Genomic DNA, 57671 nt, shown 5'->3' with positions numbered 1-57671 from the left:
GCATGTTCGAGTTCCTTTCGCAGGGCATTTTCAAAGACGTACCTTTTAACAACTGAATCGATTGCGTGCTATCGCAGGACCGACATAAACGTATTAAAAGCGATTTTTCCTGCACTTTTGTGGCGCGGTTTGCAGTACGCTTGCCCTCGGCAGACGTCCCGGCAGAGGGCGGGCCGCTCCGTTGCCCTGCGTGTAAACCATCGATCATTTTTCGTGAGGTTTACCATGCGCATCACCTCCCAACTCATCTGCCAGGCTGCCGACGATCTCAAGGGTTTTGTCGGCCTCAACCGCAAGACCGGTCAATACATCGTGCGTTTCAGCGAAGATTCGTTCGGCATGGACGTGGCGGATGACGGCATTATTCCTGTGAATGAATTCGTCTGGGCGCCGGCGACGGCGCAGACCATGACCCTTAAACGCGAGTTGATTCAGCTATTGCTGGATCAGAACATCGACGAGCGGATCAACATTACCGAGCCGTTGCGGGTGTATATGAGCAGGGTTGAGGTGCCGGAGATTGTCGCGGTGCGGAGTCTGGTTCGGGGCTGAAATTATCTGTGACAGTGCGGGCCTCTTCGCGAGCAAGCTCGCTCCCACATTGGATCTGCGTCGATCACAAATCCATTGTGGGAGCGAGCTTGCTCGCGAAGGCGGCCGAAAGTATGACCCTGCAATTACTGGCTGAACCGATACTCACGCTCAACCCGACACACCCGCGTATGAAACGCCGAATACCACTGCAAACGCCCGCGCTCCTGAATCACCCGATGCTCCGGGTTCTGTCGCCACGCCAGAATCGCCGCTTCGCTCTGCCAATACGACACCGTAATCCCGACGCCATCCACTCCGCGAACCGACTCCACCCCAAGAAATCCCGGCTGTTCACGCACTAACAATTCCATGCGTTCAGCCGCCTCGGCATAGCCGTTGTCACCCTCGGTGCGGGTCGAGGTAAAAATCACCACAAAGCAGGACGCCATCAACGCGGCTCCATGCAAGCTTCAACAAACGCGCGCACCAGCGGCGGCATCTGCCCTTTTAGCGCGGCACGCTCCGGTTGAAACAACGTCGCGACAAAAAATCGCTGATCCTTGAGTTCAATCGCGCGCAAATCCCCTGCCGAATCATGACCCACGGCTTGTAGCCGATCATTCAACAATTCCTGTTCGAACAGCGGATTCACACCGAAGCGGCAGCGATAACCTTCACGAATCTCAGACGTTTCGTACGCCTTGGCGATCAACGAGCCGGGCACCAAGTGAATGCTGTCCACCGCTTCGACCAGCGAACAGGTCAACGGCGTGAGTACCGCGCGTTCTGAGTCGGGTGATGTTTCACCATGTTCCGCATCCATCCAGCCCAACACATTGCGGGAAAATTCCAGCACCGCATGCTGAAAACCGCCGCAGGTGCCGAGGAAAGGGCGCTGCTGTTCGCGGGCAAAACGGATCGCCCGAAGTGCGCCGGCTTCACTTTTGTAAGGGCTGGCGGGTACGCACCAGAAACCGTCGAACCGCTCGAGCGGCGTATCGGCGTGGATCTGCTCGGTGGGCAACCATTCGAATTGCACGTTGCGATTGAGGTGTTCGGCGACCAGGCCGAGGGCGACGGGAATGGCTTGGTGGGCGGTGACTTGCGGGTCGTAATCGCCAATCAGGGCGATACGGATGGCGCTGTTTTCCATGGGAGTTCCCTGCGCTTGTTGATTGATCGCACTCACTATAGATTGGCGTTCACGCACTCAACATTGGCGTTTGCCCAAGTGATCAATGCAGCCACGCACTATCAGCTCGACTACCCCGACCTCGCCCTGATTCTCGCCTTGGTGCGTGGCGGCTCTCTGGCCCGGGCTTCGCAGCTGTTGAAGGTCGATGTGTCGACGGTATTCCGCGCCGTGCGCCGTCTCGAAGCCGCACTCGGCCAGCAATTGTTCGAAAAAAGCCGTGCCGGTTACCTGCCGACGAACCTCGCGCAGACGCTGGCCGAGCAAGCCGAACGTGCCGAACAGGCATTGGAAGCCGCACGTATCGGCGTGGAGCAGGGCGGCGAAGTGGTCAGCGGCACGGTGCGTCTGACCTGCACCGATTCGGTGTTGCAGGGTTTGCTGCTGCCGGCGCTGGCGCAGTTCATGCCCAATTATCCGGCGTTGACCATCGAACTGAGCACCTCCAACGACTTCGCCAACCTCAGTCGCCGTGATGCCGACATTGCTCTGCGCCTGACGCGGACACCGCCCGAGCATCTGGTCGGACGGCAACTGGCGAAAATTTCCTACCGGGTCTGCGCCAGTTCGCGCTATCTGCAAAATGTCGATGCTTCGGATCTGACGGCGTTGACCTGGATCGCCCCGGATGACTTTTTGCCCGATCATCCGACTGTCGCCTGGCGTCGTCAGCACCTACCCGGTGTCACCCCGGGCTATCGCTGCAACAGTATGTTGTCAGTCACGGAGCTGGTTCGCGCAGGACTCGGTGTGGCGGCATTACCGGACTTCCTCATCACCGAGGGTGTGCAGGCGTTGAGCGAGCCGCTGCATGGTTACGACACCGCGTTGTGGTTGCTGACCCGCGCGGATTGCCGAGCCTTGCGCTCGGTGGTGACGTTGTTCGATGAACTCGGGCGGGTACTGCGTTTGCCGTGATCAGCGCTGCGGGTTCTGGCGCATATGATCGTGCAGTTCGCTGGTCAGACTGGCGATGCGTTCGGTGAGGTTTTTGGTCATCTCGGTGAGGCGGGTGTTCTGCTCCAGCAGCTCAAGCAGTTGCGCGGTGTTCTTCGCCGCTTGGGCCTGACGCTCGGTATTGGCCTGTGCCAGCGCTTCACGGTGTAGCGCATCGGCATCGGCTTGTGCCTTGTCTCGGGCGGCCTGACGGGTTTGTGCCAGCAGAATCAGCGGTGCGGCATAGGCGGCCTGGAGGCTGAACGCGAGGTTGAGCAGGATGAACGGGTAAACGTCGAATTGCGTCACGCCCGACACGTTGAGGCCGATCCACACCGCGACGATCACGGTTTGCGCACCGAGAAACAGCGGCGTGCCGAAGAACCGCGCGAACGCCTCGGCGCGCAGCGCAAACCTGTCGTTGCCGAAGGTGGTGTTGAGGTGGGCGTGGGGGCGGTGGAAGCGCAGGTGATCGACGGGAGCTGTTTCAGGCAATGCGGGTTTTTCAGTGGTCATGGTGCACTCGGCAGGGCATGGGACGTGTAGTCACTATAGCCCTGCGTTGTGGCGGCCGGCCCCTTCGCGAGCAAGCTCGCTCCCACAGGTATCCGGGGTGTTTCGAATTAGTCCCTGTGGGAGCGAGCTTGCTCGCGAAGGCCGCGACGCGGTCTGGCTGCCTTGCACAAGGCTTAACCCGGCACCCGCTCATTGGCAAACATGCTCACCGCATCCACCGCCTCACTGGCACCATCACGAATCTGCAGAATCACCGTCCCCGCCTGATTCGCCAATTCGACGCCTTCAGCCGCGCGACCCCGGGTGCCTTCCATGCTCTTGATGGCCTGACGGGTTTCGCTCTGGATCAAACCGATCATGGTGGATATCTCCGCCGTCGAGCCGCTGGTACGCCCCGCCAGCAGGCGCACCTCGTCGGCAACCACGGCAAACCCGCGGCCCTGTTCACCGGCGCGGGCGGCTTCAATTGCAGCGTTGAGCGCCAGCAGATTGGTCTGGTCGGCAATCGAGCGGATGGTGTTGACGATGGCGGTGATCTGCTCGGAGCGTTCGCCCAGTTGTGCAATCAACGTTGAAGATTGCGCAATGTCTTCGGCGATTTCGCGCATTTCGCTGGCGGCTTGCTGGATCACCTGCGTACCTTGCTCGGCGACTTTTCGCGTCGCTACCGAGATGTGATAAGCCGCGCTGGCACTGCGTGCGTCCTGTTCGTGTTGCTCGACGCGCGCGGTCACATCGGAGGCGAACTTCACCACTTTGCACAAGCGCCCGGCAGCGTCATAAACAGGGTTGTAATTGGCTTCGAGCCAGACTGTTTGCCCGCGTTTATCCACGCGTTCGAACTGGCCCTGGAAAAGCTCGCCCTGATTCAAGCGCCGCCAGAAATCCTCGTAGGCGCTGCTGTTGACCAGTGCCGGCGTGCAGAACAAACGGTGATGTTTGCCTTTCAGCTCGGCGAGGGTGTAACCCATGCGCGTCAGAAAATTCTGATTGGCCGTGAGAATACTGCCGTCGAGGTTGAATTCGATGACCGCCATTGCCCGGTCGATCGCCTGCAACTTGGCGTTGGCTTCGCTTTCCTGCTGCACCTTGGCGGTCACGTCCATGGCGTACTTGACCACTTTCACCACGCGTCCCGAAGCATCCTTGATCGGGTTGTAGCTGGCTTCCAGCCAGATCGGCTGGCCCTTGCCGTCGACCCGTTCAAACGTACCGGACTGAAACTGGCCGTTTTTCAGACGTGACCACAGATCAGTGTATTGAGCACTGCGCCCGAACTCCGGTGTGCAAAAACGCCGATGGGGCTGGCCGATCGCTTGTTCGGCGGTGTAACCCATGGTCTTGAGAAAGTTGTCGTTGGCGCGCAGCACCACACCATCGAGGTCGAACTCGATGACCGCCATCGAGCGATTGATCGCATCGAGCAGGCCCGTTTGTTCGGTGAGGGTGCGCTGAAGATCGTCGACGACGGCTTTGTGGCGATTAAAGAACATGTTCGCAGTACTCAGGAAGTGGGGAAGATCGAGGATTCAGTCCCTATTTCCGCGCCGGCAGACCGAATGCGCGGACGGCATTCGGCAATGACTGCTCAATACCAGTATTCCTTAGCTGGCAGATGGCTACTTATACAAAACTTCATAAACTTGTACAAGGAAGTAATTATTTGTAATTTTGTATAACTTTTTAGGCGTCGGCGTTGTCTGTCGCGGTCCTGGTCAAGGCCACACTGATGGTGTTGCGGCCCGTGTGTTTAGCGATGTAGAGCGCTTTGTCGGCATCGTCCAGCCAGTCCAGTGCATCCTTGTACAAGTATTGATAGCGCGCCAAACCGATACTCAGGCCCACTCGCAACTCTGGCACCTGCGGATGACGGTACTGCTGCAATGCCTCGCGCAATTGCTCCATCAGGGCCTCGGCCTTGTGCAGGGGCAGTGTCGGCAGGATCACGCAGAACTCGTCACCGCCGTAGCGCCCGGCCAATTCGTACTGGTCCAGCAGGCGTTTGAGCTCCTGACTCAATTGCCGCAGCACTTCATCGCCGACGATGTGCCCAAAACTGTCGTTGATCTCCTTGAAATGGTCGATGTCGATCAACGCCAGAGTGGCTTGGGTGTTGTGTTGGCGGCACTGCTGAAATTTCAGGTGCAGCAGGTCTTTCCAGGCCCCGTGATTGAGCAGGCCGGTGAGGCTGTCGGTGCGGCTCAGGGCACTCAGTGCGCGTTTGTGTTGGGAGAGTTTGATCGCCAGGTGATAACAGACCATGCCCAGCGCGAGCGGATACAGGGTGAGCATCGGCAGGCACGCCCAGACTTGCGTTTGGGTCATCGTCAGGCTGAATTTGCCACCGAAAATCGCCCAGCCCAGCAGTACACCGGCGAGTTGCGCGAGGGCGCCGAACACGAACAGACGTTGGCCGCCGGCGGCAACGTTGTTCATGGTCATCATCGACAGGATGGTCACGGTGGTCAGCGGGTTGAACTGAAAGCACGCCGCCCAGAAACCGCCGAACATCGAGTCGTACAACAAATTGCGGCGTTCAGCCTGATACGGGAACGCCGAGCGCGTGGATATCTGGTAAGCCAAGTGCGGCCAGGCGAAACCGTTAAACAACAACAGCGCCCACAGCCAGTCGGGCATGGTCAGCGGATACAACGCCGCAGCGACGCTGAAGAATCCCACGCCCAAGCCAATGGCTCTGGGCAGATAAATACGTCTGGCGAATGACAAGCCTTTGCCGCGTTGGTTTTCCATGATGCCCTGCGCGAAATTCATCCTGAAATACTTTGCAGTATTTTCTCAGGCTAACCGTTCGTCGGTCGATTGTCGGACATTGTCATTTATTCCAACGGGAATAATCAGTGTCCTTCCGAGCCATTTAGTCGATGGTTCGCGCAGGAGAGGGGCGATTTAGAGCTGATAGTGGGCCAGAAACATCTGCAGCGCCGATTCGGCGACGCTGTTCTGCATATCGACATCGAGGGCGGCGCGGCCCATCGACATCTGCGGCCAGAAAGCAAAGGTCTTGAGCAAGCCTTGTACTTGTTGTGCGGCGAACTCCGGATCGACCGGTTTCAGTCGGCCGTCAGCCTGCGCGGCGCGAATCCACACGGTCAGACCTTCCTCGCGCTTGCCCATGCGCTCGACCATGTTCTGCGCGCGCTCCGGCGAGTGAATGGTGGCGGCAATTGCCACACGGGCCAGGGTCAGGAAATTCTCGTCAGCCATCAACTGCATTTTGGCCTGGAGCATCTGCCGTAATTGCTCACGCAAGGGCTGATCGCGGTTATAGACGACGGATTGCTCTGCGCTGATTCGTGCCCACAACTGGTTGAGAATTTCGGCGAACAACTCTTCTTTGCTGGGGAAATGGTTGTACACCGTGCGCTTCGACACACCGGCGGTGGCCGCGATTTTGTCCATGCTGGTGATCTCGAAACCGTTGGCACGGAATTCGGTAATCGCCGCTTGAATAATGGCTTCGCGTTTACGGTCGGTGAGGCGTTGTGGAGCTGTCATAAGTACGCTTCGGCAGTGAAAGGGTGAAATTACACTTGGCAGTTTACTTGTCATCCGCTTTGATGCAACCTAGAAACTACACCGCCCAGTGTAATGTTGCGTTAATCCTCGCAACCTAAAAAACAGACAGTTCGGCCTATGCGTGCAGCTTTGGCCATTTATCGTCCCAACCGTGGAAAATCCGCGAATTGCGCGGTTTTTCTGGAGTCATTCAGTCATGGCCAATCCAGTTTCGATCCCGGATAACACATCCACGCCTGAAGCCTCGCGGCAGCATCAGGGGCTGTTTCGTAATCATGCGCCGGTGCAACGCGAAGGCCTGCGCAAAATGCTGCGGATCATGTGGAACATGATTTTCCACAAACCGCGCAACACCCGGCCCGCTGCGCCGATCCCGGTGCAAGCATTGACTCGGGAAGAGCTGCTGGCAGCGCCCAATCACAGCGTCTATCGCCTCGGTCACTCGACCTTGCTGCTGAAACTGCGCGACAAATTCTTCATCACCGACCCGGTCTTCGCCGAGCGCGCATCACCAGTGCAGTGGGCCGGGCCGAAACGCTTCCACCAGCCGCCGATCAGCATCGACCAGTTGCCGCCGATCGAAGCGGTGATTCTGTCGCACAACCACTACGACCACCTCGATTACCAGGCCGTGCTCAGACTGGCCGCCAAGACCAACCTGTTCCTCACGCCACTGGGCGTCGGCGACACTCTGATCAAATGGGGCATCGATGCCAGCAAAGTCCGTCAGTACGATTGGTGGCAGGGCGCCGAGATTGCCGGCATCCGCTTCGTTGCTACACCGTCGCAGCATTTTTCCGGCCGTGGCCTGTTCGATGGCAACAGCTCCCTGTGGGCATCCTGGGTAATGATCGACGGCGACACGCGGATCTTCTTCAGCGGCGACAGCGGCTACTTCGACGGCTTCAAACGCATCGGCGAACAGTTCGGCCCGTTCGACCTGACCCTGATGGAAACCGGCGCCTACAACGTCGAATGGCCACACGTGCACATGCAGCCGGAAGAAACCTTGCAAGCGCACATCGACCTCAAGGGTCGCTGGCTCTTCCCGATCCACAACGGCACCTTCGACCTGGCGATGCACGCCTGGCACGAACCGTTCGACCGGATTCTGGCACTGGCGTGGGAACGCAGTGTTTCAATTACCACGCCGCAGATGGGTGAGGCGTTTAATATCGCTCAACCGCAACGCGGGGAGGCGTGGTGGTTGGCGGTTGAAGGGGAGAGTGAGGGTGTGGTGCAGAGCGCCTGATAGCTCGCCCAGTTCGCCCCTTCGGGGGCGATTGTCTTATTCAGCCATCGCAAAATCCCCACGCCCCATCGCTTCCGACGACACGCCCTGAACACTGGCACTACGCCCCGGCGCAAACCCGGGGAAAAACACCAATCCCTGCGCCTCGAACCGGTAAGCCAACGCCAGTCGCGCCGCATCCGCTACATCCTGCTGCGCTTCAAAGCGTTGAATGTCTTCAACCGAAATCTCAGCCTCCCGCGATAGCTGTTCCACGCTCCAGCCCAGCATCGCTCGGGCCTGGACGCAGTGCGTCGGGGTGAACTGGAAAAGGGCAATGCGTTCGAGGATGTGGTTCATCGCAAGAGAGGCCATGGTGTGCTCCGGGCTCAAGAGTGCTGATTGAAAATGTACTGTGTTTTTGTACAGTTGTTTTCGGCCGGGATCAAACGCATTTTTTGATTTGCGCTAATTTGCCGCCTCCAACCAGACGGACGGTGCCTGCCCGAGGATCCGCCGGAACATCGTCGAGAACGCCGCCGGGCTCTCATAACCGAAGTCCAGCGCGATGCGCGTCACCGCTTCGCCCGAAGCCAAACGTGCCAGCGCCAGGACCACGCATGCCTGCTGCCGCCATTGTCTGAAGTTCAGCCCGGTTTTTTGGCGAAACAGTCTGTTGAAGGTGCGCAAGCTTATGTGTAACTGGTCAGCCCATACCTGTGGTGATTGGTGGGCGTACGGCTGATGCAGAAAGTTCTGACACAGAGACAGGAGTTTTCCGTCAGGCGGCAGCGGAATGTGCAACGGCAGCGGCGCACTTCGCGTCAATTCATGCAGCAACAGATCGATCAATACGCCATCTCGCCCGCCGAGGTCATAGGTCAGCGGTACTTCCACCGCCTCCATCAGCAAATGCCGCATCAACGGTGACACGCTGATTACCTGGCAGCGCTCCCCCAGATCCACTGCGCCCGGTTCGATGTACACACTGCGAGTACTGACCCCGAGCATCAACACCTCATGCGCCACCCCCGGTGGAATCCATACCGCGCGCTGCGGCGGCACCACCCAGTTACCGTCATGAGTGCTGACCTGCATCACGCCGGTCGCGCCGTACAGCAATTGAGCCCGGCGATGTGTGTGAAAAGGCAGCAAGTGACCGTGGGAATAATCCGTACCGATCGCCACCACCGCGCGCGGTGTGTCATCCAGCAGATTGATCGAAACATTGCGCATCAGGCGTTACTCGGTGGTTGGCGTAAACGCAAACATTATTGGCTGACTTGCTGAAGCAGGCCAAGCGATGCCGCTCTATCGTCGACCGTTCTCCCACCATGGACGCCTCGACATGTTCTATTTATTGCTGACTTTCTTCGGCTGCCTTACCGGCATCACCGCCGTCCTGTTCGGCTTCGGCGGCGGCTTCGTTGTTGTGCCGCTGCTGTATCGCCTGCTCACCGCGAGCCACGGCGCCGACGACCCGATCAGCCAGTCGGCAATGCACATCGCCGTCGCCACCTCGACCTGCGTGATGATCGTCAACGCCCTGATCGCCACCGACAAACACCGTCGCGCCGGCAATCTCATCCGCCATTACCTGTGGCCGTTGGGTGGGTTCATCGGAGTGGGTGCGGTGGTGGGTGCAATAGCGGCGGTGTGGGTCAACGGCGAAGTGATTCGCTATGCGTTCATCGGTTACCTCGGCGTGACCATCGTCGACTGCCTGCTGCGACGTGGCTTTCTCACTCAGAACCCAGATGTCATCCCACGCCGACTTGGCGCTACGGAAACTTCCGCAGGTGGTGTAGGCATCGGCGCCATCGCGACGTTTCTCGGTGTAGGAGGAAGCGTCATGACCGTGCCGCTGTTGCGCCGCTGTGGACTGAGCATGTCGCAAGCGACGTCCATGGCCAATCCGTTGAGTGTGCCGGTGGCATTGGCCGGGACGCTGACGTACATGGCGCTGGCCGGGTTCTGTCAGGCTGACCTGGGCACGTGGTTTGTCGGGTACGTGGATCTGCTCGCGTTTGCGGTGCTGACGGTTGGCTCGCTCGTCGGGATACGCTTGGCCGCGCCATGGATTGGACGGATACCAGATCGGGTGCATGCCTGGGTCTATATCGGGTTGCTGATTATTGTGCTGCTGTGCATTTCGCTTAAATGAACCATTGCCAGGTTACAGCGGAAGAAATCAAAATCGGTAATTGAGCGCCATACTCCAGCAACTACCAGAGAACCCGGATGTTGATCTTCAATTGCACCGAAGCCGCCAGCAAATTCTTCAGCCGTGCTCACAAGGGCAAAAAGATCACGCCGGTGGACACTAATCCGCCGTCCTCAATCATTGAAGATGATGAGTCGAGCGGCGCTGATGAGCAGTGGCTGGTGCACGCGATAACGGTACAACGCAAGCATGTGTTGCTGGTCATTCACGTCCAGACCCGCTATTGCCTGATTTTCGCTGATGCGAAAAAGGCTGACACAGAAGACTTTGTTGATCGATTTGTGGATCGTTGGGTCAAGGGGATAGTGATCAACGCACATCATCATGACCTCGGGCAGTGGCTAAACCCTGAGTTGATGTTGGCGCGGCTGAAACAGACTTGTGAGCATCAACGGTTCTATCGACGTAGTCATCGCAGCGCGCAGAAACACATTGATGAGATTGCATGGATGTTCCAGGACAAGGTCGCCCATACGGGGTCTTTGCCACCGGATGACATCACAGCGATGGTATTCGACGAGCAAATGAATGACACGCCCAGGAACAGCAAGGGCGCCAAGTCTTACTATTTTCCGAATGAGGAAATGGCGCTTCACTGGCTGCGTCATTACTGCTTTCTTGATGACGTCCAGCTTCATGCTGCCAAGGAGCGTCGCCAACAAATGGTTCGGGAAATTGCTGCCCTCGAGCGCGAAGCGTGGCTTAAAAAGTACGAGCAAGAAAACTCGAATAGTTAAGCGGCGCCGGCCATAATCGCAGCGTATTTTTAGCGCCGGCGCTTATGTGCCGACGCGTTCTCCGACTCCTTCAAGGATTGATTCATGCTCAAGGGACTGATGCGCCTGGTGCCATATGCCGCGGCGCTGTTCACACTGATTTCCACTGCCCATGCCGAAGATGGCCGGCGCGTATTTACCGGTACGTTGGGCAAGACGGCGATTGTTGTTGAACTCAACACCACACAGCAGGACGAAGTCACCGGCCGCTATTTCTACGAGAAATATCACCGTGATCTAGCCCTCAGCGGTTCGCTGCAGGACAGCACGCTGAGCCTCGTCGAAGGCAATAACCGCTACGGTGACGACAAGCCGCTGCCAACCTTGAAGCTGAAAGAAACCGGCAGCGGCTGGCAGGGCGAGTGGCAAAGTCCGCAGGGCAAAAAGCTGCCGGTGAAACTCACCGAGGCCAGACTTCCCGCGCCCACCTCAGCAACTTTGCCGTTCATTGCCGCACTGCCATACGGCGAGCCTTACGAGTATTTGCGCCTGCAGGGACTCAAGCTCAAACCGGCAAAGAAAGAAAACTTCATGGGCTATGACCTGCAATGGTGGACCGAGCCTGAGACAAAGATTTCGCTGTTCAGCGTGGAGTCCGGATTGCCGAAAGATGATCAGCAACGGGTTAACCAGCAGTTGCTCGGGCGCCTCTGGAGTGAAGTCATCAGCTATCACGGCTGCCAATTACAGGGCGGCGAAAACGTCGAATTCATGCAACAGGCAGAACCGAAAATGATCTCGCCAGCCGTGGTCAGCCTGAACATCTCGACCAGCTATTACTGCGGCGGCGCGCATCCCGACTTCGGCGATTCACCCCTCAACATTGATGTAAAAACCGGCCACCCATTGTCACTCGAAGATGTCTTTTGGGTAGGTAAGGGCACGCCGATTTTGCATGCCGAGCGCGACAGCCTGGGCGACAAACCGCTGAGCAAGGACGAAAGTAACGCGCGCTATCAGTACGTAAGCAAAGAGTTGGTACCTTGGGTGATCAAGCAGTTCACCGCCCTGTACCCCACAGAAATGAAGAAACCGACGGGAGATGACGACTGCAACTTCCAGGATGAGAGCATCTGGGGCACTTCACCTTGGTACTTCACCGAGAAGGGCTTGTACCTCGGCGCCTACTTCGCTCGCGTACAACGCTCTTGCGACAGTCCTGACTGGTCGATCCTGCCGTACTCCCTCGTCAACCAACACCCCGGTGCCGTCAAACTGCAACTGCCCCAAAGCTAACCGTCACTCCAGCCCCGGCGCTTCACGAATAATGAAGTGATCCAGGTTCTCGATATTGGCATTGAAGACCTCGAAAGGCTTTTCGGGGTTCTTCTTGCCGGGCACCTGCTTCAACTCCGGCGTCACCCCATAGAAGAAACAGAACAACGCCTTGTCGCTATCCACCGCGTGCTTGATCTCCTCCAGAAACGCCTTGCGCTTGCGGTAGTTGTCGATCAGCTTCTTGTTCAGATAAACGCTGACCGAGTACGGCTTCTTCTTACTGTCCTCGGGCTTCTTGAACCAGACCTTGTCCTCGAAATCGATACGAAAACTGGCACTGTGGAAGTCCTCGATCTTCTTGATCCGCCCCCAGTAAATCAGTCCCTTGTTGTCCGTCAGATACTCGATCTTTTTGAAGAACGAACTGTACGGCGCCGTATGCTCACCGACCTTCAACGGCATCCGCTTAAGCAACTCCTTGTCCGCGAAGTTGGAAACAAAACACTCCACCGGATGCGCAAACACACTGGTCTTGTCCGGCGCCGATTCACGACCCGCCGACTCTTTACCACTCTCCGCCGCCACCCGCACCGGATCATCGCGCAACACATCCGCCGCCCCCGCTGGCGCGACAGGCTTGCGCACATACTCACGGCGGGTCAGTAACAACTCTGATGGGAAGTGATCCTCACGCCCGTCATCCACCTCGCCATCCGCCGTCTCAACACCAGACGCTGAAGCCTTCAAACTCACATACGGACAACCCGCGACATGCTGCGTAGTGGGCAGATTCTTGAAGTGCGGCGTGCGCACGTAATTCACGTTCTTGGCGTTGAACGTGCCCAACTCGTTGGAAGCCTCGAACGCCGAACGACAAGCATCGTTGGGGCACTGGAAGTGTTCCTTCGCCGAGTCAAACGCCACCGTCTCATCGAAATTGAGATCGCGAACGTCATAGATCGACAACTTGTCGTCGAGGCTGAGGCAGTAGGCGAGATCGAATTTCATGGTGGGGCTCGGATCCTTGAGTGGGGGAGGGGTATTAATAGCGGGAGGCGGCGCGGGTTACCAGCGATAAATGGCAGCATAAATTTCTTGGAAATATCACCGGTAACCGGCACATTTGAGGTTTAAAAAATTGAGCGTTGAGCCGGAATTATTGTTAGAAATGAGCAAGGAATGAAGAAACTAGAAAGCTATTGAGGCCTAAGGGGGCTTAGGGCATTATTTTCTATGGGCTGGGTCACTGTTAATGAGCTGGCAATAATAAATGTAAAAATAGAAATTTTCCGAATTTTAATCGCGAAGATTAAATCTTTCCAGGGAACAGAATTTATGGACTCTCCAAGTACACTAAAAGATAGAATTTGCAAATGTTTTGATTACAAGAAGACAATACAATGCCAAAAAATAACGATTAATAGATCGGATTTAAAACTCTATATTAAGGAGTATGATGAGGTTCAAGATGCAAAAAGATCGTGGCATTTGCCGTTGACGGTATTGATTTCACTTTTTATAGCGCTAGCAACCACTAATTTTCAGCCTAGCGTAAGCATACCGTTTTTAGATTTTAACTTAAGTATGCCCGATGGGATGAGAACGGTGTTATGGGCCGCGACCATTGTATTTTCTGTTTGGACGGCAGTGGCAATTGTGCGGGCACTTCGATCTGAAAGCCCATTTGAGCTTCTTTTAAAGAAGATAGATAAATCTATTTTAAATAGGCCTGATAGGACTTCGGTTTTCGTTATAAAGAGAGAGGTTGATGGTGAGGTGAAACTTCTTGTGGAAAAAAAAGCTTCCTGGTCGTGCTATTTTTTACCCTATGTAAAGCAGGCGGCGTTAACTGAATATGTAAGTAGTCAGAAATCAGGTACTACTAAATCCTTAGGTGATAAGCTAGGAGTTGATGCAGCAAATATCAAAATTGACTTGCTGCAAGAGTTTAACTTTAAATCCGAAAAATTTGATCCACCGCAAAATGTGGTGAAGGAGTACCATTTTGAAATTTTCCATGTGAAGATTTTTAAACAATTATTGCCGGACGGGAGTTTCACTGTTGGGGATAGGAACTACGAGTGGAGGACGTTGAACGAGCTAGAAAGTGATGTGAGCACTAAGAGAAATAACAAAGACATCATGAATCAATTGCGTGATAATTATAATGATTTGGTTTTGAATGTCGGATGTCATGATGCCTAATCGACGCCTAGATATAATATGGAATATCAGTCTCGTTTGTCCGTGGGATTGCAAGTTTTGCTGCACTGATGCAGTTCATGTTTCATCGAGAAACAATAATATAATCGTGAGGGAGAATTCTCTAAAGAATATTGCTGTTGTTGAAAGAGGCTTGGAGTCCGGATTTAAAGTTAAATATAAGGATGTCAATCCTACCAAATATGATTTGGCGCTTATCAGTCGACAGCTGGCTGGTAAAGAGCCTTCGTATGAGCAAAAAATAAGAATACTGAACAATTTGAAGGGGTACGATGTAAAAATTGACTTCGCCGGTGGCGATCCACTTGCTTGTCATGAAAATTACTTAGTAATAAAGGCAGCCTCAAAAATTTTTGGGAAAGAATCAATATCAATAACATCCACAGGTGCTTTCGTAAAAAAATACGGTGTGCAAGAGATTTCGAGCTTTATTGGCGAATATGAATTTACTTACGATGAACCAGCAGATAGTCCGCAGGATTCTAGGCCAGTGGGATATAATTTAAGCAATCTTAAAATTGCCAGAAAATTTTCGTCACTTGGTGTTCGTACAAAAGCACAGTTGCCAATACACTTCGGCAACATATCGAATAATAAGGTGGAGCAGATATATTCTGATCTTTGTGAAGCTGGAATTAGCGAGATTTTGTTAATGCGCACGTTTCCCGTGGGGAGAGGTGAGGAATACTTGCGCGAAAATGCCTTAACTAAAACGGAACTTGTCGGCGCTATTAAGTGCTTTAAAGCGGTTGAGAATAAGACAAAAACTAAGGTTCGGCTTCAATGTGCTTTGAAACATTTATTTGAGTATGATGCCGGTCACAATCCATGCGATCTTATGCATGAATCATTCGGCATAAATTTTATGGGAGACCTTCTACTTAGCGCATGGGCAAATAACGCAAAGGGATTGCCTTTGAGCGAGGATTTTGTATTGGGGAACTTGTGTACTCAAAGTTTTGCAGAGATCTCCGAAACTAACAAGTTCCAGCGTTATAAGAAGCGCCTTGACGAGAACTTTGGCCATTGCAAGATATTTTCATATGTTACCTCTACTGAAAAAAATGAAGATAGTATTTTTCAGAAGAATGACCCGCTATATACAAGGGTGTAATCATGTTGGAATGACAGGTTTGAGATTTCGCCATAGCCTAATTGATGTTCGTTTTCTATGTCCCGCTTGCTATGCAAGCGAGAGTGGGTTGCTTTATTTTTTTATGATGCTGGTTGCGGTGCTTATTCGCGCTTTAATCTTTGTATTTTTTTATAAAGAGAGTTTGTAAACTGCTCCCGGTCACTTGAATGGTGGCAGCGTCGATGACAGTTCGGGCACAGCGCTACGGTGTTGGTTTTAAAGTCCGTCCCGTTATCCGCCAAATGCTTAACGTGGTGAACCTCAAGGTAAGGTTCTCCATTCATTTCAAACGGACCTGGTTGTCCACATCCCTCACAGATACCCTTGGCGTTGAACAGAATCCAATCTTTGACTTTGGATATGCGGGCGTAGGTTTTGGTTGTCCTGACGATTTGCTGAGGTATCTGCACACCCTCTGGCTCACTTACGAAATCACGTTGTTTCGCTCGTTGTACATTTCGAAGTGATGATTCTTCTTGCGTGGAAGGTGTACCGGAATCCAGCGTAATGAGGCCTTTCGATTCTACGATTTTGATCAGGCGCGCAGTAATCCCTGAACCGAGATTCACCTTTGGTTTGTAGCTAGAGATCGTTTTCAGCCCAAGATCTTCGAACAGAGCGGTAATGTTCTGCAGTCGATAGTCAATCGACTTGGTGTTTCGTCCGGCGAGTACGCCGTTCTGCAGACGCTTGTGCTCCAAGGACTTGTTAAATTTTTGATCATTTGGGTAGCGAGCTTGAATATCGAGATAGCCATCAACCGAAGCTTCAAGCTCCTCATCCGTCCAGCCACTATTTTCCTTTTCCGTATCCATAAAATCGCCGAGGGTTGAAAACCCTCGGACGATACTGAGTGGCCATTACTGCTGTCTACGAAAATTCCTACAAAAAATAGCGACGGATCTCGCGTCCGATCCTACGAGAGCATCGCTTAACCCATCGAATGCTTCGACGCCTGAAACGCCTGAGCGACCCTCCGCCACCAAGGCTTCGTCGCCATCGCTTTTCGTGGTGTCTGATCGCTCAACAGATAAGGCATATCCCGCAGCCGAATCCAGCCTTCGTCCTGCCAATGCAGCAGGCTCAACGACATCTCCGGCCAACCCAACAAGCTCAACATCGGCCGTTCTGAATGTCCTAAGTGTTCTGCATCGCGTAGGGCCGGCACCACTTGTAGAGTCAACCACTCCCGCAACAACCGGTTTCCCGGAACGTAGTGATACACCAGCAGAGCATACACACCAGACTCGCTGAGCATCAGTTGCTTTTCGGGTTGCCGAAAATACTCAATCCACAAAACGCGACGTTGATCCTTGTCTAGCTTATTGACCATGCGTTCGCACAGATGGATACCCATCAAACGACCCACATCACGAGCGCAGAACCAGGTTTGGTTTTCGAGCAGAAGGGCATGTAGAGCGAGGTTGTGACGTGAGAAGACTGTTACAGAAAAAGGATCGGGCATATCCATTACCTCTACGTTTAGATTTTGGAGGGCCTGACCCCAACGTAGAGTGGACTTAAGAAATCCCAACGAGCTAGGCAGCTCCACCGACGGCATGTGCGTCTGTGTAACTGACCAAGCTTTCTACGTTGGGTGTTTCTTAGGCACCTATTTAAAGTTTAGATGATTTCTCAAGAGTGACAATGCGGCAATAGCTACAGGCGGTGTAGGAAATTTATTTCTAAGACGTAGGGGGGAGGATGTTGGTTTTAAAATAGCTCTTTATGGTAAAGAGCTATTTTTTTTGGCTTTGAGGTTGTGGGCGCGTGTGTGTTTTTTTGGGGAGGGGATATATTTCCGAATCCGAATCCGAATCCGAATCCGAATCCGAATCCGAATCCGAATCCGAATCCGAATCCGAATCCGAATCCGAATCCGGATTTTAATTTTTATTTAATACAATTTTTATTTTGCTAGTCTCTGTTGCTGAGAAGAAAACGAGGGAGGCGTTTTCTGTAGTTATGTAGGCGAGGAAAGATGTGCTTTCATTGCCTGATAATCCAAGTAAAGAAGTTGGTTTTGCAGGGAGCATGTTTTTTGTGTAAGTAAATTTTGCGCTGCGATTCTGTAACGTTCCAGAAAGTTTGCATAGGAAATTCTGGGTTTGGCTAAAGCGAAGTTCGGTAGTTGTCCATTCTGCTGAGATTTTTTCATTCTCAATAGTAAAGAATACTTGTTCGCCTTTTTCAGTTCTCCAGTCCCCGCTCCAGATGGCACTGGTGTGAGGTTCAAAGCAGGCTTCACCATAAAGTCTTATATTTCTCTGGAGTTCCTCTGCTTCTTTGATGGTAGTTGCCCATGTTTCGTTGTCATGGGTTGTTTTGGTTTTGAGAGTAAAAAGGGATGTTCCGATGTTTTCATGTGGATCGTCTGATTTTCTCGCCTCATCAAGAATTTGCTGTGCCTCATCGTACAGACCATTCTCAAGATAAATATTTGCGAGATTGGACATGGCTAGGGTAGAGCCACAGTCTCGTGAGCGCTTGAAAAACTCTATTTGTTTTCCTCGTATATTGAGAGCTCCGGCGCTGACTCCAATATTATTGAGTGCTACCGAATGCTGAGGATCTAAATTCAGTAACGTTGAATAGTTTTTTATAGCGAGACCGTTGAGGTCGTTATTGCTTTGTACGTACGCAGCATCGAACAAACACTCTCTATTACCGGGAGCATATTCGACTGACTTTTCTAATGCAATTGCTTGGGCGCTAAAGTTGCCCTGCTCTTTTAGTAAGCTGGCGATCGATACATATATGGATGACTTTTGTTCGTCTGAGTGGACTACTAACAGTCTGTCTTCAAGGATTTTTAGGCCTGTATTGATGTTGCCAAGATTTTTATGCGCAAGCGCAAGTTTTAGAGTGAGCTCTGTTGTTGCGGCTTCACTTTGAATACGGCTGATGGCATTCTCAAGGAGTTCTTTGTCTCTTTTTGGGTCGTTCGTTTCGTTGTATATCAATGAGAGCCATAATGAAATGTTCTTTATTGCAGTATCTGAAGTGCTGAGATTGTAGATCTTTTCAAGTTTTTCTAACGCTTGTTGATCTTTCCCTTTGATGAAACATACGTATAGGTAAAGAGCTTCGTTGTCATGTTGTTTTTCTTCATCAGCTTCGTTGTGCTGATTGTCTTCGAATATTTGCTTGGCTAGTTTTTGGTCGTTGGCCTCAAACGCGTCGAATAGCCTAGTCACCCAAAAATCTGCTTCTTCTTTAGGTTTATCTTGTGAAGGTTGTTCTTGAGGGCGCTCTATCGTTTCTTTAGTATCAGTATGAGGTTGGCGAGGTTCCTCAATTATAATTACAGGTGATGCAGCTTCCATTGCTCCTGTGGCACCGGCAAATGAGAAATTTAATTTAATCAGCCGTTCAAGAGCGCTTGCCACGCTTTTTCTTGTGATTATGACAATGACTAATATGATCAGAGGCCAGATGTTCTTGTCTACGAAAGAGAGTGCTAATTCGAAGTATCCGGATGTGTTGCTTTCCATATTGCATTTCTCCCTTTCATTCGAAAAAAGCCCCGCGATTGCGGGGCTTTCTAATGACTACTGTTCGAACATATCGAAAAAATTTAGTCCCAGCTCAACGCACCACCAGTTTGGTATTCGATCACGCGAGTCTCAAAGAAATTCTTCTCTTTCTTCAAGTCCATAATCTCGCTCATCCAAGGGAACGGGTTAGTCGTCCCTGGATACTCTTCTTTCAAACCGATCTGCGACAAACGACGGTTAGCGATGAACTTCAGGTAGTCCTCCATCATCGCCGCGTTCATACCCAACACCCCGCGAGGCATGGTGTCACGCGCGTATTCGATCTCCAGCTGCGTACCCTGCAGAATCATCTGGGTCGCTTCTTCCTTCATTTCGGCATCCCACAGGTGCGGGTTTTCGATTTTGATCTGGTTGATCACGTCGATGCCGAAGTTCAGGTGCATGGATTCGTCGCGCAGGATGTATTGGAACTGCTCGGCGACGCCGGTCATTTTGTTGCGGCGGCCCATGGAGAGGATCTGGGTGAAGCCGCAGTAGAAGAAGATGCCTTCCAGAACGCAGTAGTAGGCGATCAGGTTGCGCAGCAACTCTTTGTCGGTTTCGACGGTGCCGGTTTCGAACTTCGGATCGGAGATCGAACGGGTGTATTTCAGGCCCCAGGTGGCTTTTTTCGCGACCGATGGGATCTCGTGGTACATGTTGAAGATTTCGCCTTCATCCATGGCCAGCGATTCGATGCAGTACTGGTAGGCGTGGGTGTGGATCGCTTCTTCGAACGCCTGGCGCAGGATGTACTGGCGGCATTCCGGGTTGGTGATCAGGCGGTACACGGCCAGGACCAGGTTGTTGGCAACCAGGGAGTCGGCGGTGGAGAAGAAGCCTAGGTTGCGCATGACGATGCGGCGCTCGTCGTCGGTCAGGCCTTCCGGGTTTTTCCAGAGGGCGATGTCGGCGGTCATGTTGACTTCTTGCGGCATCCAGTGGTTTGCGCAACCGTCCAGATATTTCTGCCAGGCCCAGTCGTACTTGAATGGCACGAGTTGGTTGAGGTCGGCGCGGCAGTTGATCATGCGCTTTTCGTCAACGGCGACACGGGCGGAGGCGCCTTCGAGTTCGGCGAGGCCTTCGGCAACGTCGAGGGAGTTCAGTGCAGCCTTGGCGCGGGCGACAGCGGCCGAGTCGTCGGCGGTCACGGCGCGGGCTTCCAGCGCGGCGGCGCCGCCGGCGTTGTCGAGGCGGTCCATGTTGGCTTCGCTAGCGTGGCCGGCGTTGGCGCCTTTCACTGCTGCTACTTCACTGTCTTCTTTGTCGAATTCGTCCCAGCTCAGCATGACGTGTCGTCTCCTGCGTGAGGGCCTGTGCCCGTGTGAAACCTGATTGGTTGGTTTTTCACACGGTCGTACAGACCGCGTTGGATGTCGTTTTTTGCAGCGATGCACGCAGGCAAATAAACAGAAATTTTGACGGGTTCCGAGAGCCTCTGATGGGCGCAATCAGCGTTGAACGCTGCTGCGGGGCTTCAGAATGGCTTTTGCTCCCTGTAAGGGAATATTGCTGACCCGTATGGGGCGGCATTATAGGGAAAAAAACACGGCTGTGCTGAGGCGAATCCGCGCATGGAGCGGTCGAGGAGGGCGGATATTCGATGAGAGTGAGGGTTTACAGGGCTTTGCCGGGGGAAGATTTTTTTTCGTAAAAATCTCGCCATTGTGAATTTGCTCAAAAAACGAACAAAAAAATCGGTTTTTCACTACATCTAGTGTTTTGCAAGCATTTTTGCCGGCTTCAAACACAACTGAGCCCGACCGAAGTCGGGCTGGAATCGACCCTCAATGAAGCGCTGAGAGATCCAATTCGGTGCAGTCTCGAATCATCAATTGGTGCAGCCGTTGCCCATGATGCTGTAGCGCAGGATGTGACGCTGACCTTTGGAGTCGTCGTATTCCATTTTGGCTGGAACCACTTCGCAGACATTCGGAACTTCGCTCATGGAAACAACTTTGGCGATGTCCAGGTGAGTCGAGTAAGTGTATTCCTCAACAACCGGTTGTTGCTGCGCGACATCAGTCGGGACCTCATCTGCCATGGCGGTTGCGCACAGACTGCTGAGGGCCAGAACCAATAAAGCTTTCATTTCAGATTTACCTTTTTGAGGTCGAGTGGGGTCACGCAACCTTTTTAGGGTTGCGTGTGGAACTTCATCGTTTGCAGTTATTACTTGAGAGCTGGATTAACGGCCTTCGTGGGGGCTGTATCGTTGTTAATCGCGTTTGCCTTGTTGGCGAGGTGGATTTTAGGGAGATGGGGCGGGGGTAAACAGAGCGGGTTTTGATAAACACCTTTGGCAGATTTGGTAACAATCCCTTGAGATGGGGATTGATAACCGGGTGTTTTGTCTGTGGGACCGAGTTGTCTGAATCGCTTGCAGGCAAGCTCCCACAGGGTTGTGGGGTGTCTGAATAAATGGCGTGGGGCCTGCGTTTGGGGTATCTGGATGTTTTGTAGGGGCTTGTTACTACCATCGTCGAATGGTTCTATGGCCCCCGCCCCGTTACAACAGGGTCATACAAAAACAACTATTACACCGAGGTAGGAAAGATGAGTGCGGCTTCTCTGTATCCCGTTCGTCCTGAGGTTCTGGCTAACACGCTGACTGACGAGGCGACCTACAAAGCCATGTACCAGCAGTCGGTCGTCAACCCTGACGGCTTCTGGCGTGAGCAAGCCAAGCGTCTCGACTGGATCAAGCCTTTCACCACGGTGAAACAGACGTCGTTCGACGATCACCATGTCGACATCAAGTGGTTTGCCGACGGCACCCTGAACGTTTCCTACAACTGCCTCGACCGTCATCTGGCCGAGCGCGGCGATCAAGTCGCGATCATCTGGGAAGGCGACGATCCTTCCGAGAGCCGCAACATCACCTACCGCGAACTGCACGAGCAAGTGTGCAAACTGGCCAACGCCCTGCGTGGTCAGGACGTGCACCGTGGCGACGTGGTGACCATTTATATGCCGATGATTCCCGAAGCCGTGGTCGCCATGCTGGCCTGCACCCGGATCGGCGCGATTCACTCGGTGGTGTTCGGTGGATTCTCACCGGAAGCCCTGGCCGGTCGCATCATTGACTGCAAATCGAAAGTGGTGATCACCGCTGATGAAGGCATCCGTGCCGGCAAGAAGATTTCCCTCAAGGCCAACGTCGACGACGCGCTGACCAACCCGGAAACCAGCAGCATCCAGAAGGTCATCGTGTGCAAGCGCACCGGTGGCGACATCAAGTGGAACCAGCATCGCGACATCTGGTACGAAGACCTGATGAAAGTGGCGGGCACCGTTTGCGCGCCGAAAGAGATGGGTGCCGAAGAAGCGCTGTTCATCCTTTATACCTCCGGTTCGACCGGCAAACCGAAGGGCGTGCAGCACACCACTGGCGGTTACTTGCTGTACGCAGCGATGACCCACGAGCGCGTGTTCGACTACCGTCCGGGCGAAGTCTACTGGTGCACCGCCGACGTCGGCTGGGTCACCGGCCACAGCTACATCGTCTACGGCCCGCTGGCCAATGGCGCGACCACGCTGCTGTTCGAAGGCGTGCCGAACTACCCGGACATCACCCGGGTGGCGAAGATCGTCGACAAGCACAAGGTCAATATCCTCTACACCGCACCGACCGCGATTCGCGCGATGATGGCTTCGGGTCAGGCCGCCGTTGAAGGTGCGGATGGCAGCAGCCTGCGTCTACTCGGTTCGGTGGGTGAGCCGATCAACCCGGAAGCGTGGGACTGGTACTACAAGAATGTCGGCAAGTCGCGTTGCCCGATCGTTGATACCTGGTGGCAGACCGAGACCGGCGGCAACATGATGAGCCCGTTGCCGGGTGCCCACGCGCTGAAGCCGGGTTCGGCGGCACGTCCATTCTTTGGTGTGGTGCCGGCGCTGGTCGACAACCTCGGTAACATCATCGAGGGCGAGGCCGAAGGCAATCTGGTGATTCTCGATTCGTGGCCAGGTCAGGCGCGCACGCTGTATGGCGATCACGATCGTTTCGTCGATACCTACTTCAAGACCTTCCGTGGCATGTACTTCACCGGTGACGGCGCGCGCCGTGATGCCGATGGTTACTACTGGATCACCGGGCGCGTGGATGACGTGCTCAACGTGTCTGGCCACCGTATGGGCACGGCGGAGATCGAGAGCGCGATGGTTGCGCATCCGAAAGTTGCCGAGGCGGCTGTTGTGGGTGTGCCGCATGACATCAAGGGGCAAGGCATTTATGTCTATGTCACGTTGAAGAATGGCGAAGAGCCGACCGAGCAATTGCGTCTGGAGTTGAAGAACTGGGTGCGCAAGGAGATCGGGCCGATTGCTTCGCCGGACGTGATCCAGTGGGCACCGGGGTTGCCGAAGACGCGTTCGGGCAAGATCATGCGCCGCATTCTGCGCAAGATTGCGACGGCGGAATATGACGGGTTGGGGGATATCTCGACCTTGGCGGATCCGGGTGTGGTGCAGCATTTGATTGATACGCACAAGACCATGAATGTGGCTTAAGCGTTAGAAGCATAGAAGCCCTGTCCGGTTTTGCCGGGCGGGGCTTTTTTGTGTCTGGGGGTTTTGTGGTGGCTGGGCGGGCCTCTTCGCGAGCAAGCTCGCTCCCACAGTTTGACCGAGTACCTTCAGACAAAATGCAGACCCCTGTGGGAGCGAGCTTGCTCGCGAAAGCAATTTGTCAGACGCCGGTGTAGTCCCTCGTCGGAACCCAGGTCCATCCAACCAATAATTATCGATCTCCCCCGTAAGACATTTCCCACTGTTACCCAACACCTTCCTCGTAACCGAATGTGTAACCGCCCGCCCCGCGACGGGGCAAAGGGAAACGCATCGCCCCGTTTTAGAGCCTCGAAACCCCCGGTGAAAAATAAGACACAACGCTGCGCTTGCCGGATTAGAAGGGTTTGCGAATAATAGGCCCGCAATTTGCAGCATAGATCGGTTCACTGTCTTTCGCTCTTGCATGAAATTGCAAGGCTGTCAATGTGCTCAAGTCGCTTTCTCTGTGCATCTGTAATTAGTTGTCGCATTGAAGAAATATCGGCTTCGGGCCTGTCGTTAGAATGCCGATCACTCGCTCATCGTGGCTGACGTTGAAATCTCCGACGGTTTCAATGGGAAATTTCCCACCGATGCAGCAACCGATTTCCCGATTCACCCATTCGCATATTGGGCTGTCGCTCACTCTGCCGTTTTTGCCCTTTACCGATGGAGTCCCAAGATGAAGAAACTTGTGCTGCTTGGCGCCCTGGCACTGTCCGTGCTGTCGATGAACGCCTTCGCTGACGAAAAACCTCTGAAGATCGGTATCGAAGCGGCTTACCCTCCGTTCGCTTCGAAAGCACCGGACGGCAGCATCGTCGGTTTCGACTACGACATCGGCAACGCTCTGTGCGAGCAGATGCAGGTCAAGTGTGTGTGGGTCGAGCAAGAGTTCGACGGTCTGATCCCGGCACTGAAAGTGCGCAAGATCGACGCGATCCTGTCGTCCATGTCGATCACCGAAGATCGCAAGAAGTCGGTCGACTTCACCAACAAGTACTACAACACCCCGGCTCGTCTGGTCATGAAGGCCGGTACTCAGGTCAGCGAAGGTCTGGCTGAGCTGAAGGGCAAGAACATCGGCGTACAGCGTGGTTCGATCCACGAACGTTTCGCCCGCGAAGTCCTGGCCCCGCTGGGTGCCGAGATCAAGCCGTACGGTTCGCAGAACGAAATCTACCTCGACGTGGCCGCCGGTCGCCTCGACGGCACCGTGGCTGACGCCACCCTGCTGCAAGACGGCTTCCTCAACACCGACGCCGGCAAAGGCTTTGCGTTCGCCGGCCCGGCGTTCACCGACGTCAAATACTTCGGCGACGGCGTAGGCATCGCAGTCCGTAAGGGCGATGCCCTGAAAGACAAGATCAACGCGGCCATCGCGGCCATCCGCGAAAACGGCAAATACAAAGCAATCCAGGACAAGTACTTCGCCTTCGATATCTACGGCAAGTAACACGTCTCTGCGACAAGTCCGAAATGGCGCAAGCAACAGGATCTCTGCGGTTTGCGCCATTTTTTCATCCCAACTTTCGAGGACCTGAATCATGTTGAAAGGCTACGGGGCTGTCATCCTCGATGGCGCATGGCTGACGCTTCAGCTCGCCTTGTCGTCCATGGCTCTGGCCATCGTTCTCGGGCTGATCGGTGTCGCGTTACGCCTGTCGCCGGTGCGCTGGCTGGCGTGGCTGGGCGATCTGTATTCCACGGTGATCCGCGGGATTCCTGATCTGGTGCTGATCCTGCTGATCTTTTACGGCGGTCAGGACTTGCTCAACCGCGTCGCACCGATGCTCGGCTATGACGATTACATCGACCTGAACCCGCTGGCCGCCGGTATCGGCACCCTCGGTTTCATCTTCGGTGCGTACCTGTCGGAAACCTTCCGTGGCGCCTTCATGGCGATCCCTAAAGGTCAGGCCGAAGCGGGCATGGCGTACGGCATGAGCAGTTTTCAGGTGTTCTTCCGGGTGATGGTGCCGCAGATGATTCGCCTGGCGATTCCGGGCTTCACCAACAACTGGCTGGTACTCACCAAGGCCACCGCGCTGATTTCCGTGGTCGGTCTGCAAGACATGATGTTCAAGGCCAAGCAGGCGGCAGATGCCACCCGCGAGCCTTTCACCTTCTTCCTCGCAGTGGCGGCGATGTACCTGGTGATCACCAGTGTTTCGTTGCTGGCATTGCGTCACCTTGAGAAGCGCTACTCGGTAGGCGTAAGGGCGGCTGATCTATGATCTTCGACTACAACGTCATTTGGGAGGCCATGCCGCTGTACCTCGGCGGCCTGCTGACCACCCTCAAACTGCTCGCACTGTCGCTGTTTTTCGGTCTGCTCGCGGCTCTGCCGCTGGGGCTGATGCGCGTCTCGAAGAACCCGGTCGTCAACGGCGCCGCGTGGCTTTACACCTACGTGATTCGTGGCACGCCGATGCTGGTGCAACTGTTCCTGATCTACTACGGTCTGGCGCAGTTCGAAGCAGTACGCGAAAGCTTCGTGTGGCCATGGCTGTCCAGCGCAACGTTCTGCGCGTGCTTGGCCTTTGCGGTCAACACCAGCGCCTACACCGCTGAGATTATTGCCGGCAGCCTCAAGGCCACGCCGAACGGTGAGATCGAAGCGGCCAAGGCCATGGGCATGTCGCGCTTCAAACTGTACAAGCGCATCCTGCTGCCATCGGCCCTGCGCCGGGCACTGCCGCAGTACAGCAACGAAGTGATCATGATGCTGCAGACCACCAGTCTGGCCTCCATCGTCACCCTGATCGACATCACTGGCGCGGCACGCACGGTCAACGCGCAGTTCTATCTGCCGTTCGAGGCGTACATCACCGCTGGCGTGTTCTACCTGTGCCTGACGTTCATTCTGGTCAAGCTGTTCAAACTGGCCGAGCGTCGCTGGTTGAGCTACCTGGCCCCGCGGAAGCACTGATATGGAACGCATCGACCACGTATTGCCGTGGAGCCACTTGGGCAGCGAGCGCAAGATTTCCGTGTTCCGTTTCGGACGCGGCGAGCGCAAGGCCTACATTCAGGCCAGCCTGCACGCTGATGAATTGCCAGGCATGCGCACCGCTTGGGAGCTGAAAAAGCGCCTCGGCGAACTCGAAGCCAAAGGCCTGCTCAACGGTGTCATCGAACTGGTGCCGGTCGCCAACCCCTTGGGTCTCGGGCAATTGCTGCAAGGCAATCACCAGGGCCGCTTCGAGGCCGGCAGTGGCAAGAACTTCAATCGTGATTTCGTCGAGCTGAGCGCGCCGGTTGCGGCCGCTTTGGCTGACAGCCTCGGTGATGATCCGCACGCCAATGTGCGTCTGATCCGTCAGGCCATGGCCGACCACTTGGCCGCATTGCCGAAAGCGAGCAGCCAGTTGCAAGGCATGCAGCGCGTGTTGCTCAGCCATGCTTGCACCGCTGATGTGGTGCTGGACTTGCACTGCGATGCCGAAGCCGCGCTGCACATGTACGCGTTGCCGCAGCACTGGCCGCAGTGGCGCTCACTGGCCGCGCACCTGAATGTGAAGGTCGGATTGCTCGCGGAAGATTCCGGCGGCAGCTCGTTCGATGAGGCTTGTTCGCTGCCGTGGCTGCGTCTGTCGCGGCAGTTCCCCGATGCGCAGATTCCGCTGGCGTGCCTGGCGACGACCATTGAACTGGGCGGTCAGGCCGATACCGGTCGCGCCGAAGCCTGCGCCTATGCTGAAGGCATTCTCGCCTTCCTCGCTGAGCAGGGTTTGATCACCGGCGAGTGGCCGAACCCGGCACACGAAGCGTGTGAAGGCATGCCGTTCGAAGGCACCGAGTTGCTGTTCGCGCCGCATCCGGGCGTCGTAAGTTTTCTGCGCAAGCCCGGCGAGTGGGTCGAGGCGGGCGACGAGATTTTTGAAGTGATTGATCCTCTGTCCGATCGGGTCAGCACGGTGTGTGCTGGTACCTCCGGGGTGCTGTTTGCCATTGAACGGCTGCGTTATGCCCAACCCGGTTTCTGGCTGGCCAAGGTGGCGGGGCGCGAAGCGCTGCGTCACGGGCGCTTGCTCAACGACTGACTGACTGTTTTTGTGAGAACCGACCGCATGTACAAACTTGAAGTCCAAGACCTGCATAAACGCTATGGCAGTCACGAAGTGCTCAAGGGCGTGTCCCTGAAAGCGGCAGCCGGCGATGTGATCAGCATCATCGGCTCCAGTGGCTCCGGCAAAAGTACTTTCCTGCGCTGCATCAACCTGCTCGAGCAGCCGCACGCGGGCAGGATTCTGCTCAACAACGAAGAGCTGAAACTGGTGGCGAACAAGGACGGCGCGCTGAAAGCCGCTGATCCGAAACAGCTGCAACGCATGCGCTCGCGCCTGTCGATGGTGTTTCAGCATTTCAACCTGTGGTCGCACATGACTGCGCTGGAAAACATCATGGAAGCGCCGGTGCATGTACTCGGTGTCTCCAAGGCCGAAGCCCGCGAGAAAGCCGAGCACTACCTGAACAAGGTTGGCGTGGCCCATCGTAAAGACGCGTTCCCGGGGCACATGTCCGGTGGCGAGCAGCAGCGTGTGGCGATCGCCCGTGCGCTGGCGATGGAGCCTGAGGTGATGCTGTTCGACGAACCGACTTCAGCCCTCGACCCGGAGCTGGTGGGCGACGTGCTGAAAGTCATGCAAGCACTGGCTCAGGAAGGTCGCACCATGGTCGTGGTCACGCACGAAATGGGCTTTGCCCGTGAAGTGTCGAACCAGTTGGTGTTCCTGCACAAAGGTGTGGTTGAAGAGAGCGGCAACCCGCGCGAAGTGCTGGTGAATCCGCAATCGGAACGTTTGCAGCAATTCCTCTCGGGCAGCCTCAAGTAATCGCTGCCGTTATGCACCAGATTAGGTCATGCTTCGCGACCTAGAGACTGACCAAAATCCCCTGTGGGAGCGAGCTTGCTCGCGAAAGCGGTAGTTCAGATAGCAACGATGTTGACTGATACACCGCCTTCGCGAGCAAGCTCGCTCCCACAATGGATCTCTGTCAGCCTCATGATTTGTGTTCATTTACGGGCTAGCATTGGCCCATGCCTTCATCACTGTTCTTCGTTTCGGATCGCCCGCCCATGACTGCCCATCGAATTGGTTTCCTGATTTGGCCCAGCACTAAAGCGTTGACGCTGGCGCTGGCGGAGGAAGCCTTGCGTGTTGCTCAGCGTGTGCACCCGGAGGTGGTTTACGAGCTGTCGTTCCTACAAGCCGAGCCACCGGCCGAAGGCGCCTGGCAATTGCCCGGTGAAGCCTGGACCGGCAAACTCGAAAACTTCCAGAAACTGTTCCTGCTCGCTGACGAGCCGCCGACCACATTGGCGCCGGCACTCAGCAGTGCGCTCAAGCAATTGGTACGTGCGGGTACGGTCATCGGCGGTCTGTCGGCCGGTGTCTATCCGTTGGCGCAACTGGGGTTGCTCGACGGTTATCGTGCTGCCGTGCACTGGCGCTGGCAAGACGATTTCGCCGAGCGTTTCCCTAAAGTCATTGCCACCAGTCATCTGTTCGACTGGGATCGCGATCGCCTGACCGCATGCGGCGGCATGTCCGTGCTTGATCTGCTGCTGGCGGTATTGGCTCGCGATCACGGTGCAGAGTTGGCCGGAGCGGTTTCGGAAGAACTGGTCGTTGAACGCATTCGCGAGGGCGGCGAGCGTCAGCGCATCCCGTTGCAAAACCGTCTCGGCTCCAGCCATCCGAAGCTCACCCAAGCGGTGTTGCTGATGGAAGCCAACATCGAAGAACCGCTGACCACCGACGAAATCGCCCAGCATGTGTGCGTGTCCCGTCGCCAGTTGGAGCGGATCTTCAAGCAATACCTCAACCGTGTGCCGAGCCAGTACTACCTGGAGCTGCGCCTGAACAAAGCCCGGCAGATGTTGATGCAGACCAGCAAGTCCATCATCCAGATCGGCCTGTCCTGTGGCTTCTCCTCGGGGCCGCATTTCTCCAGCGCCTATCGCAATTTCTTCGGTGCCACGCCGCGGGAAGATCGCAACCAGCGGCGCAGCAGCAGCCCGTTCGAGTTGTCGTCAGTGCCGCCAGAGCGTGGCTGACGGCGGGTCAGCTATGCCTTGTCGATGGTAATGGTCGCTCCTCGCCATCGGAAAAATCCGAATCCACGAAGTCGTCAAGTTCGCGCCGGACCCCCGTCATCCATCTTTCGTTCATTTTCTCGTTAAACGCCGTGGTGTATCTGTCCAGGCGTTGCTGACTTTCCGGGTGAAGGGGGTTGTCGTCGAAGTTGTATTCGGTCACCGCGTCGCCGGGCTGTAAAGGAAACTCGCCTGGCAACTCGGTAATCGCGTTCCCGGACAAGTCCGCGCTCGTCAATCCAGGCAGCTCGAACAGACCGTCAGGCACCTTGCTCAAGGCGCAATTGCCGAGACGCAGATTGTCCAACTGCGGGAGACGCCTCAGGTCTGGAACAATGTTGAGCGGATTGTTGCTCAGGTCCACGGAACTCAGGTTTTTCCAGCCTGCGAAGGCCTCTGCAGCCGGTTCAGTCAGGGTGATTCCACAGTCGGGCAGATGCAGGCTGCGCAGCCTGTCCATAGCGAAGATCGGGGCGGGAATCTCGCCCAGCGGAAATTTGCGGATGTAGACGTCTTTGAGCTTCGGGAAAAGCTCCAGCAGACGATCAACCCGACGCGGGGCGGACGCTTTGGTGGTCAGATTCAACTTTTCAATGTGTTCAAAGCGCGCAGTCAGCGGCGGCAGCTCACCGGTAAACGACAACTCGCAGTAAACCGCTGGATCTGTCAGGAACGTGGGCGTTAGGCGCAGTTGCTTTTCCAGGTTGAGCCTGAAGGTTTGGCGATTAAGTTTTTCCGTGGCTGCAGCGTCGTTCCCAAGTGGCATCTGCGTTACAGGATCGCTGGGAGGCTCATTTGCCCAGGTGTCCAGGCGGTCGAGCAGGCCGGCCAGCTCGGTTTTGCGGCGCATCAGCTCAAGACGTCCATCGGCCAGCGTACCCGGAAGGCTGTAGATAAGATCGTTGGCGTCGAAGCCGGACAGCGATGGGTAAAGACTTTGAGCCAGTTCGATGTCGTCCTGTCGAGCGGGGATACCAAAGTTGTCGGCCTTGGCCTGGAAAGCGGCTTTGACTCGTTCTCTGGAAGCCTCTGACAACGGGTTGATACCCAGTTCCATGCCGCGACCGGAATAACGCGTCAGTTCCGCCGGTAGTTCGATGATGTTGTTGTCGTTCAGCAACGCCGCTTCCAGATGCGGCAGTTGTTCCAGCCCGACAGGCACACTATCGATCCCGGTGTTGATCAGATCGATGAACGTCAGGTTTTGCAGTGTCGATACATCGGGCGTGGCCTGCAATGTGTTGCTGTACAAGTCCAGCGATTTCAATCGGGTCAGCGTGGACAGGATCGCTTGTCCGTCAGGATCCAGAGTGATCTGGCACTTGCTCAGCATCAACGTTTCAAGCGATGGCAGACCTTGCAGTGCTTGAGGTATGCGGCCGAGGGCGAAGTCCAGCAGTTCCAGCCCCTGCAATCCGCTGAAGCTTTTGAGAAACCCCCCGGAAACCTTCAGCCCTGGATTGCCCTGAAGTTTGAGATGCCTGATGTGAGTGAAATCGGTGCTCAGCTCCGGTAACTCACCGGTAAACGCCGGCTTGGCATCGAAGGTGTTGAGCCGTAGTGCTGAATTGTCGTTACGCCGGCCGCGCCAGAGTTGCTCAAGCTCGTCGCTGAACTCTTGTCTGGCGGCGAGTTCTGTGGCTCTTTCCTGCGCAGTCCATGGCAGTTCAGTCAACGGATTGTTGATCGGCAGACGCTCACGCCACGCGTTGAGATCTCCCATCATTCGGGCGATTTCTGCCTCCCAACTGAGCAGTTGAGTCGTGCCGGCCAGCAATGTCCCGGGAAGGCGATAAATCATGTTGATGGCCGCGTTGTCACCCAGTCGCGGGAACAGTCTTTGCGCCATGGCAATGTCAGCCGATGCCGGTTTGACCCGGAAGTTGCGCCCATGTGTGGCGTAGTAGCGCTTGATGCGCTCGCGAGCATTCAAGGACAGCGGATTATCGTTCAGATATACGCCGTCGGCCTGATCGGAACTCAAGCTGAAAATCGCGTCCGGCAGCTCGGTGATGTTGTTGTTATTGAGATGGAGAATTTCAAGTGCCGGATGTTCGGCGATACCCTTGGGCACGTTGCTGATATCGGTATGGGCAAGTGAAACGCTCGTCAGGTCTGGCAAGGCGTTCAAATCAGGTGCGATTGTCAGCGGGTTGTGGCTCAGATCGAGCAACTGCAGTTTGGACATGGCACCGAGCAGTTGCTGCCCTTCAGGCGTGAGTGTCAGCGCGCAGTCAGTCAGTTTGAGCGCTTTGAGATCCTTGAGGCGCCCGACGAATGAGGGGATGTCATCGAGCGCGAAGGCTTTCAGTTCCAGCGCCTGAAGATTCGGGAACAAGGCAGCAAACGACTCGATGCCTGTGGTCGTTGCATTGCCTGCAAGCTTGAGGCTTGTCACATGATCGAAACTCACAGTGAGGCGGGGTAGTTCGCCGAAGAACTCCAAGTCTGTCGTAAAAGATGCGGTGCGTGTACCGGTGGCAATTGACCTTTCGCGCCAGAAACCCTCCATGAACTCCTTGAAGGCGGAACGCGCGGCTTGTTGCACCAGACGCTCACCTTCGCTAAGCACCTGGCCTGTAACCGGGTGCGCTGATGGCGTTTCCAGGGCCCAGAGCGCCAGATCCTCGCGCATTTGTTGCAGCTCCGCTCTCCAGCGCACGAGTTGTTTTCGGCCGCCGGCCAGGTCGCCAGGCAAGTCGTAGATCATCTCGCTGGCCTCTTGGGCGTCCAGAACGGGAAACAACTGCCGGGCGAGGGCAACGTCTTGCTCGTCAGCCAGTACGTCAAAGTCGTTTCGATGGCTGCGGAAGTAGTTCTTGATCTGGTCGCGGGAGGCTGCCGATAGCGGGTTGTCGGCAAGGTCAATGCCGTAACTGCGATCGGCGGGAAGGTCGAACAGCGCGTCCGGCAGTTGCGTGATGCGGTTCCCCGCAAGCACCACGGTTCGAAACCCCGGATGGCTGGTCAATCCTTCCGGCACGACGGTCAGCCCGCAGTTGGACAGGTCGAGATTGTACAGTTGGGGCAACAGGTTCAGGTCGGGGAACGTCCCCAACGGATTGTTGCTCAAGTTCAGCGAGTCGAGGCTGTCGAGTGACAGCAGCACAGCCTGATTTTCCGGGGTCATGACCACGCCACAATTTTTCAGCTTCAGGTCGGTCAGTCGAGGCAGTTTTACTTCGCCAAGCGCAAGCGGCTCCAGTTCGAAGCCGTTCATTTTCAGCTTGGCCAGGTTGGGGAAGCACTCGACGAAGCGCAGGGCGTTGGTGATATTGGCGTTGCCGGTGAGGTCCAGCCGGGTAACGTGCTCGAAACCGGCGCTGAGCGTCGGCATATCCCCCGTGAACGTGGCTGTTGCCCTGAGTGCTTCGAGGCGGTAGTAGCCGGGCGGGCTGCGCCAGAGCTGCTCGATCTGTTGCGCAAAGGATCGCCTGGCATCCAGTTCGCGGGTTTGTGCTTCAAGGGGCAGACGTTCGCCCGTCTCAGGGTCAATGACGGCGGCCTGGTTGGTCCATTGATTGAGTTCGAGGTTCAGGGCGCCGAGTTCATCTTCCCAGCGCGACAACTGTGCACCGAATTCGGCCAACGGTCCGGGCAGTCGGTACAACACCTGTGTAGCTTTGTCAGCGTCAAGGGCTGGGAACAAGGCGATCGTGCGCTGCAGATCTTCCTGCGGAGGCCGGACACCGAAGTACTTTCCGGTGTGCTCGAAGAACACTTTCACCCGTTCGCGAGAGGCCGCACTCAATGGGTTGTCAGCAAAGGTGTAACCGCTGCTGAGGGAGCTGGAGAGGTTGAAAAACCTTTCCGGTATCCGGGTGATGCGGTTGCGATCGAATTGCGCCGAGATCAGGCGTGGATGATCCAGCAAGTCGTCGGGCACCGTGTAAATACCGGTATTCGACAGGTTGACGTAACGCAATGCAGGCATTGAGTGCAGGTCCGGCGGCAAGCCCAGCGCGTTGCCTTGCAGATCGAGCAGGGTGAGTTGCGGCATTGAGGCGAGCACCGACTCGGTGACCGTTGTCAGGCTGACTCGGCAATCGCGTAATCTCAATTCGCGCAGCGAGCGCATCGAGGTCAGCGCTTGTGGCAGGCTTGGCAGGTTGAGGTTGCTCGCATCAAGCTTCTGCAACTGACTGAAAGACTGCAAAAAGCGGTCGACCGAGGTGGTCATGGGGCTGCCATCAATGACGAGTGAAGTGATATGAGTGAAGTCACTCGACAGGACGGGCAAGTCGCCGATGATGGCGGGCGTCAGGTGCACGACGTATTCGGCGGCGAAGCCTTGTTGATCGTAGTGCGTGACGTTCTCCCGTCGCCAGCTTTTGAGTAATTCGTCCCTGAGCAACCTGCGGTTCTGGATTTCGGCGCGCCTCTCCAGCGGCGTTAGCGCCGTACCGGTTTCGGGGTGAATGGCGGGCGGATTGTTGGCCCAGACATGCAGTTCGTTCTGCAATTGCAGGTAGTCATTTTGCAAGCGAAGTATCTCTGCGCGCGGGCCAGCGGGACTGCGCAGCATGCTTTCGGCGAGATAACCCACCTCACGGTTCGACATTCGCGGATAGAGCACCCGGATGTCTTCTTCGAGTGTGCGCGGTTGGGTACTGGGGCGCGGCGGACGTGGTGGAGCAGGGGGATAACCATCGGTCCCCAGCAGCCGCAGCGTGTCGACAGCCGACGGTTGGGTCGGCGTATCGCTGATCACCTGACGCAACTCGGTGCGCCCAAGCGTACGTTCGCGAATGGTCGCCTTCAGCGCCTGGCCCTGGCCAATCCGGATGTCGAGGTTCTGGCGCTCGCTGTCGGGTAATGCGTACAACAGGCTGGAATAAAAATCGCTGAACGAATGCAGCTGCTGCCCACGATCGTCGTAAGGTTGATATTGGCCATCGTCGCGGCGAACCAGAACCTTGTGTGCGGCTGCATCTTCACGGCCGATGGTGTCCAGTAGCGGGCCCTCGTAGCGCCTGTCCCGGATCTCGATGCGTACATCGCCGCTCCAGCCCGGCAACAATTTGAGGCTGTGCAGCGCCAGAGAGTCGGAGTCGGAATTGCTCACCGAGTCCAGCTCCAGGCCTTCATAGGCGCGGGTAACGCGCACCTCCTGACTGGCCATCTGCATGAGTGCCTGCTGGCGTGCGGGCAATTGTCCTTCGCTGATCTGCAACAGTTCGCTGCCGGTCGCGGTATCGAGCAGTTCGCGGGTGATGCTGGCCGGCAGTTCGGGAGGGTGGGCCTTGAGTCGTGTCGCCAACGGATCATCGAGGTGCTGAAGGGCCTGATAACGCGTCTCGAACAGCGCGCTCCTGTTGCGTTTGGCGAGATCGGCCACTTGCTTGCGCAGGTTCTGACTGCGTACCTCGATGGACTGCGTCGGTCCCGCAAAGGGTTCGTTCAACAAGGCTTTGATCTGCGTCTCGTCGAGACTATAGAGCAGGGTTTTAAGCACGTCGTCACCGACCAGGCTGTCCTGGCGCAGTTCGGTCACGGGCAGGCTTGCGTCCGCAGACGATTGCCACAGCTGCTGCCCTTGTCGATCGAGCAGACGCAGGCACTTATCGCTTGGCCAGCGCCCGTATTCGCTGAGCACCTGCAGCTGTGTGACCGGATCAGCGCGCAAAAACTCTTCGGCGACATGGCTCTCGAGCTGATCGATGAAGCGTTGCAACTGCTGATCAATCTTGAAGCGCTGGATACTGTCGGCAAGCAAAGGCGGGACTTTTTCCTGATTGACATGCATTTTGCGCAACGCGTCTTCGCTGGTTCCGCTGATCCGCAAGACGGTTTCGCGCTCGTTCGGCGACAGGCTCTCGACGGAAGAACCGATACGGCGCAGAACCGTCTCGCCATCCCATTCCAGCGGTTGCTCGAGTTCAGTGTGCCAGGCGCCTTCGCCATTGTGGCGCACCACCGGTTGGTAAGCGTCAGGGCGGCTCGGGTGTTCGATGCGGTACTGCCCCGGCACCTGGCTTTCTTTTACTGCAAAGTGGGCATCCTCCAAGGGCAGCAGGCGCTTGCCCTGATGCGTGTGCAAACCCAGGGCATCGGGTTGCGAATCTGCCGTTGGAACCTGCGGGTGCTTGTAGCGTTCGAGATCCGGCTCCCAATAGCGGGTCTTGCCACTGGCCAGTTTTACCGGTTTGAAGCGGTCGATGAACGCCACGACTTCCTTGGGCAAAATCTTGCGGAACTCGGCCGCGCCAATCTTGCCGCCCACGGCGAACAGGCCCAACTGGATCATCGATTCCACGGTGCCCATCAAGTGTTCCAAGGCTTCAGTCGTTCGCCCCTGCGCCCACTCGATGACGCCTTCGAACGCTTCATCGAGCATTTGATAGGCCATGTACGCCATCATGGCTTCACCCAGCACCGGCACGAACGGCGCAACGATCAGCGCGGCGGTCTGCACGATGGTGGAAATGATGTTGCTCACCGAGTCCCAGAAGGCCCAGCGCGCTTTCTGGTCGACCACGGCGGTGGGGACGGCGATTACCCGGGCGTCATTGAAGATCTTGTTCAGTTTCGCGTGATGGATGTGTTGCCAGAGATTGTCATGGAACGCGGTCAGCGTGGTTTGCAGATCCGGGCGCTCGACAGCGGTGTCGCGCCATGCGGGCAGCGAGCTGCCGGACTCGGGCGGGTGCCACATGATCTGGCTCAAGCGGCTATTGAGGGTACTGAAGAAAACACCTCGATGTTCGTGGTTCACGAATCGGCTGAAAAACTGCTGGTAGTCTTTCGAGCGCAACTGGCGGGTCAGTTCGGCGACCAGGTCGTAGGTCGAGGCGTATTCCTTGAAAGGGTGCTCGGGATCATCGGGGACATAAGCCACCACCCGTGCCGGGTCTCGCGAGGCGTACAGGTCGGGGGCAAACACGACGATACCGGTCAGCGGTGCGCACAGCATCCCCATGTCATGGCACAACACCGCTGCCCCGCTGATGTACAGGCCCTTCATGCCGTCGAGCACGGCATCGATCAAGCGAAAATAGCTTTCCGATACATCGCGGTTCATCCGCGCCCACTGCAGGGCGGCTTTCATTGCGGCTTTCTGGCTGTCATCGATTTTGTTGCGCAGTACGGTGGCCACCATTGGATCGGTATAGCCGAGGTTGTCTTCGAGATGGGCCTTGTATCGCGCGCCGATGTCCAGCCTTCGGCACAACCGGGTGAAAGCGGCGATGCTCATTTTCGCCTTGATCGCCGGCAGGGGACTGAACTGGCCGCTGACGGTGGGACGAGTGACGAAGGTCGAGTCAGCTTCGAAGGCGTCGTTATGGGTTTCCGATTCCTCGAAGTTGTGCAGCGCGGCCTCCAGTAACGACACGGTCCAGGCGCGCGTGCCGGTGCGGATCGGAAACCACGGAGTGGTTGCGGGGATGTACAGGCGCACGAAGGTGTTGCGCACATCCAGGTCCAGGCCGAACCAGTTTTTCAGTTCTTGCTGGAGCAAGGGCTCGGCAAAGGTGCTGGCGTCCTGCAAGTGTTCCAGGCTTTGATCGACCTTGCTTTGCGCGGCCCATTGCGTGGCGTTGAGGCTATTCATCTGCTGATGTTGCTCGGCAGGTGCCGACTGGAGAGTGAGGGACAGGCGCGGCAGGCTGTTCGTGAGTGCCAGGCGGCGAGTCGGTGTCGCGGCGCCGAGCCAATCGGGCAAGGCATTTTTCAGTGGCAGGTAATGATCGTCTGGATGCAGCGCGTTGTTCGTGGCGGTCGAGGCTGTCGGAGGGTGTGGCTGAGTCAGGTGCATGGGCCATTCCTTGGCGTTGAAAAGAACGCGCAGCAAATCAGCAACCGGCCACCCTTGTGCGGTACATATTTATATCTTTGTCGCAGGGTTGAGTTGGTATTCTCTGCAGCCTGCCGCAAATCGACGGTGCCAGTTAAACTGCGCCTTTGCGACGCTATATGTCGCATTGCCGTAAACCCGGGAAAATCCGGGGTTTGCGCTATAAGAAGTTGTCGCTTGGCGACAAGGCCGGGCTGAAAACTGTCCTTACAATCCTCACCAAGCTCGCCAGTTTCAGGCGAGTGTTCCTCTTCAGGAGACTCCGATGTCCGTTGAGCACGCTGCGGTACAACGCGCCGATTTCGACCAGGTAATGGTTCCCAACTACGCGCCTGCCGCTTTCATTCCGGTGCGTGGCGCCGGTTCCCGCGTCTGGGATCAGGCCGGCCGCGAGCTGATCGACTTCGCCGGCGGGATTGCCGTTAACGTATTGGGCCATGCGCACCCGGCGCTGGTCGGTGCACTGACCGAACAGGCGAACAAGCTGTGGCACGTGTCCAACGTGTTCACCAACGAACCAGCCCTGCGCCTGGCGCACAAGCTGATCGATGCCACGTTCGCCGAGCGCGTGTTCTTCTGCAACTCGGGCGCTGAAGCCAACGAAGCCGCGTTCAAGCTGGCCCGTCGCGTTGCGTTCGACCGTTTCGGCACTGAGAAGTACGAAATCATTGCGGCGCTGAACAGCTTCCACGGTCGTACCCTGTTCACCGTCAACGTCGGTGGCCAGTCGAAGTACTCCGACGGTTTCGGCCCGAAAATCACCGGCATCACCCACGTGCCTTACAACGACCTGGCCGCGCTGAAAGCTGCGGTTTCCGACAAGACCTGCGCGGTCGTGCTGGAACCGATCCAGGGCGAGGGCGGCGTACTGCCGGCCGAACTGGCTTACCTGCAAGGTGCTCGCGAACTGTGCGACGCGAACAACGCGCTGCTGGTGTTCGACGAAGTGCAGACCGGCATGGGCCGCAGCGGCAAGCTGTTCGCTTACCAGCATTACGGCGTGACCCCGGACATCCTGACCAGCGCCAAGAGCCTGGGCGGTGGTTTCCCGATCGCGGCGATGCTGACCACCGAAGCGCTGGCCAAACATCTGGTCGTCGGCACTCACGGCACCACCTACGGCGGCAACCCGCTGGCGTGTGCGGTCGCTGAAGCGGTAATCGACGTGATCAACACCCCTGAAGTGCTGAACGGCGTGAACGCCAAGCACGACAAGTTCAAGGCGCGCCTTGAGCAGATCGGCGAGAAATACGGCCTGTTCACTCAGGTGCGTGGCCTCGGTCTGCTGATCGGTTGCGTGCTGAGCGATGCCTGGAAAGGCAAGGCCAAAGACATCTTCAACGCCGCTGAAAAAGAAGGCCTGATGATTCTGCAAGCCGGCCCGGACGTTATCCGTTTCGCCCCGAGCCTGGTGGTGGAAGACGCCGATATCGATGCTGGCCTGGACCGCTTCGAACGCGCTGCTGCTGCCCTGACGCAAGCCTGATAGACCCTTCGGCGCCTGGAGTTTTTCAGGCGTCGATCAAAATTTTATGCCGGACCAGATCAACTGTAGGAGTGAGCCTGCTCGCGATTGCGGTATGTCAGTCAATTCATTGGTTTCTGACAGACCGCAATCGCGAGCAGGCTCACTCCTACATTGATCTCCATGTAGGCCCGGTTATTTTTTTCTGTGAATTTATAAGAGAAAGGAGTGACACCATGCTGGTGATGCGCCCCGCGCAAATGGCTGATCTGGGCGAGGTACAGCGTCTGGCTGCGGACAGCCCGATTGGTGTCACTTCCTTGCCGGATGACGTGGAACGTCTGAGCGACAAGATCGCCGCGAGCGAAGCCTCGTTTGCTGCCGAAGTGAGCTTCAACGGTGAGGAAAGCTATTTCTTCGTCCTCGAAGACACTGCCACCGGCAAGCTGGTCGGCTGCTCGGCGATTGTTGCTTCGGCCGGTTACTCGGAGCCGTTCTACAGCTTCCGCAACGAGACCTTCGTCCACGCCTCCCGCGAGCTGAAGATCCACAACAAGATCCACGTGCTTTCGCAGTGCCACGACCTGACCGGCAACAGCTTGCTGACCAGTTTCTACGTGCAGCGCGAGCTGGTCGGTTCGCCGTGGTCCGAGCTCAACTCCCGTGGCCGTCTGCTGTTCGTCGCCAGCCACCCTGAGCGTTTCGCCGATTCGGTGGTGACCGAGATCGTCGGTTACAGCGATGAGAACGGCGATTCGCCATTCTGGGATGCCATCGGTCGCAATTTCTTCGACCTCAATTACGCCGAAGCCGAACGCCTGTGCGGGCTGAAAAGCCGTACGTTCCTCGCCGAGCTGATGCCGCATTACCCGATCTACGTACCGCTGCTGCCGGATTCCGCCCAAGAGGCGATGGGCCAGGTGCACCCGCGTGCGCAGATCACCTTCGACATCCTGATGCGCGAAGGCTTCGAGACCGATCACTACATCGACATTTTCGACGGTGGCCCGACCCTGCATGCACGTGTGTCGGGGATCCGTTCGATCGCTCAGAGCCGCGTGGTGCCGGTGAAGATCGGCGAGCCGGTGAAAGGTGCCGGGCGTCAGTATCTGGTGGCTAACGCGCAGTTGCAGGATTACCGCGCGGTGTTGCTGGAGCTGGATTACGCACCGGGCAAACCGGTGACTCTGGATCTGGAAGCGGCCGAAGCCCTGGGCGTCGGTGAAGGTGCCAGCGTGCGCCTGGTGGCGGTTTAACGCCTTAGCGAGTTTCACGGGTGGCGAAGGCGGCCCGTTTGAGGAGATAGCATGATTGTTCGTCCCGTACGCAGCAGCGATTTATCCGCTCTGATCGACCTGGCCCGCAGCACCGGCACCGGCCTGACCACGTTGCCGGCCAACGAAGAACGTCTGGCCCACCGGGTCGGCTGGGCCGAGAAGACCTTTCGCGGCGAAGCTGGCCGTGGCGACGCGGACTACCTGTTCGTGCTCGAAGACGACGATGGCCGCGTGGTAGGGATTTCCGCCATTGCTGGCGCCGTTGGTCTGCGTGAGCCGTGGTACAACTTCCGTGTCGGTCTGACCGTCAGCGCTTCGCAAGAGCTGAACATCTATCGCGAGATCCCGACGCTGTTTCTCGCCAACGATCTGACCGGCAATTCCGAGCTGTGCTCGCTGTTCCTGCATGCCGATTACCGCAACGGTCTGAACGGTCGCATGTTGTCCAAAGCGCGCATGCTGTTCATCGCGGAATTCCCTGAATTGTTCGGCAACAAGATCATTGCCGAGATGCGCGGTGTGTCCGATGACGCCGGCCGTTCGCCGTTCTGGGAAAGTCTCGGTCGTCACTTCTTCAAGATGGAATTCAGCCAGGCCGATTACCTGACCGGTGTCGGCAACAAGGCGTTCATTGCTGAGCTGATGCCGAAATTCCCGCTGTACACCTGCTTCCTCTCCGAAGGCGCACGTAACGTCATCGGCCAGGTGCATCCGGACACCGAGCCAGCACTGGCGATGCTCAAGAGCGAAGGTTTCAGCTACCAGGGTTACGTCGACATCTTCGACGCAGGTCCGGCCATCGAATGCGAAACCGGCAAGATCCGCGCAGTGCGTGACAGTGAAGCGCTGGTGCTCGCCGTTGGCACGCCGGGCGAAGACGCCACGCCGTTCATCATCCATAACCGCAAGCGCGAAGATTGCCGCATCACTGCTGCGCCGGCGCGTCTGGCTGCCGGCACTCTGGTGGTCGATCCGCAGACCGCCAAACGTCTTCAACTCAACGCTGGCGATCAAGTGCGCGCCGTGGCGTTGTCCGCTGCACGGGAGTCGAAATAATGAATTCGCTATACATCGCAGGTGAGTGGCTGGCCGGCCAGGGCGAAGCCTTTCAATCGCTGAACCCGGTGACCCAGCAAGTGCTGTGGTCGGGGGAGGGTGCCACGGCTGCGCAGGTTGAGTCGGCTGTGCAAGCTGCGCGTCAGGCGTTTCCAGGCTGGGCACGTCGTACGCTGGAAGAGCGTATCACTGTGCTTGAGGCTTTTGCCGCGTCGTTGAAAAACCACGCTGACGAACTGGCTCGCACCATTGGTGAAGAGACCGGCAAGCCGTTGTGGGAATCCGCGACCGAAGTCACCAGTATGGTCAACAAGATCGCGATCTCGGTGCAGAGCTACCGTGAACGTACCGGCGAGAAGAGCGGCCCGTTGGGCGACGCCACCGCCGTACTGCGCCACAAGCCGCACGGCGTGGTCGCGGTGTTCGGTCCTTACAATTTTCCTGGGCACTTGCCGAACGGCCATATCGTTCCGGCGCTGCTGGCCGGCAACAGCGTATTGTTCAAGCCCAGCGAACTGACCCCGAAAGTCGCTGAGCTGACGGTCAAGTGCTGGATCGAGGCCGGTCTGCCGACGGGCGTGTTGAACCTGCTGCAAGGCGCTCGCGAAACCGGCATCGCACTGGCGGCGAACCCGGGCATCGACGGTCTGTTCTTCACCGGTTCGAGCCGCACCGGCAATCACCTGCACCAGCAATTCGCCGGTCGTCCGGACAAGATTCTGGCGCTGGAAATGGGCGGCAACAATCCGCTGGTGGTCGATCAGGTCGCGGATCTGGATGCAGCGGTTTACACGATTATTCAGTCGGCGTTCATCTCTGCCGGTCAGCGCTGCACCTGCGCACGCCGTTTGTTGGTGCCGCAAGGCGCGTGGGGCGACAGCCTGCTCAAGCGTCTGGTTGAAGTCTGCGCGACCATTGAAGTCGGCGCGTTCGATCAGCAACCAGCCCCATTCATGGGCTCGGTAATTTCCCTCGGCGCGGCGAAAGCGCTGATGGACGCTCAAGAACATCTGCTGGTTAACGGCGCTGTGTCGCTGCTGGAAATGACTCAGCCGCAGGCCCAGGCCGCGCTGCTGACCCCGGGCATCCTCGATGTCACCGCAGTTGCCGATCGCCCGGACGAAGAACTGTTCGGCCCGTTGCTGCAAGTAATCCGCTACACCGATTTCGAAGCGGCGATCGCTGAAGCCAACGACACTGCTTACGGCCTGGCCGCAGGTCTGCTGTCGGATTCTGAAGCGCGTTATCAGCAGTTCTGGCTGGAAAGCCGCGCCGGTATCGTCAACTGGAACAAGCAGCTGACCGGCGCTGCGAGCAGCGCGCCGTTTGGTGGTGTCGGCGCTTCGGGCAACCACCGCGCCAGCGCCTATTACGCGGCGGATTACTGCGCGTACCCGGTGGCCTCGCTGGAAACCCCAAGCCTGGTGTTGCCTGCTGCCCTGACGCCTGGCGTGAAAATGGCGTGATGCCCATTCGCGAGCAGGCTCGCTCCCACAGATTCAGTGGTGTTCACACATTTTGTGTTCAACATAAATCCTGTGGGAGCGAGCTTGCTCGCGAAGGCCGCGCCTCGGTCTAAAAGAATAGTTACTGAAGCCTATAACAACAGATTCTCGTGGAGCCTCGCTGATGAAATCCTATGAAGTCAATTTTGACGGTCTAGTGGGGCCGACCCATAACTACGGTGGTCTGTCCTACGGTAACGTTGCTTCCCAGAGCAACAGCCAGCAGTCTTCGAACCCGAAGGAAGCGGCCTTGCAAGGTCTGGCGAAGATGAAAGCGCTGATGGAAATGGGCTTTCAGCAAGGCGTGCTCGCACCGCAGGAGCGTCCGGACGTGGCCGCTCTGCGCCGTCTGGGCTTCAGCGGTACCGACGCGCAAGTGATCGAGCGCGCCGCCAAAGAGGCGATGCCGCTGCTGGTCGCCAGTTGTTCCGCGTCGAGCATGTGGGTGGCTAACGCCGCGACTGTCAGCCCGAGTGCCGACACCGCAGACGGTCGCGTGCATTTCACCGCAGCCAACCTCAACTGCAAATACCACCGCAGCATCGAGCACCCGACCACCAGCCGCGTGCTCGGCGCGATGTTCGCCAATCAGCAGCACTTCGCCCATCACGCCGCGTTGCCGGCAGTGGCGCAGTTCGGCGACGAAGGTGCGGCCAACCACACACGTTTCTGCCGCGAATATGGCGAAGCGGGCGTCGAGTTTTTCGTATTCGGTCGCAGTGCCTTCGACAATCGCTACCCGGCGCCGCAGAAATATCCGGCGCGCCAGACCCTCGAAGCCTCGCAAGCCGTTGCGCGTCTGCACGGTCTGCGTGACGAAGGCGTGGTTTACGCGCAGCAGAACCCGAACGTGATCGATCAAGGCGTGTTCCACAACGACGTGATCGCCGTCGGTAACGGTGAAGTGCTGTTCTATCACGAGGACGCGTTCCTCGAGACCGATCAGATGCTGGCCGAACTGCAAAGCAAGCTCGCCAAAGTCGGGGGCAACTTCCAGTCCGTGTGTGTGCCGCGTTCGGCAGTCACCGTGGATGATGCGGTGCGTTCCTACCTGTTCAACAGCCAGTTGCTCTCGCGTCCTGATGGCTCGATGTTGCTGATCGTGCCGCAAGAGTGCCAGGCCAACGAGCGCGTCTGGGCGTATCTGCAAAGTCTGACCAGCTCCGGCGGCCTGATCCGCGAAGTGAAAGTCTTCGATCTCAAGCAAAGCATGCAGAACGGTGGTGGCCCGGCGTGCCTGCGACTGCGCGTCGCGCTTAACGAAACCGAACTGGCGGCGGTCAACCCAGGGGTTATCATGACGCCACCGTTGTACGGTTCGTTGACCGCATGGGTTGAAAAGCACTACCGCGACCGCCTGAGCGAAACCGATCTGGCGGATCCGCAATTGCTGCTTGAATGCCGGACGGCACTGGATGAACTGACGCAAATCCTTAAACTGGGCGCGGTTTATCCATTCCAGATCAATTGATGGCCGGCGCGTCGCCTGAACGCGGCGCGCGGCTTGTCTCACCAAGAGAGTAAAAAAATGAGCGATTCCCTGCAGTTGATCCTTGAAGACACCGACGGCACGCAACTGCAAACCTCGTGCACCCGCGTCGCGGTCATGTGGCAAGGCAAAGAGCTGTGGATCCAGCAGGACGGCCGTGGCCAACTGCTGATCGGCGTGGACGTTGAAGAAGGTGACGCTGAGTACGCCAACCTGCTGCTGCGCCCATTGGCGACTAATCTGGTAAGTCTGCAACTGGAAATGGAACCGGCTGACGTCGGCGACGACGAAGACCACGTGCACGGCCCGGATTGCAACCACGATCACTAAGGAAACCGCTCTATGCTCGCCCTCGGCAAACTGCTTGAACTGACCCTCGCCGGCCGCGAACCGGCGGAGAAGACTCAACTGACTGTCGAAGGCGTGCGTATGCGCTGGTTGAGCGAAGGTGCGCTGGAAGTGCGGCCACCCGAAGCACGCGACAATGGCCTGGACCTGCTGCTGTCGGCAGGTATTCACGGCAACGAAACAGCGCCGATCGAGTTGCTTGACCGGCTGCTGCACGACATCGCCCGCGGCGATCTGAAGCCGCGCGCACGCATTCTGTTCCTGTTCGGCAACCCGGAAGCGATTCGCAAGGGCGAGCGTTTCGTCGAGCAGGACGTCAATCGGCTGTTCAACGGCCGTCATGAACAAAGCAGTGGCAGCGAAGCGCTGCGTGCCTGTGAGCTGGAACGTCTGGCGGCGAGTTTCTTCAGCCTGCCGGATCGCCAGCGTCTGCACTATGACCTGCACACGGCGATTCGCGGTTCGAAGATCGAACAGTTCGCACTCTATCCGTGGAAGGAAGGTCGCCAGCATTCGCGTCTGGAGCTGGCACGTCTGCGCGCTGCCGGAATGGAAGCGGTGCTGTTGCAGAACAAACCGTCGATCGTCTTCAGCTCGTACACCTACGACAAGCTCGGTGCCGAGGCTTTTACGCTGGAACTGGGTAAGGCGCGGCCGTTCGGGCAGAACGACGGGGTCAATGTGTCGCTGCTGGAAACCCGTCTGCAACAGATCATTGAAGGCAACGAGCCGGAGATGGCGGAGCAGGGGCTGGACGGTTTGCAGCTGTTCAGCGTCGCCCGGGAAATCATCAAACACAGCGATGCATTCCGTCTGAACCTGCCGCAGGACATCGAAAACTTTTCAGAGTTGGAGATGGGGTATGTGTTGGCCGAAGATCTGGCCAATACCCGTTGGGTCATTGAGGAAGAGGGAGCACGTATCATCTTTCCCAATCCCAAGGTCAAGAACGGCTTGCGCGCGGGCATCCTGATCGTCCCGACTACCGACGAAAACCTCGCCTGACCTCAATCGCAAGGTCTACACAGAACCACTGTGGGAGCGAGCTTGCTCGCGAATGCAATCGGGCATTCAACATTTAAGTTGGCTGTCAATCCGCTTTCGCGAGCAAGCTCGCTCCCACAGGGGAATGAGTGAGACCAGAGATCTCACTCATCGTGTTTACACCGCTACAGCATGCGGCTCGGTGCGGCGCAGTGCGCGAACCTTGCGCAGCGTATCGGCGCAAGTCCGTGCCGCTTCCTGGCCCTTGTGTACAAAGTGCTCAAAGAAGAATTTCTGATGCTCGTCACCGGCATGGAAGTGATGCGGCGTCAGGGATACCGAGAACACCGGCACTTCAGTTTCCAGCTGCACTTGCATCAGGCCGCTGACCACCGACTGAGCGACGAACTCGTGACGGTAGATGCCGCCGTCCACGACCAGGGCTGCGGCGACGATGCCGGCATAACGACCGGTCTTGGCCAGCAACTTGGCGTGCAGGGGCATTTCAAAAGCACCGCCGACTTCGAAGATGTCGATGTCCGATTCCTGATAACCCAAGGCAAGCATTTCGGCGACGAAGCCTTTACGGCTCTGGTCGACGATTTCCTTGTGCCAGCAGGCCTGAATGAACGCGACGCGCTCGCCGTGAGGGTGTTTGCTTTTGCTGTCGATAGCGGTGGGTTGCATGTTCTGACTCCTGTTTGTGTGAAAAACAGGGCGTTATGAATCGAAAGGGATTCAAGGGTGCGCACACGCACAACATCGCGCGGACGGCCCTTTGGCGTTAATCCCGTTCTCTCTTCATCCGGACTATGACCGTCGGCCCCGGAATCACACCGGGTCTGCTGACCTTGCCATCGCGCACAACCGAAGCTGTGTTCGTCGCCAAGCGCTCGCGGGCTATGCGCATTGCGCGCAATTACCGCCGGTGGGGAATTGCACCCCGCCCTGAGAACGTTTTTGCCGCCCTTTCTCGGGCGGCGCAGCGTTTTTAACACAGATTGTGGCTGTGTGCATTGCGCCTTTCTGATGATTGCCATCGAATTTTCTGGCGGTTCGAAACGACTTTTCCTTGCGCAAGGGTTGATTAATCCGAGCGATGACCGCAGTAATTCAACTTCGTAAAGGGATTTCCCCTGCTGATTAGAGGCCAGGTTCATGAGCGTTATCGATCTTCGCAGCGACACCGTCACCCAACCGACTCCCGCCATGCTCGATGCGATGACCGCAGCGGACACCGGTGATGACGTTTACGGCGAAGATCCGACGGTCAATCGTCTCGAGGCCGAACTGGCCAAGCGACTGGGTTTTGCTGCCGCGTTGTTCGTACCGACGGGCACCATGAGCAACCTGCTGGGGTTGATGGCGCACTGTGAGCGCGGCGACGAATACATCGTTGGCCAGCAGGCGCACACCTACAAATACGAGGGCGGTGGCGCGGCGGTGCTGGGCTCGATCCAGCCGCAGCCGCTGGAAGTGCAGGCCGACGGTTCGCTGGATCTGGATCAGGTCGCGGCGGCGATCAAGCCTGACGACTTCCATTTCGCCCGGACTCGTTTGCTGGCGCTGGAAAACACCATGCAGGGCAAAGTGCTGCCGCTGGAGTACCTGGCCCGCGCACGCCGCTTCACTCAGGATAAAGGCTTGCAACTGCACCTCGACGGCGCGCGTCTTTACAACGCGGCAGTCAAGCTGGGCGTCGATGCCCGGGAAATCACTCAGTACTTTGATTCGGTGTCGGTGTGCCTGTCCAAAGGCCTTGGCGCGCCGGTGGGCTCAGTGCTGTGTGGCTCTGAGCAGTTGATCGGCAAGGCCCGTCGCTTGCGCAAAATGGTCGGCGGCGGCATGCGTCAGGCTGGGCTGCTGGCAGCGGCGGGGCTGCATGCGCTGGACCACAATGTTGATCGTCTGGCAGACGACCATGCCAACGCACAGTTACTGGCCGAGGGCTTGCGTGAAGCAGGTTTCATCGTCGAACCGGTGCAAACCAACATGGTTTATGTGCAAATGGGTGAAAAAGCTGAAGCGATCAAGGCCTTTGCCGCCGAGCGCGGGATCAAGTTGAGCGCTGCCGCGCGTCTGCGCATGGTCACGCACATGGACGTCAATCGCTCGCAAATCGAGCAATTGATCGCGACATTCGTCGAGTTTTCGCGCAAGTGACAGCGTTAGCCGTCCAATTGACCGTTTCTATCGTATAAACACGCTGTACCCCGCGCGCAGGGCCGATATAATGCGGCCCTTTGCCGTCGCTTCGTCTGTTGACGTTTCGAACAGGCCTTTGGCCGCAGCCTCCGTGGAAGAACCTAATGAAAAGCGCAGAAATCCGTGAAGCCTTCCTTCGCTTCTTCGAAGAGCAAGGCCACACCCGTGTAGCCTCCAGCTCTTTGATTCCGGGCAACGACCCAACCCTGCTGTTCACTAACGCGGGGATGAACCAGTTCAAGGACTGCTTCCTGGGCCAGGAAAAACGTGCGTACACCCGCGCGACCAGCAGCCAGAAATGCGTGCGTGCCGGTGGCAAGAACAGCGACCTGGAAAACGTCGGTTATACCGCTCGTCACCACACATTCTTCGAAATGCTCGGTAACTTCAGCTTCGGCGACTATTTCAAGCACGACGCAATTACCTTTGCCTGGACCTTCCTGACCGGCGTTCTGAAACTGCCGAAGGAAAAACTCTGGGTCACTGTCTACGCCTCCGACGACGAAGCGTATGACATCTGGACCAAAGAAATCGGTGTGCCGGTCGAGCGCATGATCCGCATCGGCGACAACAAAGGCGCGCCTTACGCCTCCGACAACTTCTGGACCATGGGCGATACCGGCCCGTGCGGCCCATGCACCGAGATTTTCTACGATCACGGCGACCACATCTGGGGCGGCCCACCGGGCTCGCCGGAAGAAGACGGCGACCGTTACATCGAGATCTGGAACAACGTGTTCATGCAGTTCAACCGCACCGCCGATGGCGTGTTGCATCCGTTGCCAGCGCCGTCGGTCGACACCGGCATGGGCCTGGAGCGGATCAGTGCGGTGATGCAGCACGTCAATTCCAACTACGACATTGACCTGTTCAAGAACCTGCTGAAGGCCTCGGCTGAAGCCATCGGTTGCGAAAATGGCGATCAGTCGTCGCTCAAGGTTGTTTCCGACCATATCCGTTCGTGCGGCTTCCTGATTGCTGACGGCGTGCTGCCGTCCAACGAAGGTCGCGGTTATGTGCTGCGCCGGATCATCCGTCGCGCCTGCCGTCACGGTAACAAACTGGGCGCCACCGGCAGCTTCTTCTACAAGATCGTCGCGGCGCTGGTCGCCGAGATGGGCGAAGCGTTCCCGGAACTGAAGAAGCAGCAGAGCAACATCGAACGTGTGCTCAAGGCTGAGGAGGAGCAGTTCTCCAAAACGCTGGAGCACGGCCTGAAGATCCTCGAGCAGGATCTGCTGGAACTCAAAGGCACCGTGGTGCCGGGCGACGTGGTGTTCAAACTCTACGACACCTACGGTTTCCCGATGGACCTGACCGCCGACATCGCCCGTGAGCGCAGCCTGACGGTCGACGAAGCCGGTTTCGAGCGTGAGATGGAAGCCCAGCGTGTTCGTGCGCGTTCGGCCAGCTCGTTCGGTCTGGATTACAACACCCTGGTCAAGGTTGATGTCGCCACCGAGTTCACCGGCTACAAAGACACCAGCGGTTCGGCAAAAATTGTCGCTATCTATAAAGATGGCCAGTCGGTCGACGTCTTGAATGAAGGCGAAGAGGCGGTGATCGTTCTGAATCAGACGCCGTTCTACGCTGAATCCGGCGGCCAGATCGGCGACTGCGGTTTCCTGCAGGCAGGTAACGCGCGTTTCGACGTACGTGACACCACCAAGACCGGCGGCGCATTCCTGCACCACGGCGTGCTGGATTCGGGCAGCCTGACCATTGGCGCTCCGGTGGAAACTCACGTCGACGCCGAAGTGCGTCACGCCACTTCGCTGAACCACTCGGCCACGCACTTGCTGCACGCTGCATTGCGTCAGGTCTTGGGCGAGCACGTTCAGCAGAAAGGTTCGTTGGTGGATAGCCAGCGTCTGCGTTTCGACTTCAGTCACTTTGAAGCGATCAAGCCGGAACAGATCAAAGCGCTGGAAGATATCGTCAACGCGGAGATCCGTAAGAACTCCGCGGTTGAAACCGAAGAAACCGACATCGAAACCGCGAAGAACAAAGGCGCCATGGCGCTGTTCGGCGAGAAGTATGGCGACAACGTGCGCGTGCTGAGCATGGGCGGCGATTTCTCCGTCGAGCTGTGTGGCGGTATCCACGCCAACCGTACCGGCGACATCGGCCTGTTGAAAATCATCAGCGAAGGCGGTGTGGCTTCGGGTGTGCGTCGTATCGAGGCAGTCACTGGTGCGCAGGCACTGGCCTACTTGAACGCGGCAGAAGAACAACTCAAGGAAGCGGCCAGCCTGGTCAAGGGCAGCCGCGACAACCTGGTCGACAAGCTGTCGGCTGTGCTGGAGCGCAACCGCCAACTGGAGAAGCAGCTGGAGCAGTTGCAGGCCAAGGCTGCCAGCGCCGCGGGCGACGATCTGTCGAACTCGGCAGTGGACGTCAAGGGTGTGAAGGTTCTGGCCGCACGTCTGGATGGTCAGGACGGCAAGGCGCTGCTGGCGCTGGTTGATCAGCTGAAAAACAAACTCGGCCGCGCAGTGATCCTGCTCGGCAGTGTCCATGAGGAAAAGGTCGTACTGGTTGCAGGCGTAACCAAGGACCTGACTGGCCAACTCAAAGCCGGTGATTTGATGAAGCAGGCTGCTGCGGCAGTGGGCGGGAAGGGCGGTGGTCGTCCGGACATGGCGCAGGGCGGCGGTATCGACGCCGGCGCACTGGATGGCGCACTGGCGCTGACCGTTCCATTCGTCGAGCAGGGTTTATAAGGCAGTCCGCCCGGCCCGCAGTCTAGTGGCGGGCCTGGCGACTGTTCGAGTGATTATTGGGCGCCCTTCATGGGCAGAGGCGGCTTTGAAATGGCTTTGATCGTACAGAAATTTGGAGGCACCTCGGTCGGTACTGTCGAGAGAATCGAGCAGGTCGCCGACAAGGTTAAGAAATTCCGCGATGCCGGCGATGACCTGGTGGTTGTGCTGTCTGCAATGAGCGGCGAAACCAACCGTCTGATCGATCTGGCCAAACAAATCAGTGGCGACACTCAACCGGTTCCGCGTGAGCTGGATGTGATCGTTTCCACTGGTGAGCAGGTGACGATTGCCCTGTTGGCCATGGCGCTGATCAAGCGCGGCGTGCCGGCGGTGTCGTACACCGGTAATCAGGTGCGGATCCTGACGGACAGTGCGCACAATAAAGCGCGTATCTTGCAGATTGATGACCAGAAGATTCGTGGTGATCTGAAAGCCGGTCGCGTTGTCGTTGTCGCCGGTTTCCAGGGCGTCGACGAGCACGGCAACATCACCACTCTCGGTCGTGGCGGTTCCGACACCACCGGTGTGGCACTGGCTGCCGCGTTGAAGGCTGACGAGTGCCAGATCTACACCGACGTTGACGGTGTTTACACCACCGACCCACGTGTTGTGCCAGTCGCTCAACGTCTCGACAAGATTACCTTTGAAGAGATGCTGGAAATGGCCAGCCTCGGTTCCAAGGTGTTGCAGATCCGTGCGGTGGAATTCGCCGGCAAGTACAACGTTCCGCTGCGCGTACTGCACAGCTTCAAGGAGGGTCCGGGCACCCTCATTACTATTGATGAAGAGGAAACCATGGAACAGCCGATCATTTCCGGCATCGCTTTCAACCGCGATGAAGCCAAGCTGACCATCCGTGGCGTGCCAGACACCCCGGGCGTGGCGTTCAAGATTCTCGGCCCGATCAGTGCCGCGAACATCGAAGTCGACATGATCGTGCAGAACGTCGCGCACGATAACACCACCGACTTCACCTTCACCGTGCACCGCAACGACTACCAGGCCGCACAGACCGTGCTGGAAAACACCGCTCGCGAGATCGGTGCCCGTGAAGTGGTTGGCGACACCAAGATTGCCAAGGTTTCGATCGTCGGCGTCGGCATGCGCTCCCACGCAGGCGTGGCCAGCCGCATGTTCGAATCCCTGGCGAAAGAAAGCATCAACATCCAGATGATCTCGACCTCGGAAATCAAGGTTTCCGTGGTGATTGAAGAGAAGTACCTGGAACTGGCCGTGCGCGCCCTGCACACGGCTTTCGAACTGGATGCTCCGGCCCGTCAGGGCGAGTAATTCCGTTTCTTGAAGGGCGCGGTCTGACCGCGCCCTTTATTTTTTGAATGGCGCGAGCCCTGAACTGTTCTTTTGCTCGCGCTGGTCAATACTCAGGCATGTAGGGCTACGATCGCTCCGGTTGTAGGTCGGGTGCCTTTTTTTTGCAGACTGTTGTCCCTGAACTGAATTGCGTGAGGAGAAAGGTATGCTGATTCTGACTCGTCGGTGCGCAGAAAGCCTGATTATCGGTGATGGCGAAATCACCGTGACCGTGCTCGGCGTTAAAGGAAACCAAGTGCGTATCGGCGTCAACGCCCCGAAAGAGGTTGCCGTGCACCGTGAGGAAATTTACCTGCGTATAAAGAAAGAGAAGGACGAAGAACCAAGCCATTAATTTTTATCGATTTTTATGTTTGCAAACGGGGAAAAGGTTGGTTAAGATACGCCCCGTGTTGCGGAGAGCTGGCCGAGTGGCCGAAGGCGCTCCCCTGCTAAGGGAGTACACCTCAAAAGGGTGTCGGGGGTTCGAATCCCCCGTTCTCCGCCATTATTTGCTTAGTACGTTGTAATCTGGCTTTTTCTGTAAGTTGTTGAAATTAATAGAAAAAGTGGTTGGAATAGAGATTAGACGGGCTATAATGCGGCGCAACAAATGCACTCGTAGCTCAGCTGGATAGAGTACTCGGCTACGAACCGAGCGGTCACAGGTTCGAATCCTGTCGAGTGCACCATTTAAGAGTCAGTTACAGCAATGTAAATGACTCGGCTTCAACCAGGTGTGATCTGGTCTAACAAACACAAATGCACTCGTAGCTCAGCTGGATAGAGTACTCGGCTACGAACCGAGCGGTCACAGGTTCGAATCCTGTCGAGTGCACCATTTAAGAGTTAGTTGCAGCAATGTGAATAACTTGGTTTCAGCCAGTTGTGGTCTGGTCTAAAAACACAAATGCACTCGTAGCTCAGCTGGATAGAGTACTCGGCTACGAACCGAGCGGTCACAGGTTCGAATCCTGTCGAGTGCACCATATACCAAAAAGCCCGCGTTTAACGCGGGCTTTTTGCTGTCCGGGATTTGGCTTTTGCTTTCACGCATCCTCGTTCGTCAAAATCAATTTGAGCCGAACGTCCTCGCTTGAGGTCGTATCGATAGCTCGTCGTCGATGTTCGGACATTTACCTTGTCCGGTTTACCTAGCGCGCTCTCGACATCTTGTTGGCTCATGCCGGCAATGACACGGCGATTGATGATCGCTTCGCGACGTTGCCTGGTGTCGATCAGGTTTCCGCATCTGTCTTCAGCGTGACCAACAATCCCCAGTGCTCGAGTTTTTGTTGTCATCCCGGATATTTTCTCATGGTTGTGTTCCGGCATCACCGCCACGACTGATCCGGGGGAATAGGGGTGAACTTCCTGTGCTGAGCGCCGCTCGCCGTGCGCACAACTCATCGAGGTGAAGGTGATGCTGCCATCATCGGCTTCGCAACGATGCAGTGTGAGGGCGGCTCCGCCAGGCGGCACGCAAAGCAGGCTGGCGAGTACAAGGTGAGATGTTTTCAAGGGCATTCGACGTCCTCCATGACGATCTATGCTCAAGGGTAGTCGCTACATTTTTCAGTGTCGGTGTGTTTTCTTTTCAGAATGAGTCGTCGCATAGCAAGGATCAGGACAGTGCTCAGGTTTGTTTCGCAAGCGCTTGTTTCGCCCGCGATTTTTTAACGTTTTAAACCGTCATGCGGTGTATCATTGCGCCCGTCAGCCCCGCCGGGGCTTATGGAAAAATTCCATGGACTTACCCAGTAGTTACTCAGTACCCCGTTTCACCAATCATGAATTGACTGATTGATTCTTCCGGCGTGCCCCGCTGCTGGGAGTGGAGTTCGCCTATGTCTGAAATCGAAGTAAAGAAAACGCAAGAAAGCCTGCAGGATCGCCTGGCTCAGGTCGTCGAGCTGCTGCAGCGTCAACGGGTCGTTGAAGACCTGACTCATCGCCAGGAAGGCGCGCATCACGATCGCGTCGAAAATCTGGTTCACCGGCAAAATCTCGTCGAGCTGCAACGCAAGCTCGATGATCTGCACTCTGCCGACGTCGCCTATATCCTTGAAGCCTTGCCGCTGGACGACCGTCTGACGCTTTGGCAATTGGTCAAGGCTGATCGCGACGGCGACATTCTTCTCGAAGTATCCGACTCCGTTCGTGAAACGCTGATCGCCGACATGGACGATCACGAGCTCCTGGCCGCCGCCAAGGACATGGATGCAGACGAACTTGCTGACCTGGCTTCCGAGCTGCCGCGAGACGTCGTCCATGAGCTGATGGAGAGCCTGGATAACCAGCAGCGTGAGCGCGTGCGTTCGGCCTTGTCCTACGACGAGGAGCAGGTTGGTGCGCTGATGGACTTCGAGATGGTGACTATCCGTGAGGATGTCAGTCTCGAAGTCGTTCTGCGCTATCTGCGTCGCCTTAAAGAGCTTCCGGGCCATACCGATAAACTGTTCGTGGTCGATTACGACGGTGTGCTCAAAGGTGTGCTGCCGATCAAGCGCCTTTTGGTTAATGATCCGGACAAACAAGTAGCCGAGGTGATGGCCAGCGACCCGGTGAGTTTTCACCCGGACGAAGATGCCTACGACGCTGCGCAGGCGTTCGAGCGTTACGACTTGATCTCGGCTCCTGTGGTCGACAAGAACGGCAAGCTGATCGGTCGTCTGACCATCGACGAAATGGTCGACCTGATTCGTGAAGAAAGCGAGAACGAAGTCCTCAACATGGCGGGTCTGCGTGAGGAGGAAGACATCTTCGCGTCGGTCTGGAAGTCGCTTCGTAACCGTTGGGCATGGCTGGCGATCAACTTGATCACTGCGTTTGTTGCGTCGCGGGTGATCGGTCTGTTCGAGGGCTCGATCGAGAAACTGGTGGCGCTCGCTGCACTGATGCCGATCGTGGCGGGCATTGGCGGCAATTCCGGTAACCAGACGATCACCATGATCGTTCGCGCCATGGCGCTCGATCAGGTAAGCACCGGCAATACTTCGCGCCTGATGCGCAAGGAATTGGCCGTAGGCTTGATCAATGGCCTTGTCTGGGGCGGTGTGATTGGTGTCGTTGCTTATCTTCTTTACGGAAGTTGGTCGTTGGGTGTGGTGATGACCGCGGCAATGACACTCAACCTGTTGCTGGCTGCATTGATGGGGGTACTTATCCCTATGACCTTGGCGAAGATGGGGCGAGACCCTGCGATGGGGGCTAGCGTGATGATTACTGCGATGACCGACAGCGGAGGTTTCTTCATCTTCCTCGGGCTGGCGACAATATTCCTGCTCTGATCAGCTACAGCGAAACAGCCCGCCTATCTGGCGGGCTTTTTTTTTGCCTGGGAAAACTCAAAATCCGCGCAAAAAAAAGCCAGCAATTATGCTGGCTTGAGATGTTCGTTATGGCTCAGGACGCGTCTGCTGCCATTTCGGCGTCATGGGCAATCAAGGACACCAAGGCGTTCTGCTGACGGTGAGACAGCTGGCGGAAACGTTGCAACAGCTCGCGCTCGTGCAACGACAGCTCCGGGCTGTCCAGGCGCATGCTCAGCTCTTCGCCCAGTGCACCTTCCTGAATAAGACTCTGCTCAAGGCGCGCAATGATCTCGGAGTTCATGCTGCGATGATGATTGCGAGCCACCTCGGCAATGCGTTCACGCATTCCGTCTGGCAGACGTACGACGAACTTGTCAGCCGTACGGCTGGAATAAATTGCCTGTTTCAATGGGCGCATATATTTAACCGGTTAGTTCAGGGGAGCGGTTCTCGGGATTGGCCGCAGGATGTGTGGTAGGACAAGCATCCGCGCCAAATGGTTCAACCTGAATTGTTAAGAGGCCCGCATCATGCCTCAAAATTGCCAGATCATTGGCGTCAATTCTGTGACAAATATTGAGCTGGGTAAAGGCGTAATGCCAGCACCAATTATCAGAAATGCGGACTGGTTAGAAATCTTCACCTCTGTCCGCATCCTTGTCCGCTTCCTGCTGCACATCAATTGATGTCCGAGGGCATCAGAACGTGCATGCTATGCGGGTTCTGCATCCTTGTTCCTTACCTGTACAGGATAGTGGCAAATTGCCGATTTACTAGTGGCATACACCTGCTGGAGGGCGTTTTCAGGATGGATGGCAAGCTAATTTACTTGATGGGGCCGTCCGGGTCAGGCAAGGACAGTTTGATCGAGGCTGCGCGAGCCCCCTTACGTGCATTGAACTGTGAGGTGATGCGTCGGGTGATCACGCGATCTGCCGAATCGGTGGGGGAGGATGCTGTTGGGGTGACACCGGATGAGTTTGAGCGGCGTGAGCGCGCCGGCGAATTTTCATTGGCCTGGCGTGCCAATGGTCTCGCCTACGGGATTCCAGTGGAAATGGATCAATGGCTGAATGCTGGACGGCATGTATTGGTCAATGGTTCACGGGCCACTCTGCGTCAAGCAATGCAGCGCTATCCAGCGCTGCTGCCAGTCTTGCTGACAGTTCGGGATGAGGTGTTGCGAGAGCGTCTGCTCAAGCGTGGTCGAGAAACGCTTGAGCAAATTGACGCAAGACTGGATCGCAATGTGTTGTTCAAGGATAGGCGGTCAAGTGATGAGCCGGTAAATGTCATTGATAATTCCGGGGAGCTGGCGGAGGCCGTCAGTGAACTTTTGCGTCTGATCAGGCTCAGCGTAAAACCGGATCAAATTTGATCTTTCTTCCCGCAGCCAGCGCCAGCACAAATAGTGTGGCAAAAATGGCGCAGCCAATCAGGGGCAGGGTGATTTCAGCGCCCTCGAACAGCGATAAATGCAAAACGCCACTCAATAGAGCGAGGATCAGAAATCCCGCAGCTGACTTGGACATGTTTTACTCCTGAAGATGTTTCAAAAAACCAGATGTTCGGAGGTCAGTGCTGGTCGCACCTGCTCAGAGTTACTGACGGCCTGTGGGGTAGAGGTGTCCTGATCGTTCAGCACCGCCAGTTGGGGTGCTTTTTGTACCTGCAAGTAATGCGGCATGCGCTGGGCCAATGGCTTCTGTGTTGCATGCTCGGGCACAAACTGGAAGCTCACCAAAACCGCAAGAGCAATTGCATTTGCAAGCAAAAGGGTGGTGTTCATGGGTGTAGCTCCGAATGTTCTTCGATAGAACAGACAAAGCAGCCGTCGTGCCAACAGTTTAACCTCTGTTAAGTCCTTTAAAAACAAGCATTTGAGCGGGTTTTTCGAGTTTTGCAGGTTGCAATCTGCAATAGTGGCTTTTCAGTGAGCATGCAAAATGCACGGTAATTCTTCCCGCAGCATTGCAGGGCGCTTGCCTACACTTAAAAAGCCCAACGGACGACATGACAAATCGGGGTTCGGTGGTTAACATGCACGCCGTCCGTCATGCAGCGTCTGCTGCGACAAAGCGTGTGTCTCAGTAGCTCAATTGGATAGAGCATCCCCCTCCTAAGGGGAAGGTTGGCAGTTCGAACCTGCCCTGGGACACCATCTATTGTTGAAACTCCCCTCCTTTAATACTCGATGGTCTTGAAGCGCTCAATCAGCAGGCGTGGCAAGGCCTAGTCGTAATTTGTATGCGCTTTCTCTTGGAGGGCTTTCTGGTTGAGTTCGAATCAGGCATGGGAGTTGTGTCTATATAGAGGGAGCTTTTTCGCCTGCTTTGATAGAAAAGTGAAATTAACGGTTGACGGCAGATTCAGGATGTCTATAATTCGCCCCACTTCCGGCGCAGTCGAAACGGAAAACTCCTTGAGATTCAATGAGTTATG

48 protein-coding genes, 5 tRNA genes, 2 pseudogenes and 1 riboswitch (1 of these 56 running past the window's edge) are annotated in these 57671 nt (G+C 56.6%); of the genes and pseudogenes, 33 read left to right on the top strand and 22 right to left on the bottom strand.

What is annotated here, in order from left to right:
* Window positions 1-4, bottom strand: the beginning of a protein-coding gene (locus BMY54_RS06070) for a glycerophosphodiester phosphodiesterase (protein ID WP_093430426.1). 1124 nt of this gene lie to the left of the window's left edge; the window shows 4 of its 1128 coding nt (coding positions 1-4); its start codon is at window positions 2-4; its stop codon lies beyond the left edge, outside the window.
* A 221-nt stretch (window positions 5-225) separates the two neighbouring features.
* Between BMY54_RS06070 and BMY54_RS06065 the strand changes: the two genes are divergently transcribed.
* Window positions 226-552, top strand: coding sequence for a DUF2025 family protein (locus tag BMY54_RS06065; protein ID WP_093430425.1), 327 nt, complete (start codon window positions 226-228; stop codon window positions 550-552).
* Between the two features lie 125 nt (window positions 553-677).
* Here the strand turns inward: BMY54_RS06065 and BMY54_RS06060 are convergent, their stop codons facing one another.
* Both BMY54_RS06060 and BMY54_RS06055 read right to left on the bottom strand, forming a co-directional pair.
* On the bottom strand, window positions 678-983 hold the full coding sequence (locus BMY54_RS06060) for an antibiotic biosynthesis monooxygenase family protein (RefSeq protein ID WP_093430424.1): 306 nt from the start codon (window positions 981-983) through the stop codon (window positions 678-680).
* Complete coding sequence (locus BMY54_RS06055; protein WP_093430423.1) at window positions 983-1687, bottom strand: CTP synthase C-terminal region-related (seleno)protein; 705 nt, start codon at window positions 1685-1687, stop codon at window positions 983-985. The genes BMY54_RS06060 and BMY54_RS06055 overlap by 1 nt, the downstream gene beginning before the upstream one ends.
* Window positions 1688-1702: 15 nt before the next feature.
* Between BMY54_RS06055 and BMY54_RS06050 the strand changes: the two genes are divergently transcribed.
* A complete protein-coding gene (locus BMY54_RS06050; RefSeq protein WP_093430422.1) occupies window positions 1703-2644 on the top strand; it encodes a LysR family transcriptional regulator in 942 nt (313 codons plus the stop codon).
* Here the strand turns inward: BMY54_RS06050 and BMY54_RS06045 are convergent, their stop codons facing one another.
* The 5 genes and pseudogenes from BMY54_RS06045 to BMY54_RS06030 form a co-directional block, all read right to left on the bottom strand.
* Window positions 2645-3178 carry a DUF1003 domain-containing protein gene (locus BMY54_RS06045; protein WP_093430421.1) on the bottom strand — a complete coding sequence of 178 codons (534 nt, stop codon included), beginning with the start codon at window positions 3176-3178 and terminating at the stop codon, window positions 2645-2647. It abuts the gene before it with no gap.
* Between the two features lie 173 nt (window positions 3179-3351).
* Window positions 3352-3789 (bottom strand): annotated as a pseudogene (locus BMY54_RS31235) (methyl-accepting chemotaxis protein); the annotation flags it as partial.
* A gap of 108 nt (window positions 3790-3897) precedes the next feature.
* Window positions 3898-4581 (bottom strand): annotated as a pseudogene (locus tag BMY54_RS31230) (PAS domain-containing protein); the annotation flags it as partial.
* A gap of 280 nt (window positions 4582-4861) precedes the next feature.
* Window positions 4862-5929, bottom strand: a complete 1068-nt coding sequence (locus BMY54_RS06035; RefSeq protein ID WP_093430700.1) for a diguanylate cyclase — start codon at window positions 5927-5929, stop codon at window positions 4862-4864.
* A 156-nt stretch (window positions 5930-6085) separates the two neighbouring features.
* Window positions 6086-6694, bottom strand: coding sequence for a TetR/AcrR family transcriptional regulator (locus BMY54_RS06030; protein ID WP_093430419.1), 609 nt, complete (start codon window positions 6692-6694; stop codon window positions 6086-6088).
* Between the two features lie 217 nt (window positions 6695-6911).
* Here BMY54_RS06030 and BMY54_RS06025 point away from each other — a divergent pair, with 217 nt between their 5' ends.
* Complete coding sequence (locus BMY54_RS06025) at window positions 6912-7967, top strand: MBL fold metallo-hydrolase (RefSeq protein WP_093430418.1); 1056 nt, start codon at window positions 6912-6914, stop codon at window positions 7965-7967.
* Window positions 7968-8003: 36 nt separating this feature from the next.
* Here the strand turns inward: BMY54_RS06025 and BMY54_RS06020 are convergent, their stop codons facing one another.
* On the bottom strand, window positions 8004-8321 hold the full coding sequence (locus tag BMY54_RS06020; RefSeq protein WP_093430417.1) for a helix-turn-helix domain-containing protein: 318 nt from the start codon (window positions 8319-8321) through the stop codon (window positions 8004-8006).
* A 93-nt stretch (window positions 8322-8414) separates the two neighbouring features.
* Entirely contained in the window at window positions 8415-9182 is a 768-nt protein-coding gene (locus BMY54_RS06015; protein ID WP_093430416.1) for an AraC family transcriptional regulator, read from the bottom strand.
* A gap of 112 nt (window positions 9183-9294) precedes the next feature.
* On the opposite strand from BMY54_RS06015, the gene BMY54_RS06010 reads away from it, so the two are divergent.
* The 3 genes from BMY54_RS06010 to BMY54_RS06000 all read left to right on the top strand — a co-directional run bounded on the left by BMY54_RS06010 (window position 9295) and on the right by BMY54_RS06000 (window position 12182).
* Entirely contained in the window at window positions 9295-10110 is an 816-nt protein-coding gene (locus tag BMY54_RS06010) for a sulfite exporter TauE/SafE family protein (protein WP_093430415.1), read from the top strand.
* Window positions 10111-10187: 77 nt separating this feature from the next.
* Window positions 10188-10907, top strand: a complete 720-nt coding sequence (locus BMY54_RS06005) for a DUF6933 domain-containing protein (RefSeq protein WP_093430414.1) — start codon at window positions 10188-10190, stop codon at window positions 10905-10907.
* Window positions 10908-10991: 84 nt separating this feature from the next.
* The gene (locus BMY54_RS06000) at window positions 10992-12182 is read left to right on the top strand and encodes a hypothetical protein (RefSeq protein WP_093430413.1); all 1191 of its coding nucleotides are present in this window, start codon (window positions 10992-10994) and stop codon (window positions 12180-12182) included.
* A 3-nt stretch (window positions 12183-12185) separates the two neighbouring features.
* On the opposite strand, the gene BMY54_RS05995 is transcribed toward BMY54_RS06000, so the two are convergent.
* On the bottom strand, window positions 12186-13172 hold the full coding sequence (locus BMY54_RS05995; protein WP_093430412.1) for a hypothetical protein: 987 nt from the start codon (window positions 13170-13172) through the stop codon (window positions 12186-12188).
* 225 nt (window positions 13173-13397) lie between these two features.
* On the opposite strand from BMY54_RS05995, the gene BMY54_RS05990 reads away from it, so the two are divergent.
* Window positions 13398-14369: a hypothetical protein gene (locus tag BMY54_RS05990; protein WP_093430411.1), complete on the top strand. Its 972-nt coding sequence runs from the start codon at window positions 13398-13400 to the stop codon at window positions 14367-14369.
* A complete protein-coding gene (locus BMY54_RS29840; RefSeq protein WP_139213382.1) occupies window positions 14362-15501 on the top strand; it encodes an SPASM domain-containing protein in 1140 nt (379 codons plus the stop codon). The genes BMY54_RS05990 and BMY54_RS29840 overlap by 8 nt, the downstream gene beginning before the upstream one ends.
* A gap of 122 nt (window positions 15502-15623) precedes the next feature.
* On the opposite strand, the gene BMY54_RS05975 is transcribed toward BMY54_RS29840, so the two are convergent.
* The 5 genes from BMY54_RS05975 to BMY54_RS05955 form a co-directional block, all read right to left on the bottom strand.
* Window positions 15624-16337 carry an HNH endonuclease gene (locus tag BMY54_RS05975; protein ID WP_093430408.1) on the bottom strand — a complete coding sequence of 238 codons (714 nt, stop codon included), beginning with the start codon at window positions 16335-16337 and terminating at the stop codon, window positions 15624-15626.
* A gap of 116 nt (window positions 16338-16453) precedes the next feature.
* Window positions 16454-16987, bottom strand: coding sequence for a BRO-N domain-containing protein (locus tag BMY54_RS05970; RefSeq protein ID WP_093430699.1), 534 nt, complete (start codon window positions 16985-16987; stop codon window positions 16454-16456).
* A 421-nt stretch (window positions 16988-17408) separates the two neighbouring features.
* The gene (locus BMY54_RS05965) at window positions 17409-19016 is read right to left on the bottom strand and encodes a tetratricopeptide repeat protein (protein ID WP_093430407.1); all 1608 of its coding nucleotides are present in this window, start codon (window positions 19014-19016) and stop codon (window positions 17409-17411) included.
* A gap of 83 nt (window positions 19017-19099) precedes the next feature.
* Window positions 19100-20350: a ribonucleotide-diphosphate reductase subunit beta gene (locus BMY54_RS05960; RefSeq protein ID WP_093430406.1), complete on the bottom strand. Its 1251-nt coding sequence runs from the start codon at window positions 20348-20350 to the stop codon at window positions 19100-19102.
* Between the two features lie 542 nt (window positions 20351-20892).
* A complete protein-coding gene (locus BMY54_RS05955) occupies window positions 20893-21153 on the bottom strand; it encodes a DUF2790 domain-containing protein (RefSeq protein ID WP_093430405.1) in 261 nt (86 codons plus the stop codon).
* 464 nt (window positions 21154-21617) lie between these two features.
* Between BMY54_RS05955 and acs the strand changes: the two genes are divergently transcribed.
* The 7 genes from acs to argR all read left to right on the top strand — a co-directional run bounded on the left by acs (window position 21618) and on the right by argR (window position 29676).
* The gene (gene acs, locus BMY54_RS05950) at window positions 21618-23573 is read left to right on the top strand and encodes an acetate--CoA ligase (protein WP_007912698.1); all 1956 of its coding nucleotides are present in this window, start codon (window positions 21618-21620) and stop codon (window positions 23571-23573) included.
* A gap of 721 nt (window positions 23574-24294) precedes the next feature.
* Window positions 24295-25068 carry an ABC transporter substrate-binding protein gene (locus BMY54_RS05945; RefSeq protein ID WP_038366516.1) on the top strand — a complete coding sequence of 258 codons (774 nt, stop codon included), beginning with the start codon at window positions 24295-24297 and terminating at the stop codon, window positions 25066-25068.
* A gap of 91 nt (window positions 25069-25159) precedes the next feature.
* Window positions 25160-25849 (top strand): ABC transporter permease, encoded by a 690-nt coding sequence (locus BMY54_RS05940; RefSeq protein WP_016773583.1) that lies wholly within the window; start codon window positions 25160-25162, stop codon window positions 25847-25849.
* Window positions 25846-26544: an ABC transporter permease gene (locus BMY54_RS05935; protein WP_093430404.1), complete on the top strand. Its 699-nt coding sequence runs from the start codon at window positions 25846-25848 to the stop codon at window positions 26542-26544. The genes BMY54_RS05940 and BMY54_RS05935 overlap by 4 nt, the downstream gene beginning before the upstream one ends.
* Window position 26545: 1 nt before the next feature.
* Window positions 26546-27658, top strand: a complete 1113-nt coding sequence (locus tag BMY54_RS05930) for a M14 family metallopeptidase (protein WP_093430403.1) — start codon at window positions 26546-26548, stop codon at window positions 27656-27658.
* A 27-nt stretch (window positions 27659-27685) separates the two neighbouring features.
* Window positions 27686-28450, top strand: coding sequence for an ABC transporter ATP-binding protein (locus tag BMY54_RS05925; protein WP_042607206.1), 765 nt, complete (start codon window positions 27686-27688; stop codon window positions 28448-28450).
* Window positions 28451-28695: 245 nt separating this feature from the next.
* Window positions 28696-29676, top strand: coding sequence for a transcriptional regulator ArgR (gene argR / locus BMY54_RS05920; protein ID WP_093430402.1), 981 nt, complete (start codon window positions 28696-28698; stop codon window positions 29674-29676).
* Between the two features lie 7 nt (window positions 29677-29683).
* On the opposite strand, the gene BMY54_RS05915 is transcribed toward argR, so the two are convergent.
* On the bottom strand, window positions 29684-37471 hold the full coding sequence (locus BMY54_RS05915) for a dermonecrotic toxin domain-containing protein (protein WP_093430401.1): 7788 nt from the start codon (window positions 37469-37471) through the stop codon (window positions 29684-29686).
* Between the two features lie 304 nt (window positions 37472-37775).
* Here BMY54_RS05915 and BMY54_RS05910 point away from each other — a divergent pair, with 304 nt between their 5' ends.
* The 7 genes from BMY54_RS05910 to astE all read left to right on the top strand — a co-directional run bounded on the left by BMY54_RS05910 (window position 37776) and on the right by astE (window position 45655).
* On the top strand, window positions 37776-38996 hold the full coding sequence (locus BMY54_RS05910) for an aspartate aminotransferase family protein (RefSeq protein ID WP_008077923.1): 1221 nt from the start codon (window positions 37776-37778) through the stop codon (window positions 38994-38996).
* Window positions 38997-39211: 215 nt separating this feature from the next.
* Window positions 39212-40231 carry an arginine/ornithine succinyltransferase subunit alpha gene (gene aruF / locus BMY54_RS05905; protein WP_007951057.1) on the top strand — a complete coding sequence of 340 codons (1020 nt, stop codon included), beginning with the start codon at window positions 39212-39214 and terminating at the stop codon, window positions 40229-40231.
* A 51-nt stretch (window positions 40232-40282) separates the two neighbouring features.
* On the top strand, window positions 40283-41308 hold the full coding sequence (astA, locus tag BMY54_RS05900) for an arginine N-succinyltransferase (protein WP_093430400.1): 1026 nt from the start codon (window positions 40283-40285) through the stop codon (window positions 41306-41308).
* Window positions 41305-42774 carry a succinylglutamate-semialdehyde dehydrogenase gene (astD, locus tag BMY54_RS05895; protein WP_175559567.1) on the top strand — a complete coding sequence of 490 codons (1470 nt, stop codon included), beginning with the start codon at window positions 41305-41307 and terminating at the stop codon, window positions 42772-42774. Before astA ends, astD begins: the two co-directional genes overlap by 4 nt.
* Window positions 42775-42937: 163 nt before the next feature.
* Complete coding sequence (gene astB, locus BMY54_RS05890) at window positions 42938-44284, top strand: N-succinylarginine dihydrolase (protein ID WP_093430395.1); 1347 nt, start codon at window positions 42938-42940, stop codon at window positions 44282-44284.
* 57 nt (window positions 44285-44341) lie between these two features.
* On the top strand, window positions 44342-44632 hold the full coding sequence (locus BMY54_RS05885; protein ID WP_016983958.1) for a hypothetical protein: 291 nt from the start codon (window positions 44342-44344) through the stop codon (window positions 44630-44632).
* Between the two features lie 12 nt (window positions 44633-44644).
* Window positions 44645-45655 carry a succinylglutamate desuccinylase gene (astE, locus tag BMY54_RS05880; protein ID WP_093430392.1) on the top strand — a complete coding sequence of 337 codons (1011 nt, stop codon included), beginning with the start codon at window positions 44645-44647 and terminating at the stop codon, window positions 45653-45655.
* A 156-nt stretch (window positions 45656-45811) separates the two neighbouring features.
* Here astE and BMY54_RS05875 read toward each other — a convergent pair whose 3' ends face one another.
* On the bottom strand, window positions 45812-46321 hold the full coding sequence (locus BMY54_RS05875) for a 6,7-dimethyl-8-ribityllumazine synthase (RefSeq protein ID WP_093430389.1): 510 nt from the start codon (window positions 46319-46321) through the stop codon (window positions 45812-45814).
* A gap of 101 nt (window positions 46322-46422) precedes the next feature.
* Window positions 46423-46594: riboswitch (FMN riboswitch) on the bottom strand.
* A gap of 198 nt (window positions 46595-46792) precedes the next feature.
* On the opposite strand from BMY54_RS05875, the gene ltaE reads away from it, so the two are divergent.
* The 8 genes from ltaE (at window position 46793) to BMY54_RS05835 (ending at window position 52904) form a co-directional block, all read left to right on the top strand.
* Window positions 46793-47797: a low-specificity L-threonine aldolase gene (gene ltaE / locus BMY54_RS05870; RefSeq protein WP_093430387.1), complete on the top strand. Its 1005-nt coding sequence runs from the start codon at window positions 46793-46795 to the stop codon at window positions 47795-47797.
* 146 nt (window positions 47798-47943) lie between these two features.
* On the top strand, window positions 47944-50562 hold the full coding sequence (alaS, locus tag BMY54_RS05865; RefSeq protein WP_093430386.1) for an alanine--tRNA ligase: 2619 nt from the start codon (window positions 47944-47946) through the stop codon (window positions 50560-50562).
* A 90-nt stretch (window positions 50563-50652) separates the two neighbouring features.
* On the top strand, window positions 50653-51894 hold the full coding sequence (locus BMY54_RS05860; protein ID WP_007919332.1) for an aspartate kinase: 1242 nt from the start codon (window positions 50653-50655) through the stop codon (window positions 51892-51894).
* Between the two features lie 187 nt (window positions 51895-52081).
* Window positions 52082-52270 (top strand): carbon storage regulator CsrA, encoded by a 189-nt coding sequence (csrA, locus tag BMY54_RS05855; RefSeq protein ID WP_002554426.1) that lies wholly within the window; start codon window positions 52082-52084, stop codon window positions 52268-52270.
* 62 nt (window positions 52271-52332) lie between these two features.
* Window positions 52333-52423 (top strand) — tRNA-Ser (locus tag BMY54_RS05850).
* Window positions 52424-52530: 107 nt separating this feature from the next.
* Window positions 52531-52607 (top strand) — tRNA-Arg (locus tag BMY54_RS05845).
* 72 nt (window positions 52608-52679) lie between these two features.
* A tRNA-Arg gene (locus tag BMY54_RS05840) sits at window positions 52680-52756 on the top strand.
* A gap of 71 nt (window positions 52757-52827) precedes the next feature.
* Window positions 52828-52904 (top strand) — tRNA-Arg (locus BMY54_RS05835).
* Between the two features lie 19 nt (window positions 52905-52923).
* On the opposite strand, the gene BMY54_RS05830 is transcribed toward BMY54_RS05835, so the two are convergent.
* Window positions 52924-53442, bottom strand: coding sequence for a cell envelope protein SmpA (locus tag BMY54_RS05830; protein WP_093430384.1), 519 nt, complete (start codon window positions 53440-53442; stop codon window positions 52924-52926).
* 320 nt (window positions 53443-53762) lie between these two features.
* On the opposite strand from BMY54_RS05830, the gene mgtE reads away from it, so the two are divergent.
* Window positions 53763-55205 carry a magnesium transporter gene (mgtE, locus tag BMY54_RS05825; protein WP_007919330.1) on the top strand — a complete coding sequence of 481 codons (1443 nt, stop codon included), beginning with the start codon at window positions 53763-53765 and terminating at the stop codon, window positions 55203-55205.
* Window positions 55206-55320: 115 nt separating this feature from the next.
* Here mgtE and BMY54_RS05820 read toward each other — a convergent pair whose 3' ends face one another.
* On the bottom strand, window positions 55321-55647 hold the full coding sequence (locus BMY54_RS05820) for an Arc family DNA-binding protein (protein WP_003178899.1): 327 nt from the start codon (window positions 55645-55647) through the stop codon (window positions 55321-55323).
* A 390-nt stretch (window positions 55648-56037) separates the two neighbouring features.
* Here BMY54_RS05820 and phnN point away from each other — a divergent pair, with 390 nt between their 5' ends.
* Entirely contained in the window at window positions 56038-56607 is a 570-nt protein-coding gene (gene phnN, locus BMY54_RS05815) for a phosphonate metabolism protein/1,5-bisphosphokinase (PRPP-forming) PhnN (protein ID WP_093430382.1), read from the top strand.
* Here the strand turns inward: phnN and BMY54_RS05810 are convergent.
* Both BMY54_RS05810 and BMY54_RS05805 read right to left on the bottom strand, forming a co-directional pair.
* Window positions 56582-56761 carry a PA3371 family protein gene (locus BMY54_RS05810; RefSeq protein ID WP_093430379.1) on the bottom strand — a complete coding sequence of 60 codons (180 nt, stop codon included), beginning with the start codon at window positions 56759-56761 and terminating at the stop codon, window positions 56582-56584. The genes phnN and BMY54_RS05810 overlap by 26 nt on opposite strands.
* 20 nt (window positions 56762-56781) lie before the next feature.
* The gene (locus tag BMY54_RS05805; protein ID WP_093430377.1) at window positions 56782-57018 is read right to left on the bottom strand and encodes a hypothetical protein; all 237 of its coding nucleotides are present in this window, start codon (window positions 57016-57018) and stop codon (window positions 56782-56784) included.
* Between the two features lie 295 nt (window positions 57019-57313).
* On the opposite strand from BMY54_RS05805, the gene BMY54_RS05800 reads away from it, so the two are divergent.
* Window positions 57314-57390: transfer RNA gene (locus tag BMY54_RS05800), tRNA-Arg, on the top strand.
* The last annotated feature ends 281 nt before the right edge of the window (window positions 57391-57671 follow it).

The sequence above is a fragment of the Pseudomonas sp. ok266 genome, from assembly GCF_900110195.1.
In the GTDB taxonomy this organism is placed as follows: domain Bacteria; phylum Pseudomonadota; class Gammaproteobacteria; order Pseudomonadales; family Pseudomonadaceae; genus Aquipseudomonas; species Aquipseudomonas neuropathica.
Note: the sequence above shows the minus strand (reverse complement) of the source record. Positions and strands in the feature narration are given on the sequence as shown.

Bases quoted from the DNA above. Each gene is read 5' to 3' on its own strand.
- BMY54_RS05935 (WP_093430404.1), top strand. From the start codon at position 25,846: ATGATCTTCGACTACAACGTCATTTGGGAGGCCATGCCGCTGTACCTC.
- argR (WP_093430402.1), top strand. From the start codon at position 28,696: ATGACTGCCCATCGAATTGGTTTCCTGATTTGGCCCAGCACTAAAGCG.
- BMY54_RS05885 (WP_016983958.1), top strand. From the start codon at position 44,342: ATGAGCGATTCCCTGCAGTTGATCCTTGAAGACACCGACGGCACGCAA.
- BMY54_RS06030 (WP_093430419.1), bottom strand. From the start codon at position 6,694: ATGACAGCTCCACAACGCCTCACCGACCGTAAACGCGAAGCCATTATT.
- acs (WP_007912698.1), top strand. From the start codon at position 21,618: ATGAGTGCGGCTTCTCTGTATCCCGTTCGTCCTGAGGTTCTGGCTAAC.
- BMY54_RS06035 (WP_093430700.1), bottom strand. From the start codon at position 5,929: ATGGAAAACCAACGCGGCAAAGGCTTGTCATTCGCCAGACGTATTTAT.
- BMY54_RS05995 (WP_093430412.1), bottom strand. From the start codon at position 13,172: ATGAAATTCGATCTCGCCTACTGCCTCAGCCTCGACGACAAGTTGTCG.
- BMY54_RS05930 (WP_093430403.1), top strand. From the start codon at position 26,546: ATGGAACGCATCGACCACGTATTGCCGTGGAGCCACTTGGGCAGCGAG.
- astB (WP_093430395.1), top strand. From the start codon at position 42,938: ATGAAATCCTATGAAGTCAATTTTGACGGTCTAGTGGGGCCGACCCAT.
- BMY54_RS05830 (WP_093430384.1), bottom strand. From the start codon at position 53,442: ATGCCCTTGAAAACATCTCACCTTGTACTCGCCAGCCTGCTTTGCGTG.
- BMY54_RS05820 (WP_003178899.1), bottom strand. From the start codon at position 55,647: ATGCGCCCATTGAAACAGGCAATTTATTCCAGCCGTACGGCTGACAAG.
- BMY54_RS05945 (WP_038366516.1), top strand. From the start codon at position 24,295: ATGAAGAAACTTGTGCTGCTTGGCGCCCTGGCACTGTCCGTGCTGTCG.
- BMY54_RS05970 (WP_093430699.1), bottom strand. From the start codon at position 16,987: ATGCCCGATCCTTTTTCTGTAACAGTCTTCTCACGTCACAACCTCGCT.
- BMY54_RS05860 (WP_007919332.1), top strand. From the start codon at position 50,653: ATGGCTTTGATCGTACAGAAATTTGGAGGCACCTCGGTCGGTACTGTC.
- csrA (WP_002554426.1), top strand. From the start codon at position 52,082: ATGCTGATTCTGACTCGTCGGTGCGCAGAAAGCCTGATTATCGGTGAT.
- astA (WP_093430400.1), top strand. From the start codon at position 40,283: ATGATTGTTCGTCCCGTACGCAGCAGCGATTTATCCGCTCTGATCGAC.
- BMY54_RS29840 (WP_139213382.1), top strand. From the start codon at position 14,362: ATGCCTAATCGACGCCTAGATATAATATGGAATATCAGTCTCGTTTGT.
- BMY54_RS06045 (WP_093430421.1), bottom strand. From the start codon at position 3,178: ATGACCACTGAAAAACCCGCATTGCCTGAAACAGCTCCCGTCGATCAC.
- BMY54_RS06020 (WP_093430417.1), bottom strand. From the start codon at position 8,321: ATGGCCTCTCTTGCGATGAACCACATCCTCGAACGCATTGCCCTTTTC.
- ltaE (WP_093430387.1), top strand. From the start codon at position 46,793: ATGAGCGTTATCGATCTTCGCAGCGACACCGTCACCCAACCGACTCCC.
- BMY54_RS05810 (WP_093430379.1), bottom strand. From the start codon at position 56,761: ATGTCCAAGTCAGCTGCGGGATTTCTGATCCTCGCTCTATTGAGTGGC.
- BMY54_RS06005 (WP_093430414.1), top strand. From the start codon at position 10,188: ATGTTGATCTTCAATTGCACCGAAGCCGCCAGCAAATTCTTCAGCCGT.
- BMY54_RS06010 (WP_093430415.1), top strand. From the start codon at position 9,295: ATGTTCTATTTATTGCTGACTTTCTTCGGCTGCCTTACCGGCATCACC.
- BMY54_RS05965 (WP_093430407.1), bottom strand. From the start codon at position 19,016: ATGGAAAGCAACACATCCGGATACTTCGAATTAGCACTCTCTTTCGTA.
- BMY54_RS06015 (WP_093430416.1), bottom strand. From the start codon at position 9,182: ATGCGCAATGTTTCGATCAATCTGCTGGATGACACACCGCGCGCGGTG.
- BMY54_RS05910 (WP_008077923.1), top strand. From the start codon at position 37,776: ATGTCCGTTGAGCACGCTGCGGTACAACGCGCCGATTTCGACCAGGTA.
- BMY54_RS06065 (WP_093430425.1), top strand. From the start codon at position 226: ATGCGCATCACCTCCCAACTCATCTGCCAGGCTGCCGACGATCTCAAG.
- BMY54_RS05975 (WP_093430408.1), bottom strand. From the start codon at position 16,337: ATGGATACGGAAAAGGAAAATAGTGGCTGGACGGATGAGGAGCTTGAA.
- BMY54_RS05875 (WP_093430389.1), bottom strand. From the start codon at position 46,321: ATGCAACCCACCGCTATCGACAGCAAAAGCAAACACCCTCACGGCGAG.
- BMY54_RS05915 (WP_093430401.1), bottom strand. From the start codon at position 37,471: ATGCACCTGACTCAGCCACACCCTCCGACAGCCTCGACCGCCACGAAC.
- phnN (WP_093430382.1), top strand. From the start codon at position 56,038: ATGGATGGCAAGCTAATTTACTTGATGGGGCCGTCCGGGTCAGGCAAG.
- mgtE (WP_007919330.1), top strand. From the start codon at position 53,763: ATGTCTGAAATCGAAGTAAAGAAAACGCAAGAAAGCCTGCAGGATCGC.
- alaS (WP_093430386.1), top strand. From the start codon at position 47,944: ATGAAAAGCGCAGAAATCCGTGAAGCCTTCCTTCGCTTCTTCGAAGAG.
- BMY54_RS05805 (WP_093430377.1), bottom strand. From the start codon at position 57,018: ATGAACACCACCCTTTTGCTTGCAAATGCAATTGCTCTTGCGGTTTTG.
- astE (WP_093430392.1), top strand. From the start codon at position 44,645: ATGCTCGCCCTCGGCAAACTGCTTGAACTGACCCTCGCCGGCCGCGAA.
- BMY54_RS05955 (WP_093430405.1), bottom strand. From the start codon at position 21,153: ATGAAAGCTTTATTGGTTCTGGCCCTCAGCAGTCTGTGCGCAACCGCC.
- BMY54_RS05960 (WP_093430406.1), bottom strand. From the start codon at position 20,350: ATGCTGAGCTGGGACGAATTCGACAAAGAAGACAGTGAAGTAGCAGCA.
- BMY54_RS05990 (WP_093430411.1), top strand. From the start codon at position 13,398: ATGGGCTGGGTCACTGTTAATGAGCTGGCAATAATAAATGTAAAAATA.
- BMY54_RS06025 (WP_093430418.1), top strand. From the start codon at position 6,912: ATGGCCAATCCAGTTTCGATCCCGGATAACACATCCACGCCTGAAGCC.
- BMY54_RS05940 (WP_016773583.1), top strand. From the start codon at position 25,160: ATGTTGAAAGGCTACGGGGCTGTCATCCTCGATGGCGCATGGCTGACG.
- BMY54_RS06000 (WP_093430413.1), top strand. From the start codon at position 10,992: ATGCTCAAGGGACTGATGCGCCTGGTGCCATATGCCGCGGCGCTGTTC.
- BMY54_RS06060 (WP_093430424.1), bottom strand. From the start codon at position 983: ATGGCGTCCTGCTTTGTGGTGATTTTTACCTCGACCCGCACCGAGGGT.
- aruF (WP_007951057.1), top strand. From the start codon at position 39,212: ATGCTGGTGATGCGCCCCGCGCAAATGGCTGATCTGGGCGAGGTACAG.
- BMY54_RS05925 (WP_042607206.1), top strand. From the start codon at position 27,686: ATGTACAAACTTGAAGTCCAAGACCTGCATAAACGCTATGGCAGTCAC.
- BMY54_RS06055 (WP_093430423.1), bottom strand. From the start codon at position 1,687: ATGGAAAACAGCGCCATCCGTATCGCCCTGATTGGCGATTACGACCCG.